This is a genomic window from Actinoplanes cyaneus (assembly GCF_016862095.1).
Taxonomy (GTDB): domain Bacteria; phylum Actinomycetota; class Actinomycetes; order Mycobacteriales; family Micromonosporaceae; genus Actinoplanes; species Actinoplanes cyaneus.
Genome location: NZ_BOMH01000002.1, coordinates 169725 through 226106 on the forward strand (window position 1 = coordinate 169725; position 56382 = coordinate 226106).

General features: G+C 72.5%; 53 protein-coding genes (2 of these 53 running past the window's edge). 26 read left to right on the forward strand and 27 right to left on the reverse strand.

The genetic code is table 11. The annotated features are described in order from the left end of the window. Together Acy02nite_RS01725 and Acy02nite_RS01730 are read left to right on the forward strand one after the other, a co-directional pair. Positions 1–204 carry the final stretch of a universal stress protein gene (locus Acy02nite_RS01725; RefSeq protein ID WP_203737932.1) on the forward strand. The gene continues 237 nt to the left of window position 1, outside the view, so only the last 204 of its 441 coding nucleotides appear in the window; its start codon lies off the left edge, out of view; the stop codon is at positions 202–204. Between the two features lie 131 nt (positions 205–335). Beyond that, positions 336–1841 carry a cellulase family glycosylhydrolase gene (locus Acy02nite_RS01730; RefSeq protein ID WP_203737934.1) on the forward strand — a complete coding sequence of 502 codons (1506 nt, stop codon included), beginning with the start codon at positions 336–338 and terminating at the stop codon, positions 1839–1841. Here Acy02nite_RS01730 and Acy02nite_RS01735 read toward each other — a convergent pair. Continuing rightward, on the reverse strand, positions 1814–3061 hold the full coding sequence (locus Acy02nite_RS01735) for a PQQ-dependent sugar dehydrogenase (RefSeq protein WP_203737936.1): 1248 nt from the start codon (positions 3059–3061) through the stop codon (positions 1814–1816). The genes Acy02nite_RS01730 and Acy02nite_RS01735 overlap by 28 nt on opposite strands. Positions 3062–3132: 71 nt before the next feature. Further along, positions 3133–3924 carry a CPBP family intramembrane glutamic endopeptidase gene (locus Acy02nite_RS01740; RefSeq protein WP_203737937.1) on the reverse strand — a complete coding sequence of 264 codons (792 nt, stop codon included), beginning with the start codon at positions 3922–3924 and terminating at the stop codon, positions 3133–3135. Positions 3925–4254: 330 nt separating this feature from the next. On the opposite strand from Acy02nite_RS01740, the gene Acy02nite_RS01745 reads away from it, so the two are divergent. The 3 genes from Acy02nite_RS01745 (at position 4255) to Acy02nite_RS01755 (ending at position 6879) form a co-directional block, all read left to right on the forward strand. Continuing rightward, positions 4255–5496, forward strand: a complete 1242-nt coding sequence (locus tag Acy02nite_RS01745) for a sensor histidine kinase (protein WP_203737939.1) — start codon at positions 4255–4257, stop codon at positions 5494–5496. Then, positions 5484–6125, forward strand: coding sequence for a response regulator (locus tag Acy02nite_RS01750; protein WP_203737941.1), 642 nt, complete (start codon positions 5484–5486; stop codon positions 6123–6125). Before Acy02nite_RS01745 ends, Acy02nite_RS01750 begins: the two co-directional genes overlap by 13 nt. A gap of 115 nt (positions 6126–6240) precedes the next feature. Next, the gene (locus Acy02nite_RS01755) at positions 6241–6879 is read left to right on the forward strand and encodes an AbfB domain-containing protein (protein WP_203737943.1); all 639 of its coding nucleotides are present in this window, start codon (positions 6241–6243) and stop codon (positions 6877–6879) included. Here Acy02nite_RS01755 and Acy02nite_RS01760 read toward each other — a convergent pair. The 3 genes from Acy02nite_RS01760 to Acy02nite_RS01770 all read right to left on the reverse strand — a co-directional run bounded on the left by Acy02nite_RS01760 (position 6876) and on the right by Acy02nite_RS01770 (position 10002). Further along, positions 6876–8297, reverse strand: a complete 1422-nt coding sequence (locus Acy02nite_RS01760; protein WP_203737945.1) for a WGR domain-containing protein — start codon at positions 8295–8297, stop codon at positions 6876–6878. The two genes, Acy02nite_RS01755 and Acy02nite_RS01760, sit on opposite strands and share 4 nt — an antisense overlap. 70 nt (positions 8298–8367) lie before the next feature. Next, positions 8368–8982: a hypothetical protein gene (locus Acy02nite_RS01765; protein ID WP_203737947.1), complete on the reverse strand. Its 615-nt coding sequence runs from the start codon at positions 8980–8982 to the stop codon at positions 8368–8370. Positions 8983–9135: 153 nt separating this feature from the next. After that, complete coding sequence (locus Acy02nite_RS01770) at positions 9136–10002, reverse strand: phosphotransferase family protein (RefSeq protein WP_203737949.1); 867 nt, start codon at positions 10000–10002, stop codon at positions 9136–9138. A gap of 75 nt (positions 10003–10077) precedes the next feature. On the opposite strand from Acy02nite_RS01770, the gene Acy02nite_RS01775 reads away from it, so the two are divergent. Continuing rightward, entirely contained in the window at positions 10078–10494 is a 417-nt protein-coding gene (locus tag Acy02nite_RS01775) for an integrase (RefSeq protein WP_203737952.1), read from the forward strand. Between the two features lie 7 nt (positions 10495–10501). Beyond that, on the forward strand, positions 10502–11515 hold the full coding sequence (locus Acy02nite_RS01780) for a phosphotransferase enzyme family protein (RefSeq protein ID WP_203737959.1): 1014 nt from the start codon (positions 10502–10504) through the stop codon (positions 11513–11515). On the opposite strand, the gene Acy02nite_RS01785 is transcribed toward Acy02nite_RS01780, so the two are convergent. Together Acy02nite_RS01785 and Acy02nite_RS01790 are read right to left on the reverse strand one after the other, a co-directional pair. Continuing rightward, positions 11422–11835 carry a hypothetical protein gene (locus Acy02nite_RS01785; protein ID WP_203737961.1) on the reverse strand — a complete coding sequence of 138 codons (414 nt, stop codon included), beginning with the start codon at positions 11833–11835 and terminating at the stop codon, positions 11422–11424. The genes Acy02nite_RS01780 and Acy02nite_RS01785 overlap by 94 nt on opposite strands. A gap of 73 nt (positions 11836–11908) precedes the next feature. Next, on the reverse strand, positions 11909–12865 hold the full coding sequence (locus Acy02nite_RS01790; protein ID WP_203737963.1) for a hypothetical protein: 957 nt from the start codon (positions 12863–12865) through the stop codon (positions 11909–11911). A gap of 54 nt (positions 12866–12919) precedes the next feature. On the opposite strand from Acy02nite_RS01790, the gene Acy02nite_RS01795 reads away from it, so the two are divergent. The 3 genes from Acy02nite_RS01795 to Acy02nite_RS01805 all read left to right on the forward strand — a co-directional run bounded on the left by Acy02nite_RS01795 (position 12920) and on the right by Acy02nite_RS01805 (position 16484). Then, positions 12920–13579 carry a TetR/AcrR family transcriptional regulator gene (locus Acy02nite_RS01795; protein ID WP_203737965.1) on the forward strand — a complete coding sequence of 220 codons (660 nt, stop codon included), beginning with the start codon at positions 12920–12922 and terminating at the stop codon, positions 13577–13579. A gap of 104 nt (positions 13580–13683) precedes the next feature. Further along, positions 13684–15453 carry a flavin-containing monooxygenase gene (locus tag Acy02nite_RS01800; protein ID WP_203737967.1) on the forward strand — a complete coding sequence of 590 codons (1770 nt, stop codon included), beginning with the start codon at positions 13684–13686 and terminating at the stop codon, positions 15451–15453. A gap of 41 nt (positions 15454–15494) precedes the next feature. Beyond that, the gene (locus Acy02nite_RS01805) at positions 15495–16484 is read left to right on the forward strand and encodes an NADPH:quinone reductase (RefSeq protein ID WP_203737969.1); all 990 of its coding nucleotides are present in this window, start codon (positions 15495–15497) and stop codon (positions 16482–16484) included. Between the two features lie 7 nt (positions 16485–16491). On the opposite strand, the gene Acy02nite_RS01810 is transcribed toward Acy02nite_RS01805, so the two are convergent. Further along, a complete protein-coding gene (locus Acy02nite_RS01810; protein WP_203737971.1) occupies positions 16492–16665 on the reverse strand; it encodes a hypothetical protein in 174 nt (57 codons plus the stop codon). 350 nt (positions 16666–17015) lie between these two features. Here Acy02nite_RS01810 and Acy02nite_RS01815 point away from each other — a divergent pair, with 350 nt between their 5' ends. Beyond that, the gene (locus Acy02nite_RS01815) at positions 17016–18641 is read left to right on the forward strand and encodes a tetratricopeptide repeat-containing diguanylate cyclase (protein ID WP_203737973.1); all 1626 of its coding nucleotides are present in this window, start codon (positions 17016–17018) and stop codon (positions 18639–18641) included. A 19-nt stretch (positions 18642–18660) separates the two neighbouring features. Here Acy02nite_RS01815 and Acy02nite_RS01820 read toward each other — a convergent pair whose 3' ends face one another. Further along, positions 18661–19875, reverse strand: a complete 1215-nt coding sequence (locus Acy02nite_RS01820) for an FAD-dependent monooxygenase (protein WP_203737974.1) — start codon at positions 19873–19875, stop codon at positions 18661–18663. Between the two features lie 53 nt (positions 19876–19928). Between Acy02nite_RS01820 and Acy02nite_RS01825 the strand changes: the two genes are divergently transcribed. Continuing rightward, a complete protein-coding gene (locus tag Acy02nite_RS01825; RefSeq protein ID WP_239174065.1) occupies positions 19929–20504 on the forward strand; it encodes a TetR/AcrR family transcriptional regulator C-terminal domain-containing protein in 576 nt (191 codons plus the stop codon). Position 20505: 1 nt separating this feature from the next. Here Acy02nite_RS01825 and Acy02nite_RS01830 read toward each other — a convergent pair whose 3' ends face one another. Both Acy02nite_RS01830 and Acy02nite_RS01835 read right to left on the reverse strand, forming a co-directional pair. Further along, entirely contained in the window at positions 20506–20961 is a 456-nt protein-coding gene (locus Acy02nite_RS01830; RefSeq protein WP_203737975.1) for a lamin tail domain-containing protein, read from the reverse strand. Positions 20962–21087: 126 nt separating this feature from the next. Continuing rightward, entirely contained in the window at positions 21088–21963 is an 876-nt protein-coding gene (locus Acy02nite_RS01835) for a nucleoside hydrolase (protein WP_203737976.1), read from the reverse strand. 208 nt (positions 21964–22171) lie between these two features. Here Acy02nite_RS01835 and Acy02nite_RS01840 point away from each other — a divergent pair, with 208 nt between their 5' ends. Beyond that, positions 22172–23134: a pectate lyase family protein gene (locus Acy02nite_RS01840; RefSeq protein WP_203737977.1), complete on the forward strand. Its 963-nt coding sequence runs from the start codon at positions 22172–22174 to the stop codon at positions 23132–23134. Positions 23135–23829: 695 nt separating this feature from the next. Here Acy02nite_RS01840 and Acy02nite_RS01845 read toward each other — a convergent pair. Both Acy02nite_RS01845 and Acy02nite_RS01850 read right to left on the reverse strand, forming a co-directional pair. Then, the gene (locus Acy02nite_RS01845; protein ID WP_203737978.1) at positions 23830–25218 is read right to left on the reverse strand and encodes a serine/threonine-protein kinase; all 1389 of its coding nucleotides are present in this window, start codon (positions 25216–25218) and stop codon (positions 23830–23832) included. A gap of 50 nt (positions 25219–25268) precedes the next feature. Then, on the reverse strand, positions 25269–26660 hold the full coding sequence (locus tag Acy02nite_RS01850; RefSeq protein WP_203737979.1) for an aminotransferase-like domain-containing protein: 1392 nt from the start codon (positions 26658–26660) through the stop codon (positions 25269–25271). Here Acy02nite_RS01850 and Acy02nite_RS01855 point away from each other — a divergent pair. Further along, positions 26659–27627 carry a DMT family transporter gene (locus tag Acy02nite_RS01855; protein WP_203737980.1) on the forward strand — a complete coding sequence of 323 codons (969 nt, stop codon included), beginning with the start codon at positions 26659–26661 and terminating at the stop codon, positions 27625–27627. The genes Acy02nite_RS01850 and Acy02nite_RS01855 overlap by 2 nt on opposite strands. Here the strand turns inward: Acy02nite_RS01855 and Acy02nite_RS01860 are convergent. Continuing rightward, a complete protein-coding gene (locus tag Acy02nite_RS01860; protein ID WP_239174067.1) occupies positions 27540–28835 on the reverse strand; it encodes a D-alanyl-D-alanine carboxypeptidase family protein in 1296 nt (431 codons plus the stop codon). The genes Acy02nite_RS01855 and Acy02nite_RS01860 overlap by 88 nt on opposite strands. A 565-nt stretch (positions 28836–29400) precedes the next feature. Between Acy02nite_RS01860 and Acy02nite_RS01865 the strand changes: the two genes are divergently transcribed. Both Acy02nite_RS01865 and Acy02nite_RS01870 read left to right on the forward strand, forming a co-directional pair. Next, on the forward strand, positions 29401–30636 hold the full coding sequence (locus Acy02nite_RS01865; RefSeq protein WP_203737981.1) for a beta-ketoacyl-[acyl-carrier-protein] synthase family protein: 1236 nt from the start codon (positions 29401–29403) through the stop codon (positions 30634–30636). Positions 30637–31011: 375 nt separating this feature from the next. Continuing rightward, a complete protein-coding gene (locus Acy02nite_RS01870; protein WP_239174069.1) occupies positions 31012–32349 on the forward strand; it encodes an FAD/NAD(P)-binding protein in 1338 nt (445 codons plus the stop codon). A gap of 78 nt (positions 32350–32427) precedes the next feature. Here Acy02nite_RS01870 and murJ read toward each other — a convergent pair whose 3' ends face one another. Continuing rightward, the gene (murJ, locus tag Acy02nite_RS01875) at positions 32428–33957 is read right to left on the reverse strand and encodes a murein biosynthesis integral membrane protein MurJ (RefSeq protein WP_203737983.1); all 1530 of its coding nucleotides are present in this window, start codon (positions 33955–33957) and stop codon (positions 32428–32430) included. A 112-nt stretch (positions 33958–34069) separates the two neighbouring features. Between murJ and Acy02nite_RS01880 the strand changes: the two genes are divergently transcribed. Continuing rightward, the gene (locus Acy02nite_RS01880) at positions 34070–34588 is read left to right on the forward strand and encodes an isochorismatase family protein (RefSeq protein ID WP_239174073.1); all 519 of its coding nucleotides are present in this window, start codon (positions 34070–34072) and stop codon (positions 34586–34588) included. Between the two features lie 125 nt (positions 34589–34713). Beyond that, positions 34714–35142, forward strand: coding sequence for a VOC family protein (locus tag Acy02nite_RS01885; RefSeq protein WP_239174075.1), 429 nt, complete (start codon positions 34714–34716; stop codon positions 35140–35142). Between the two features lie 12 nt (positions 35143–35154). Here Acy02nite_RS01885 and Acy02nite_RS01890 read toward each other — a convergent pair whose 3' ends face one another. Genes Acy02nite_RS01890 through Acy02nite_RS01900 form a run of 3 tightly spaced genes read right to left on the reverse strand, consistent with a single transcriptional unit; the run spans position 35155 to position 38818 of the window. Beyond that, the gene (locus tag Acy02nite_RS01890; RefSeq protein ID WP_239174077.1) at positions 35155–36345 is read right to left on the reverse strand and encodes a vWA domain-containing protein; all 1191 of its coding nucleotides are present in this window, start codon (positions 36343–36345) and stop codon (positions 35155–35157) included. Then, a complete protein-coding gene (locus Acy02nite_RS01895) occupies positions 36342–37505 on the reverse strand; it encodes an AAA family ATPase (protein WP_203737984.1) in 1164 nt (387 codons plus the stop codon). The genes Acy02nite_RS01890 and Acy02nite_RS01895 overlap by 4 nt, the downstream gene beginning before the upstream one ends. Continuing rightward, positions 37502–38818: a hypothetical protein gene (locus Acy02nite_RS01900; protein WP_203737985.1), complete on the reverse strand. Its 1317-nt coding sequence runs from the start codon at positions 38816–38818 to the stop codon at positions 37502–37504. Before Acy02nite_RS01900 ends, Acy02nite_RS01895 begins: the two co-directional genes overlap by 4 nt. 21 nt (positions 38819–38839) lie before the next feature. Here Acy02nite_RS01900 and Acy02nite_RS01905 point away from each other — a divergent pair, with 21 nt between their 5' ends. The 5 genes from Acy02nite_RS01905 (at position 38840) to Acy02nite_RS01925 (ending at position 43384) form a co-directional block, all read left to right on the forward strand. Then, entirely contained in the window at positions 38840–41095 is a 2256-nt protein-coding gene (locus Acy02nite_RS01905) for an FtsK/SpoIIIE domain-containing protein (protein WP_264653234.1), read from the forward strand. Between the two features lie 14 nt (positions 41096–41109). After that, entirely contained in the window at positions 41110–42198 is a 1089-nt protein-coding gene (locus Acy02nite_RS01910) for a glycosyltransferase (protein ID WP_203737987.1), read from the forward strand. 42 nt (positions 42199–42240) lie between these two features. Beyond that, on the forward strand, positions 42241–42708 hold the full coding sequence (locus Acy02nite_RS01915; protein ID WP_203737988.1) for a DUF1203 domain-containing protein: 468 nt from the start codon (positions 42241–42243) through the stop codon (positions 42706–42708). A gap of 75 nt (positions 42709–42783) precedes the next feature. Further along, positions 42784–42984 (forward strand): DNA-binding protein, encoded by a 201-nt coding sequence (locus Acy02nite_RS01920; RefSeq protein ID WP_307872268.1) that lies wholly within the window; start codon positions 42784–42786, stop codon positions 42982–42984. Positions 42985–43021: 37 nt separating this feature from the next. Beyond that, positions 43022–43384 carry a DUF2203 domain-containing protein gene (locus tag Acy02nite_RS01925; RefSeq protein WP_203737989.1) on the forward strand — a complete coding sequence of 121 codons (363 nt, stop codon included), beginning with the start codon at positions 43022–43024 and terminating at the stop codon, positions 43382–43384. A 76-nt stretch (positions 43385–43460) separates the two neighbouring features. Here the strand turns inward: Acy02nite_RS01925 and Acy02nite_RS01930 are convergent, their stop codons facing one another. The 9 genes from Acy02nite_RS01930 to Acy02nite_RS01970 form a co-directional block, all read right to left on the reverse strand. Next, a complete protein-coding gene (locus tag Acy02nite_RS01930) occupies positions 43461–46235 on the reverse strand; it encodes a DUF5682 family protein (protein WP_203737990.1) in 2775 nt (924 codons plus the stop codon). Continuing rightward, complete coding sequence (locus Acy02nite_RS01935; RefSeq protein WP_203737991.1) at positions 46232–47344, reverse strand: ATP-binding protein; 1113 nt, start codon at positions 47342–47344, stop codon at positions 46232–46234. Before Acy02nite_RS01935 ends, Acy02nite_RS01930 begins: the two co-directional genes overlap by 4 nt. A gap of 23 nt (positions 47345–47367) precedes the next feature. Next, positions 47368–48687 carry a vWA domain-containing protein gene (locus Acy02nite_RS01940; RefSeq protein WP_203737992.1) on the reverse strand — a complete coding sequence of 440 codons (1320 nt, stop codon included), beginning with the start codon at positions 48685–48687 and terminating at the stop codon, positions 47368–47370. Continuing rightward, positions 48684–50048 (reverse strand): hypothetical protein, encoded by a 1365-nt coding sequence (locus Acy02nite_RS01945; protein WP_203737993.1) that lies wholly within the window; start codon positions 50046–50048, stop codon positions 48684–48686. Before Acy02nite_RS01945 ends, Acy02nite_RS01940 begins: the two co-directional genes overlap by 4 nt. Next, positions 50048–50548, reverse strand: a complete 501-nt coding sequence (locus tag Acy02nite_RS01950; protein WP_203737994.1) for a hypothetical protein — start codon at positions 50546–50548, stop codon at positions 50048–50050. The genes Acy02nite_RS01945 and Acy02nite_RS01950 overlap by 1 nt, the downstream gene beginning before the upstream one ends. A gap of 108 nt (positions 50549–50656) precedes the next feature. Further along, positions 50657–51976 (reverse strand): bifunctional 3-(3-hydroxy-phenyl)propionate/3-hydroxycinnamic acid hydroxylase, encoded by a 1320-nt coding sequence (locus Acy02nite_RS01955; RefSeq protein WP_203737995.1) that lies wholly within the window; start codon positions 51974–51976, stop codon positions 50657–50659. Further along, on the reverse strand, positions 51976–52740 hold the full coding sequence (locus tag Acy02nite_RS01960; protein ID WP_203737996.1) for a hypothetical protein: 765 nt from the start codon (positions 52738–52740) through the stop codon (positions 51976–51978). The genes Acy02nite_RS01955 and Acy02nite_RS01960 overlap by 1 nt, the downstream gene beginning before the upstream one ends. A gap of 49 nt (positions 52741–52789) precedes the next feature. Continuing rightward, positions 52790–53278, reverse strand: coding sequence for a VOC family protein (locus Acy02nite_RS01965; RefSeq protein WP_203737997.1), 489 nt, complete (start codon positions 53276–53278; stop codon positions 52790–52792). Positions 53279–53381: 103 nt separating this feature from the next. Further along, a complete protein-coding gene (locus tag Acy02nite_RS01970) occupies positions 53382–54143 on the reverse strand; it encodes an arylamine N-acetyltransferase family protein (protein ID WP_203737998.1) in 762 nt (253 codons plus the stop codon). An 89-nt stretch (positions 54144–54232) separates the two neighbouring features. Here Acy02nite_RS01970 and Acy02nite_RS01975 point away from each other — a divergent pair, with 89 nt between their 5' ends. The 3 genes from Acy02nite_RS01975 to Acy02nite_RS01985 all read left to right on the forward strand — a co-directional run. Next, on the forward strand, positions 54233–55153 hold the full coding sequence (locus tag Acy02nite_RS01975; RefSeq protein WP_203737999.1) for a DUF6282 family protein: 921 nt from the start codon (positions 54233–54235) through the stop codon (positions 55151–55153). 52 nt (positions 55154–55205) lie between these two features. Next, positions 55206–55934, forward strand: coding sequence for a class I SAM-dependent DNA methyltransferase (locus tag Acy02nite_RS01980; RefSeq protein ID WP_203738000.1), 729 nt, complete (start codon positions 55206–55208; stop codon positions 55932–55934). A gap of 86 nt (positions 55935–56020) precedes the next feature. Then, positions 56021–56382, forward strand: the 5' portion of a protein-coding gene (locus tag Acy02nite_RS01985) for a DoxX family protein (protein ID WP_203738001.1). 85 nt of this gene lie beyond the right edge of the window; the window shows 362 of its 447 coding nt (coding positions 1–362); it begins with the start codon at positions 56021–56023; its stop codon lies off the right edge, out of view.

Consider the following 56382-nt stretch of genomic DNA (forward strand, 5'->3'; position numbering starts at 1 on the left):
CAGTACCTTCCGCAGCTCGGCGTCGCGGCGGAGCTCGTGGTGCGCACCGGCGAGCCGTTCACGGAGCTGGCCGCCGCGGCCTGCGAGGCGCGGGCCGACGCGGTGATCGTCGGGCGCTCCGCCGGGGTGCTGCACCGGATCGCCGGGTCGCTCGCCGGCAGGCTCGTCCGATGTGGGAAGTGGCCGGTCACCGTCGTACCGTGAGGGGGTCCCGGACCGGACCCACGCTCCCCATCTGCAACGTGTTTGCCCTCACTCAAGGCCTGCAACCCGGGTGATACCCGCCGATCGAAACGGGCGCCCCCGAAAAGCAACCTTGGCGAGAGGCCCACCCGATGCGCAACCGACTCCGTGCCACCTTCCTGGCGACTTCGCTGCTGGCGTCCTCGCTCCTGATGGGAACCGTGGTCACCGCGTCGCCGGCGCAGGCCGACACCGCCGACACTCCGGACCTGGCCGCCGCCGCCTCCGTCACGCCGACCCTGGCCGACCGCCTGGCCGCGGTCAAGGTCGCCAAGACCATCAACTACTACCCGTCGAACGCCGGCTGGTCGGCCATGTGGACGAACTTCGACCCGGTCGCGATCGACGCGGACCTGGCCGAGGCCGCGAGCCTGGGCGCCACCAACGTGCGGGTAATCGTCTTCCCGGACGCGTTCGGCTACCCGACCCCGAAGGTCGAGTACACCGAGAAGCTGCGCAAGTTCGTCAGCATCGCGGACTCCTACGGCATGACCGTCAAGTTCACCCTCTTCGACTGGTGGTCCGGTTACAGCGAGGTCGCGCGCAGCGTGTCCTGGGTGCAGGCCATCCTCGGCCCCTACCAGGACGACCCGCGGGTGATCGCCGTCGAGGTGAAGAACGAGTTCCAGCCGGACGACACGGCAGCCGTCACCTGGGTCAAGCAGATCATCCCCGCGGTACGGGCGATCGCCCCCGCCATGCCCCTGACGCTCTCGGTCGACGGCGGGACCGGCGCGGCCGGCATGGCGAAGATCAAGGCGGCGCTGGTGAGCACCCCGCTCGACTACTACGACTTCCACTTCTACGGCAACTCGGAGCGCTCGCTCGCCGAGATCCGCAAGGCGCAGGCGGCCGTCTCCCCCACCCCGATCGTGATCGGCGAGACCGGCGTGAGCAGCAGCGCGACCAGCGAGGGTGAGCAGGCCGTCTACCTGGCCCGGGTGTTCCGCGCGGCGGCCGAGGCCGGCGTCGGCTCGGTGGCGCCGTGGACGCTGAACGACTTCTCGGCCGGCGCGATCCCGTCGCAGTCGATCGTCTCGACGATCCCCGCGCAGTACACGTTCGGCCTGTTCCGCGCGGACGGCACCGCCAAGCTCGCCGCGTCGGTCGTGCGGACCGCCTGGACCACCGGCGCCATGCCGAACGCCTACCTGAACCTGGGCTTCGAGGCGCCGGCGAACGAGCTGACCTGGAAGGCGAACCAGCCCGCGGCGGGCGTCGGCACGGTCGTCACCGGCACGGCGCGCACCGGCACCTACTCGCTGAAGTTCGCCGGCACGACCCGGACCAGCTCCGGGCTGCCGTCGATGCGGACCGCGCCGATCACCCCGGTGCAGCCCAACTACAAGTGGCGTGCCGAGGCGTTCGCCCGCGGCTTCAACGCGACCGGCGTCACCGAGATCTCGCTGAGCTGGTTCGACGAGAACGGCAAGTGGATCAGCGAGACCACCTCGAACCGGCTGCCGGTCGGCAACACCACCTGGACGAAGCTGGTCGTCGACACGGTCGCCCCGGCCGGCGCCGCCGGCGTGCAGCTGCACCTGAAGTCCGCCGACAACTCCGGCGCCGTCTACTTCGACGACGTGGCGATGTCCTGACTCACCCGATAGATCGCCCCGGCCAGGTCATCACTCACGTAGATGGCCCGGTCGGGGCCTTGTGCTGCCATCACCGGGCGGCCCCACCGGTTGCCACCGGCATCCTGGAAGCCGCCCAGCAGCGTGCGTTGCGGGCCGAGACCGCCGTTGTCGTAGGCGAAGAACGACACCTCCGGCGCGCGGGGCGGCGTCCGGTTCCACGAGCCGTGCACGCCGACCAGCGCCCCCGGCCCGAACGGCGCCGGCAGCGTCGCGAAACTCAGGCCCAGCGGCGCCGAGTGCGCGCCCATCCCCTGCTCGATCTGCGGAAGCTTCGAGCAGTCCAGCTTGTCACCGGCACGGTTCAGCTGATGATCACGATCCCAGCCACGATCAAGATCCGGATTGCAGTACGGCCATCCGAGGTCCCGCCCTCGCGTCACCTTCGCCAGGGGCTCCAGCGGGTGATCGTTCACGTACTGCTGCTTGACCTTGCCGTCCGCGGGGTCGGCGATGTTGTCCCGGTTGTTGACCGCCGTCCAGACCGCGCCGTCCGGGGCGATCGCCAGACCCGTGCCGTTGCGCACGCCCCGCGCGAACACGGTCGGGGTGCCGCCGCCGGGCGGGGCCTCGAGGATCGTGGCGCGCTCCGGGCTCGCCTCCCGATCCTGCGCCGAGACGTTCCCGGTGGAGCCGACCGAGACGTAGATCGTGCCGTCGCGCCCGATCGCCACACTCTTCAGCGCGTGCGCGTAGGCGCCGCCTAGCTCGGGACTCTTCGCGTCGGGCAGACCGCCGATCACCACCCGCCTGCCGGTGACCGCCCCGGCGGAGTAGGAGAAGGAGTCGACCTGATCGCTCTCGGCCACATAGAGCGTGTCCCCCTGGAAGGCCAGGCCGTGCGGCTGGTTCAGCCCCTGCACCACGGTGCTCTGCCGCGGCGCCGAGTCGCCGCCGCCCGGGGTGAGCGCGACGACGTCGCCCACCTTGGGACGCGAGACCAGCAGCTTCCCATCCGGGCTCCAGGCGAGCAACCGCGCCCCGGGCAGACTCGCCCAGAGTGACACCGACCAGCCGGCCGGGGCTTGGATCCGGTGGCTGGTTCCCCGGACCGTCATCGTCGTCAGCGGCCCGGCCGCCGGGGGCGTCACCGGGGTCGCCGGGGCCGCCGAGGTGGAGGTGCAGCCGACCAGGACGAGCCCGGCGAGACCGGTCAGGAGGCCACGCACAACCGAGTTCATCCTGCGACCGTACCGCTGTGCTGCGGCCGTCCGGCTCTGACCGCCTGCCGGGCCGGGACAGCTGCCGAGCTTCAATCCTCCTTGCCGGCTCGCAGGAACGGAACGGCTGCCGCCGCGGCAAGCACCAGCACCACGAGCAACTGAATGCCGTCCTCGCCGAAACCCCCTGGGCCGAGGAGCATCGCGGTGGTCAGCGGCACGAGTACCAGGTTGTTGCCGGCGTGTGCCAGGCTGGCCGGCCAGATGCTGCGGCTACGGGCCCGCAGCCAGGCCAGAATGATCTCCTGGCACACGATCCACGCCGTCCAGCCGATCAGGCCGACAGTGAGATGTCCGAACTCGGCGTAGCCCAGCAGTGCGAGGGGGAAGTGCCACACCGCGGCGATCAGCCCGGCGACCAGCGCGGCGCGGCGCGGACGACCCGGGCAGACGCGGAGCAGCAGATAGCCGGTCCAGCCGAACTCCTCGCCCCAGAAGAGCACGGTGGCGGGCAGGGCGATCAGGCAGAGCAGCAACGGCACCGTCCAGACGGGCACGCCGGGAATCAGGTCCGCCACCGGGCGAACCGCCGGATTCCACCGCCGGGTCGCCGCGGCTAGGGCGATCACCGCGGCGACGACGGCCAGTGGGCCGAGCCAGGCCACCAGGTAGTACCGCCAGGCGGCGCGTAGCCGCAGACGTGAGCCGGCGTCCGCGAAACCCTCACGGGTGACCCAGCGCCGGACCACCAGCGCGGCGACTGCCGGCGCGAACCCGGCCGGCAGCTGCACCAGCGGGTTCACCAGCGACCAGCCGAGCACGGCGTGCGCCGTCACCTCCCAGCCCCAGGCGGCGCCGAACGCGATCAGCAGGAAGGCCGTCACACCCCGCCTTCGCGAGCGCTCCGCGGAGCTCGCCGCGCGGGCGTCCATCATGGTGGTCATCCGTCCCCCGTTTCGTCAGGTGCCGGGTCGCACGTGTGCGGCCCGTGCGCAGCTCCAGCGGCGTTGCGAGATCACGGTAGGAGCAGGACCGGTGACGGCGCGGTGTCGCTGGCAGCCGTAAGCGGGGTGGTGCCAGCTACACCTCCAGGAGACGCACCGGCACCACTGTGGCTGGACCCGTCATGCGCTGAACTCGGTGTCATGGCGAGGATCTCCACTGTCGGACCGCGGGCCGGCGTGCGACGCTGTGGTGATGCCTGGAGACCGGAGATGACGACTTCCGGTACGGGGACCATCCGGCGTGCGGGGCAGGCAACGGCGTACCTGCTGCGTGGTGGTGTCACCGGTGTCACCGCGGTCGGCGCGCTGCTGCTCCTGGTGGTGGCCGCTGCCCTGTGTCCCGTGCTGATCGGGGTGCCGCTGCTGGCGCGCGCCGTACGGGGCGGCCGGTCGCTGGCCGCCGGGGAACGGCGCCGGGCGGGGCTGCTGCTGGGAGAGGTGGTGCCGCGGCATGACCTCGAGTCGTCCGGGTCGTCGTTCGCACAGTTGCGTACGCTGACCCGTGACCCCGCGGCGTGGCGGGACCTGGCGTGGCTGGTGCTGCACGCCGTGACCGCCGCCCCGCTGGCCGTGTGCTGGCTGGCTCTGTGGGTGTGCGCGGTTCTTGCGCCCTTCGTCACGATGCTGTGGTGGGCGCCGAGCGGTGCGCCGATCGACTTCTTCGTCCCGATCGACAGCTGGAGCCGGGCGTCGGCCGTGCCCCTTCCCGTCGCCGCAGGCTCGGCGGCACTGCTGATCGTGGCCGGACCGGTGGTGGCATCGGCGCAGGCCCGGGTGTGCCGGGCGCTGCTGGCCCCGTCGGCCCGCGACCGCCTCACCGCGCGGGTCGAGCAGCTGTCGAGCACACGTGCGGCCGCCCTCGATGCCCACGCGCTGGAGCTGCGCCGCATCGAGCGGGATCTGCACGACGGCATCCAGGCTCACCTGGTCGCTGTGGCGATCAAACTGGGCCTCGCGCAGCGGCAGCGTCGCGCCGACCCGGACGCCGCCGACAACCTCGTCGAGGGGGCCCACGCGGGCGTCGAGCACGCCCTGACCACGCTCCGCGAGGTGGTCCGCACCATCTATCCACCGATCCTGGCCGACCGGGGACTTGCCGAAGCGGTGCGGACCCTCGCCGCCGAGTCACCCGTGCCGGTCCGAGCGTCGATCGGCGCGCTGGCAAGGCCACCTGCCGCGGTGGAGAGCGCCGCGTACTTCGTGGTGGCGGAGGCGCTGACCAACGTCGTCAAGCACAGCGGCGCCACCGAGATCACGCTGAGCCTCGATCAGGGCGGCGACCGCCTGGTGGTGGAGGTCAGCGACAACGGCTGCGGCGGGGCCGACCCGTCAGCCGGTACGGGCCTGGCCGGGATGACGGACCGGGCCGCCGCCCTCGACGGGAGGATGACCTTGCGGAGCCCAGCCGGAGGACCGACGACGGTACGGGTGGAGCTGCCGTGCGTGTCGTGATCGCCGAGGACAACGTGCTGTTGCAGGAGGGGCTGGGGCTCCTGCTGGCCACCGCCGGCTTCGAGGTGGTGGCCGCCGTCGATCGGGTGGACGAGTTCCTCGCCGCGGTGGACCACCACCGGCCGGACATCGCCCTGGTCGACATCCGGCTGCCTCCCACCTTCGCCGACGAGGGCCTGCGTGCCGTGCGCGCCGCTCGCCGGACCCACCCGGACCTGCCGGTGCTGGTGCTCTCCCAGTACGTGGAGCGCGCGTATGCCGCCGAGCTGCTCGGGGACGGTCGAGGCGGCATCGGCTACCTGCTCAAGGACCGGGTGTCGCGCGTCGACGACTTCCTCGACGCGATGCGGCGGGTCGCCGCGGGTGGCACCGCCGTCGACCCGCTGGTCATCTCCCGGCTGGTCGCGGACCACCGGTCGAGCCGGCTGGACGAGCTGAGCCCCCGGGAGCGCGAAGTGCTGGCTCTCATGGCCGAGGGACACACCAACAGCACGATCGCGACCCGGCTGTACGTCACCGAACGCGCCGTACACAAACATGTCAGCAACATCTTCGCCAAGCTGGACCTGCCTCCCGACGACGGCAGTCACCGGCGGGTCAGCGCGGTGCTCGCCTACCTCGGGCGATGATTCCCGGCCTCGGCTCCCTTCGGGCGCCCCACCGTCCTGCCCACACTCCGCCAGGGGTCCCGCTCGCGGCGGACCCGTACAGTGGTCGGTCGCGCAGGCAGCAGGAGGAACAGCAATGACCATTTACGGCCAAGGCGGCGTCGACGTCCGGGACCGCCGCCGTCTGCACCCGGGCGTCCTGACCCTGGTGGCCGCGGCGGTGGTGATCGTCGTGGCCGCCGGCGCGTACGTCGTCATGCGCTCCCCCGCCACGCCGTCCGCCTCGTCGCCCGTGGCGGCCACCTCCGCCGCCCCGGCCGTGTCGCCGGGGGTGTCGTCCCCTGCCGCGGCGCCCAGCCGGACCGCGCCGTCCGGGCTGGCCACCGGGTCGTGGCTGGTCTCACCGGCCGGCGACAAGGAGTCCTACCTCGCCGTCCGGGGTGAGTACGCCACCTTCTCCGTGGTGGCCGAACCGCTGACGGTGGTGAAGGGACTGGCCGACGACTCGTGCTTCACCTTCCGCGACGGCGACGGCAAGTACCTGCGGCACTTCGACTACCGCCTGCGCTTCGACGCGAAGGACGACTCCGAGCTGTTCCGCAAGGACGCCACGTTCTGCGCCGAGGACGACCAGCCGGCCGGCTCGTTCCGGGTCCGCTCGATCAACTACCCGGATTACTTCCTGCACCGGCGCGACGGCGCCCTCTACATCGACAAGCCCTCCGGCGACTCCTTCGAAGCCGAGAGCACCTTCACCCTCCGAACCCCCTCCTAAAGGAGGCGGCGGACGTCGCCGTAGGCACGGTAGAAGCCGCCTCGGGCGGCCTCGCGGACGCCGGTCACCACGAAGCGGCTGCCGGCCTCGCGGATGCCCTTCGGGAACTGGACCTGCCAGTCCTGGTGATACCCGGCGGAGAGCACCCTGATCCGCAGCCGGCCGCCCACGTCGACGCACTCCACCAGCACACCGCCGGCCGCGTCGTGGACGACCTCGACCGTCGTCGACGGCACGACCGCCTGGATGCGCGGCGGCGCCTTCACGTCGACGGCCTGCGGGACCGTGCCGCCCACCGCCGCGTGGATGGCCGCCTCGCTCGCGTCGATGCAGGCCAGCGAGCCGTCGGTGGTGACGATGTAGAGGCGCTCGTCCCGATACTGCATCGAGTAGGCCGAGCCGCACCCGGTGGACAGCTTCCACAGCCGGGTGCCGTCGGTGTCGAAGCAGTAGATCGACGACGCGCTGTCACCGGCGAACACATACCGCCCGTCCTCCGCGGTGGCGCACGAGTAGACCGCGGCGTCGCACCGGTACACCTGGCGCTCGCGCCCGTCCTTGCCCAGCTCGACGACCTGGCGGGTGGACGTGCCCGCGTAGACCGTGTCACGCTCCTGCCAGCCGAACAGCACCGGCCCGGTCTTCGTGTGCCACCTCTCCCGGCCGGTGCGCCAGTCGTAGCTCGTCACCCCGCCGGAGTGGCCGTGGTGCACGGCGGTCGCGTCGCACCGGACCATCCACGCCGAGCGGCCGCGCCCGGGCCGCTGCCACAGGAACTCGTCCTCGTGGTCGATCGCCGAGATCCCGCCGTTCGCGTCGGAGACGCCGAGCACGCCGTCGTGAATGTCCAGCCAGTAGATGTCGATCTCGGGCGCGATCCGGTACGCCAGGCGCGGCACCTTGCCGGACAGGTCGTAGACGTTGCCGTCGTCGCAGCCCGCGTAGATCCAGCCGTCGTCGGCGACGATGCACTTCACCCCGTCGGGCAGCCGGAACTGCTGCCGCACGGTCGCGTCGTGCCCGAGCGTGGTGATCAGGCCGCTCTCGTTGCCGACCATGCACACGTCGTCGTCGACGAAGATGCCGAACGCGGGGCTGCCCGACGCATAGCGCCACAGGATCGGCGCGCGCGTCGCCGTCGAGCGGGTGCTGACGATCTGACGGCGCGACACCGAACGTTTCTGCCGGCCGCCGGGCACCGCCGTCGCGTACCCCTTGCGGACCTTCTCCCCGATCTTCTTCGACGCCTCGGCCCGCGCCTTCTCCGGCGTGGTGAACGACGACCTCTTGACCTGACCCTGATCGCCGATCCGTCCATAGCGGATGGTCACGTCAGTGCCGTCGACGGTCACCTCGTAGAACTTGTGCGCGCTCCCGCTGTCTTCGGAGAGTTCGAGGTACGTCGTGTCGGCAGGCATCACAGCCACCCTTCGCCTTCGATCGGTCGCAAGAAGTGCCGGAACCGTAACGACAGGGTCTGACAAAAACTCAGGACGGTGGCCTGATCAGGGCGGACCGTTCCTCGGCCAGGGCGGCGAGCCGGACGAGATCGGCGACCCCGACAGCCGGATCGGTGCCGGCCGTCCAGATCACCGAGCGCGCGGTCAGGTAGACGATCTCGGTGCGCCCGTCCCGGCCGCGCTCCAGCGTGACCGGGTCACCGTCGAGCACGGTCAGCGTCGAGAAGCCACAATCCTGAGCGGCCTGCGCAAAGGAATCGGCGAAACTGCTCTGCGCCGCGTAGAAGACGATCTGCTCCCGTACGGCCGGGCCGACCGCGACCGAGAGCCATCCGCGCCCGCCCAGCGCGTACAGGTTCCGCTCGGTCGCCCACGGAAAGGTCCCGCAGCGGTCGGGCTGCTCGGCCACCCCGCCACCGCAGGAGTCGGCGGTGAGCAGCGTGTACCGCACGCTCGCCCGGTCACCGGCGGCCGGCACGTCAGCGGGCACCAGCGTCGCACCCTCCGGAACGGACGCCGCCACCCCGCACGACCCGGCCGGCGCGGGAGCCGTCGTCGCCACCTCGGGCGCGGGCTGCGGGCCGGTGCAGGCGGCGAGGAGCAGAACGGCGCCCGCCGCCACGGCCACCCCGTTGCCTGACATCGACATCCCTGATCGCCGGATTCGCACTGAACGCCCCGAGCGTATCGACAGACATAACCGTTGTTCGAGGCATGTCCGGAAGTCGATTCCCGCGCCCTGCTCCTCATCGCTGCCCGACTGTCGTCGCGGTCGGGAGCCGTGGCCTGCGCACGGTCACGCCAGCAGGTCGCGGATCCGGGCGATCGACCGCTGGAAGTATCGGTGGGACGGGGGCCGGGTGAGGAAGTCCGCCAGGGCGTACAGGTCGATCGCCCGGCTGATCTCCCGCCAGCCCGGAGGCAGAGAGCCTCCCCCGCGCCGGAAGCCGTCGACGAACGCCTCGGCGAAGCCGGGCGGGCGCGGGTCGCGCAGCATGTTGGCGACGTCGGTCAGCGGCGGCCCGCTGAAGGCGAACTCCCAATCCAGAACAGCAACGACCTCATCGCGTACGACCAGCAGGTTCTTCGGGTTGAAGTCGCTGTGCACGAGCTGCCGTGAGCCGTGCACCGACGCCAGCAGCGGGGTCATCCGGGTGGCGTGGTCCAGCAACGCCCGCTGTTCGGCCTCGGTGAGGTGGCCGTGCGCGTTGCCCTCGGCGAGGCAGCGGGCGACCCACTGGTCGAGGCCGGCGGCCGGCTCGGTGCCGTCGGGTTCCAGGGTCGCGCCGGTGAAGAAGCCGGGCGCCTCGAAGGTCACCGTGCCGATCCGGGCCAGCGTCTCCCCCACCGCCCGGCCGAGCGCCACGACGTCGGCCGGTCCGCTCAGGACCTCGCTCAGCATCCGGCCCGGCACGAAGCGGGTCAGCAGCACCCCCTCGCCGATCGCGACCACCTCGGGCACCGGCACGACCCCGGCGAGGCGGCGGGCCAGCGCGGCCTCGACCGGGCCGAGGTCGGCGCCACGGAAGCGCCGCAGCACGTAGGAGTGCCCGTCGTCCATGGTCAGCCGCAGGTTGTGGTTGCTGTAACCGCCGGTCAGCTCGTGCGCCTCGACGACGCGCCGACCGGGCAATGCCTGCTGCTCGACCCAGTCCCGGTTCATGGATCATCACTATCACCCGATACGGCGGTGGGGTGGACCACCGGCTGTGGCAGGATCGATGAAGGGGTGAGATCTGTGCGGACTCGGCTACGGCACCTGCGGCACGGCTCCCGGGTCTTCACCTGGCGGGCCGAGATCCATCATGTCCGCGGTGACCGGGACTGGCACCGCTGCATCCGGGTGCGGGTCTGGGGCACCGGCAAGGCCGGGCAGGCGTTGCAGGCGGATCTGCTGTCGCTGTTCGTGGGCCCGTGGGGCTGCGCGGCCGACGGTTCCTACCCGACGCCGGCCGACGTGCGGGCGCTGATCCTGTTCGCGCTGCGCAGCGGCTGGGATCCGAGCCGGCGCGGCGGCACGTTTGCGCTGTCCGAGATGCAGCACGCCGACGCGTTCGTCCTGCCGGACTTCGTGCTGACCGATCGTCTGCGGACACCGCACGGCGCGGACCCGACCGATCGAGTGCTCGCCTTCCACGCCCGCGAGCAGGGCTGAGCCGGCGGTGGCGCTGTCCCGGGTGCCGCCGCTGGCACCGCAGGTGCAGGAGGCGGTCGCGGGCGAGTTCCGGCTGGGGCGGGTGGTCTCCTGTCAGCCGGTGCAGACCGGGGTGATGAACCTGAACTGGCAGTTCACCACCGATCGCGGCATGTTCGCCGTCAAGCGGCTGACCGACCGGCCGCCGGAGGCCGTGCGCGCCGGTCAGAGTCTGCTGCCACGGCTGGCCGAGCGTGGCTTCCCGGTGGCGTCACCCCATCTGACCAGCACCGGCGACACGATTCTCACGATCGGCGATTTCTCGTACGCGGTGAACGACTGGATCCTCGGCGCCCACCCCACCGGTTCGGAGCTGGCTCCCGGCGCCTGCACCGAGCTGGGTGATCTGGTCGGCCGGTTGCATCTCGCCCTGGCCGAGCTGTGCCCGCCCGCGCCGCGGCGGCTTCCCGACACGCCCGCGACGGTTGCCCACGCCCGCGCGGAGCTGGAACGGTTCGCGCGCCTGTCCGACGGGTCCGACGGGTTCGGCCGTGACGGGATCGCCCGCCGGCTGGAGCTGCTGGACACGATCGGGGATCAGCGGCCACCGACCGCGGAGGTCAGCCCGTGCGGCTGGACCCACGGCGACCTGAACCCGCTCAACCTGCTGTTCCGCAACGGTCAGGTCGTCGGCCTGCTCGACTGGGACCGGCTGGGCGTCCGGCCGTACGGGCTGGAGGTCGTCCGCACCGCCACCATCCTGTTCGGCACGGACCTGGGCCGGGTCGCCGCGTTCGTCGAGGGTTACCGGGGCCGCGTCCCGATCGAGCTCGGCGACGCCGCCGACCGGCGCTGGTGGACCCTGGCGACCGAGACGTGGCAGCTCGAGCGTCACTTCGCCGGTGACCCGTCGTGCGACCACCTGTTCGCCACGCGCGGCGACTTCCTCTACTGGTGGACCGACCACCGGCGGGAGGTCAGCGCGGCGATGAGCCCGGGTTTCCGCTCGACCGGGTCGAAGTCCTCCGGGGTCGCGTCGTAACGGTCCTCGAACGCCGCCGGGATCATGATGCCCTCCGGGTCCATGTCCCGCAGCGCCATGTCGAGGCGCCGCTCGTCCCACTCGGAGCCGGCCGCGGCCGGGAGGTCCCGGATGAGGTTCGCCAGTCCGTTGAGCCCGAAGTACTCGCAGGCCTCGTCCGCCGCCCGCAGGTCCTCCGGCTCGAAACCGACCGCGGCCGCCGCCACGCCCCCGTTCAGCATCGTGCCGTGGACCAGCAGCAGCGCGCTCAGGTGCCGGTCGCCGGGGCCGCCGCCCTGGTGGGCGCAGGCCCGTTTCCACACCGCGTCGATCACGTTCATGCCACTGATGATGGCGGGCCGGGAATCCGGTTGACCCGGATTCGGCCGTTTCGGTAGACCCGTCCCATGGCCCTCATCGCTGGCCGGGGCTAGGCCGTTCGCGCTGGCGTACCGCTTCTGGCGGCACCAGTTGCGCTTCTACCAGGGCGTCGGTCACTAGGCCCCGGCGGGCCATCCCCGCGAGCAGGTCGGCGACCTGGACGCGCGGGTCGTCCCGCGAGTCGACGGTGACCAGGCCTGCCAGCGGGGAGGCGCCGTCCGGGCCGGCCAGCGCGCGCTGCAGCCGGGTGAGGCGGCCGGCGGTCAGGGCGCTCTGCTCGTCGTGGACCACCAGCACGCGCCGCCCGCCGCGCGACCAGAACAGGACCGTCTCGGCCAGCGCAGGGAGCAGCGGCTCCAGTGGTGGCGGGATGGCCTTGTCCTCGGCGTCCAGCCTGGTCACCACGGCTCGGACGTGGGCCGGGTCGAGCGCGTCGAGGACCGGGTCGGCGGGCGTGCCTCGTACGAGAAGATCGCGGGTCCGGAAGAAACGGTCGACGCGGGGACCGATCGGGCCGGGGCGCTTGGTGCGGGCCAGCTCCGCGAAGGCTGCCAGGAACGCGTCCCACGGCGGACCGGCCGGATGGCCCGCGAGCGCCTCCGCCCGCGGGTCACGCGCCAGGCTGGTCCCGGCGGCGTAGGACGGCTCGGCGAGCAGCAGGTCCACGATCCGGGAGACCAGGAAGGACTGTTTGTCGATCCGGTGCACGTGGGCACGGCCGGCCAGCGCGGCCAGGAAGCGGTCCAGTACGAGCCCCGGCCGGCGCAGCAGCTGCCCGGACTTGAGCTCGTGCGGCCGCCCGGCGTGCAGCCCGGCGATCACCCCGGCGGCCTCGCCCCTGGTCAGGTCCACACTGGCGTGCGTGATCACCGGGGCGTCCGAGCGCAGCAGATTCGTGCCGGAGAAGCCGGACTCGTCGCAGGCGATCTCCACCACCTCGCCGGCCACCACGTCGGGTGGCGGCAGCCCGCCCTGCAACGGTGACCGCACGCCGCCATCGTCGGCCGTTCGTCTCGTCCCGGCAACCGTTATCCTGGCCGTGACATGGGAGTCACCGCGCATCAGGGCAGCCGCCGGCACGAGCAGGTGGAGCACACTCGACTGCGGATCATCGTGGCAGCCGAGCGGCTCTTCGCCGAGCACGGCGTCTTCTCCGTCTCCAACCGGCAGGTCAGCGAGGCCGCCGGGCAGGGCAACAACGCCGCGGTGAACTATCACTTCGGGACCAAGGCCGACCTGGTCCGGGCGATCATCCAGCGGCACGCCGAGCCGATGGAGCAGCTCCGCGCCGAGCTGCTGGAACGCCATCGCGGCAGCACCCGCCTGCGGGACTGGGTGACCTGCGTCGTCCAGCCGTACACCGATCATCTGGCGTCGCTCGGCTCGCCCTGCCGGTATGCCCGGCTGGCCGCCCAGCTGATCACCGAGCCGCAGCTGCGGGAGCTGGCCGCGCTGGAGTTCGCCGGAGCGTCGCACCTGATCGCGGTGACCGAGTCGCTGCACGCCTGCCTGCCCGGTCTACCGCCGGCGGTGCGCAACGAGCGCGACGACATGGCGCACACGCTGATCACGCATCTGTGCGCGCAGCGGGAACGCGGGCTTCCGGAGGATCCCGCCGCGGCGGCCGCGGTGTGGTCGGCGACGGCGGTCGGGTTGATCGACGCGATCGAGGGGCTGTATCAAGCACCGGCGAGCCGGCCCTGAGGTTCCACAGTGATCAACATTCATTTGGCAATCACTTGACTTAAAAACGTGACGCGGCTTAGCTGATCCGGCCATCCCTCCGGTTCCACCCATAAGGACCACCCATGTCCCCGACCTACCAGCCGCGCCGCTACTCGCCCGCGCTCCTCGCCGAGCTGCGCGCGAAGTACCAGGCGGAGCGCGACCGCAGGATCCGCCCGGAGGGCACCGCTCAGTACCGGCGGGCCGCCGGCGATCTCAGCGCGTACGCCAAGGACCCCTACACCCGGTGGGCCGAGCGGGAGCCGGTCCGTGACCGGGTCGAGGCGACCGTGATCGGCGGCGGCTTCGGCGGCCTGGTCACCGGCGCCAGGCTGCGCCAGGCCGGCGTCGAGAGCCTGCGGATGGTCGACGAGGGCGGCGACTTCGGCGGCACCTGGTACTGGAACCGCTACCCCGGCGTGCACTGCGACATCGAGGCCACGGTCTACATGCCGCTGCTGGAGGAGGTCGGCTACGTCCCGAAGTGGCGGTACGCCCCGGGCGAGGAGATCCGTCAGCACGCGGTCGCCATCGCGAAACAGTTCAGCCTGTACGACGACACCCTGTTCCACACCCGCGTCACCGGCCTGACCTGGAACGAGGACACCGCCGACTGGACGGTGCAGACCGACCGCGGCGACGAGTACCGCAGCCGTTACGTGGTCATCTCCTCCGGCACGCTCAGCCAGCCGAAACTGCCCGGCATCCCGGGGATCGACGAGTTCGGCGGGCACACGTTCCACAGCAGCCGGTGGGACCACGACTACGACCTGACCGGCAAGCGGGTCGCGGTCGTCGGCACCGGCGCGAGCGCCATCCAGATCGTCCCGTCGATCGCGCCGGACGTCGAGCAGCTCTACGTCTTCCAACGCACCCCGTCCACCGTCGACGTGCGCGGCAACCGGCCGATCGACCCGGAATGGGCCGCGTCGCTGAAGCCGGGCTGGCAGCGCGAGCGGATGGAGAACTTCCTGACGCTGGTCACCGGCGGTCACGTCGACGAGGACCTGATCGACGACGGCTGGACGGCCACCGCGAAACTGCAGCGGCAGATGCTGACCGGCACCGTCGACGAGAACCTGACCGCCGAGGAGCGCGAATACCTCGACGAGCTGGCCGACGCGCGCAAGATGGACGAGATCCGGCACCGCGTCGCCGCGACCGTCGAGGACCCGGCGACCGCCGAGATCCTCAAGCCGTGGTACCGCTACATGTGCAAGCGGCCCACGTTCAGCGACCACTACCTGGAGTCGTTCAACCGGCCGAACGTGACCCTGGTCGACACCGCCGACCTCGGCGGGATCACCGCGATGACGCCGACCGGGGTCAAGGTCGGCGACCAGGAGTTCGAGGTCGACTGCGTGATCTTCGCGACCGGCTTCGAGGTCGGCATCTCCGGCGTCGTCTCCGGGACCCTGCCGGTCCACGGCCGTGGCGGCCAGCCGCTGCTCGCCCACTGGGCGAAAGGGCCGCGCACGCTGCACGGCTTCTACAGCCACGGCTTCCCGAACCTGTTCCACCTCGGCTCGCTGCAGAACGCCGCGGCCGTCAACTTCACCCACGTGCTGCAGGAGCAGGCCACGCACATCGGCGCGCTGGTCGCCGCGGCCGCCGAGCGGGGCGCCCAGCGGATCGAGCCGACCGCCGAGGCCGAGCAGGGCTGGGTCGACACCATCCGCGCGACGGCCCCGGTGACCTTCGACTTCCAGGCCGAATGCACCCCCGGTTACTACAACGGCGAGGGCAAGCCGCGGCCGGTGAACAACTCGTTCGGGCCCGGCCCGGTCGTCTTCCACGAGTTGTTGCGCACCTGGCGGGCCGAGGGCGGCATGGACGAGGTGCTGCGCTCGTAGAGTCGTCGCCGGTTGCTCCGATGGCTCGTAGAGTCATGGTCATGAAGGCGATCACCATCACCAGCACCGGCCTGGAACTCGTGGACAAGGACGTCCCCGAGCCCGGCGACGGCGAGATCCGGGTCCGGGTGCTGCGCTCGGGCGTCAACCCGACCGACTGGAAGCGCCGGTCCGCCACCGAGCCGGGCGCGGTCCCGAACATGGACGGCGCCGGGCTCGTCGACGCGGTCGGCCCGGGCGTGCTCTCCCACAACGTGGGTGACCGGGTCTGGGTCATGCTGGCCGCCCACACCGGGCCGCACGGGACGGCCGCCGAGTTCACGATCGTTCCCGCCGCGCACGCTTTCCCCCTACCCGAGCCTTTCCCGTACGACGTGGGCGCCTCCCTCGGAGTCCCGGCCGTCACCGCCCACCGCGCGCTGACCGTCGCCGAGTTCGGCCCCAAGCGGCTCAGTCCCGGCGCGCTTGACGGGCGGACCGTGCTCGTCGCCGGCGGGGCGGGAGCGGTCGGGCACGCGGCGATCCAGCTCGCCCGCTGGGCCGGCGCGACAGTGGTGACCACGGTCAGCAGCCCTGACAAAGCCGAGCTGGCCACGGCCGCGGGCGCCCATCACGTCGTCGACTACAAGCACGGGGACGCCGCTGCCGAGATCCGGGCGATCGCGCCGGACGGGGTGGACGTCATCGTCGAGGTGGCCGCGGCGCAGAACGGCGCGCTGAACCAGGCGGTCGCGGCGAACCACGCGACGATCGCGATCTACGCCAACAACGGCGGGGACACCGCGGCGTTCGACATCCGCCCCCACATGATGATCAATGCCCGGATCCAGTTCCTGATCCTCTACACGGTCGGCGAAGAGGCGTTGCAGGCCGCGGCGGAGGACATCGGCGCGGCTCTGCGAGACGGCGCCCTGCCCGTCGGCTCCGAGCACGGCCTGCCCCTGCACCACTTCCCGCTCGCCGAGACGGCCGCGGCCCACGACGCCGTCGAGCAGGGCGCCGTCGGCAAGGTCCTGATCACCCTCGGCTGACCCGCTCCTAGCCGCGCGCCCGCTGCTCGGGATTCGGCGGCCGGTTCTCGATCAGCGGGTCGGCGACCCGCGGCGGCGCTTCTCCAGCATGCCGGTACTGGCGGGTATGGTCGTGCTCGACCTGCCGCCGGGCCCTCTTGTATGCGGCCTGGGCCCGGATCGGCTCGATGTCGAACAGCACCGCGAAGAAGATGCCCGCGGCCAGCGTGAGCCCGGCTGTGGCACAGTTTCCGGGACCTGGTGGCGAGGAGGGCGAATCCGCTGCCCGTCGATGAGATTCGGACAACACGGCCGCCTTCAGTCAGATAACAGGCACGTGCGCTCCTGGCGACTGATGGGCAAAATCGGTCACACGCCGGGTGGCTGAGCGCCGGCGGCGGCACGGCCGCACGAAAAGCTTGGGAGGGCGCGGTTGATGGCGTACCCGGGAAGGGTTTGAATCTCGGGGTCGATGGCCGGTCAGCATCCGGTTGTTCTCAGGACGGTGGGGAGCGGACCGATGGTGATCTCAGCTTCCAGGAGGAGGAACGGATGACCGTCGGCCATGCGCCCGAGACCGTCGAACTGCTGGCCAGGGCCGAGGAGTTGCGCCGGGCCGGGGATTACCGGGCGGGGTGCGAGACCGCGCGGCGGGCCGCGGACCTGGCGCGCGCGGCCGGTGACGGCGCGGGGCAGGCGGAGGCGCTGCGGTCGCTCGCGAACCAACTGCTGCGGATCGGCCGGCAGGAGGAGGCGGTCAGCGCGTGCCGTCAGGCGGTCGCCGAACTGGAGGCGCTGAACGACGGCGCCGGTATCTGCCGGGTGCTGACCCTGCAGGCGATGCCGCTGCGTGACCTGGGCATGCACGAGGAGGCCCTGGAGGTGCTGGCGCGGGCGCGCGACATCGCGCAGTCGCTCGGAGACCAGGACCTGCTCTACTGGGTGCACAACCGGACCGGTGTGGTGCACGGCAGCATGGGCGAGCATGCGCTGAGCAACACCTATCTGTCGCAGGCGCTCACGATGGCGACCGGGATGGACGACGAGGCCCGGTTCTGCATCCTGAACAACATCGGCGACAACGCGACGTACGAGGTGCCGCGCCTGCGCCGCCTCGGCGCCGTCGAGCAGGCCGAGGAGATGCTGGTCAACGCTCTCACCTGGGTGGCCGAGGCGCTACGGCTGGCACGGGCGGCCGGCAACCCGTTCCGGGAGTCGCTGAGCCTGGACAACTACGGGGTGCTGCTGGCGCTCGCCGGCGACCTGGACGCCGCGGCCGCGCAGCTGGAGCAGTCCCGGGTGATCGCGGTGGACGCCGGTTACTGGTCGCTGGAGTCGTCCGCGCTGCAGCACCAGGCGCGGCTGCGGCTGCTGCGTGGTGAGCACGAGGCCGCGGTGGACGGGTTGCGGCTGGCGCTGGACCGGGCGCGGCGGGTCGGCGAGAAGCCGATGGTGATGGAGATCCTGCGGGAGCTGTCCGAGGCGTACGAGCAGGTCGGCGACTTCCGGGAGGCGCTGCGCTGCTACCGCGATTTCCACGACCTGGAGCGCGAGCTGCACAACCAGGTCGCCGCGGCGAAGGCGCGGATGGCGGCGCACCACTTCGAGCTCGACAACGCGCGCCTCGAGGCCGAGAACGCGCGCCTCGAGGCGGAGCTGCACCGCACGTCGATGGTGGAGCTCGCCGCCGCGAACGCGGTATGGCAGCGGCAGGCGACCGAGGACGCGCTGACCGGGCTGCCGAACCGGCGCTCGGTCGACGAACGGCTCCCCGCGCTGGCCGCCGGGTCCGCGCCGCTCGCCGTCGCACTGGCCGACGTGGACCTGTTCAAACAGGTCAACGACCGGTTCGGGCACCCGGTCGGCGACGAGGTGCTGCGGCGGATCGCGGCGATCTTCCTCGACGGTGTGCGGGACACCGACCTGGTCGCGCGGCTCGGCGGTGAGGAGTTCCTGGTCGCGCTGAGCGGGTTACGGGCGCAGGAGGCCCGGGCCGCCTGCGATCTGCTGCGGGCCCGGGTCGCCGGGTACCCGTGGGAGCAGATCGCCGAAGGGCTGAGCGTGACCATCAGTTTCGGGGTCGCCGACTCGACCGGCGCGGATCTCGGGCTGGGGCTGGCCGACCAGCGGCTCTACGAGGCGAAACGGGCCGGCCGCAACCGCGTCCACGCTCACTGAGCCCGCGGCCGCGACGCTGTCACGCCGAGTGGCCGTCCGGGCGGACCAGGCCGGCGTCGGTCGAGACGTGCCGGCCTGTCCGCAACCGTTCGAAGAGGCGGCTGCCGTCGTCGAACCGCAGGTCGCGGACGCGGCGCCCGGTCGCGTAGGCGACGTCGAGCCCGGACAACCGCTCGGCCAGCAGCCGTGACATGTCGGGCGCCGTGGCGATCAACTCGCTGAGCAGCGCCCGCAGTGCCTGCCCCTCCGGGGTGTAGGCGGTCATCAGCGCGGTCTGCGCCCGGGTGTGCCGCAGCAGTGCCGCGCCGACCGGGTGCCGCTCCTCGTGGTAGGTGTCGAGCAGCTCCTCGCCGGCCCGCCCGGTGATCACGGCGGCCAGTTTCCAGCCGAGGTTGTGGGCGTCCTGGATGCCGACGTTCATGCCCACGCCGCCGGCCGGGAAGTGCTGGTGGGCGGCGTCCCCGGCCAGGAACACCCGGCCCGCCCGGTAGGTGGTGGCCTGCCGGGTGGCGTTGCCGAACCGGGACAGCCAGACCGGGTCGCGCATGCCGAAGTCGGTGCCGGCGACCCGTCGTACCGTCGCGCGGAACTCCGGGAAGGTGAGCTCCCCCGGCCATTCCGGGCGGTTGGTCGCGGGATCGGCGCCGACCAGCCGGGAGACGCCGCCGCCGAGGGGCACGATCATCAGGCCACCGTGCGGCCCGGCGAGGTTGGCGACGCCGTGCGGGGGTGGCGCGTCGAGAACGACGTCCCCGAGCCATCCCCAGGTGGTCGCGCCGGTGCCGGCGAAGTCGATGCCGGCGGCCGCGCGGATCGTGCTGCGGACGCCGTCGCAGCCGACGACGTACGACGCGTCGGGAATCCCGGTCACCCGGTGACCGCGCTCGACGACCGCCCCGAGCGAGCGAGCGCGGTCCTCGAGGATCTCCTCGGTGCGGGCCTGCGGCAGGGCGAGCGTGAACGGGTAGGGCGTGTCCAGCCCGGCGAAGTCCATCCGGTCGGGCAGCCCGCCGAAATGGCCGTTCGGAATGCGCGTCCCCTCGGCGAGGAACGTCTCCGCCATTCCCCGGGAATCGAAGATCTCGAGGGTACGCGGATGGATCGTCAACGCCTTCGAATGTGCATCCCGTTCCTCGCGCGCCTCCAGCACGGTGACGCGCGCCCCGCCCAGCCGCAGCTCACCGGCGAGCCACAACCCGGTCGGGCCGGCGCCCACGATCACGACCTCACTCATCGTCGCCTCCTCTTGGTCACTGACCAACGATGTGCGTCGAGTAGAATTGGTCAGTGACCAATAGTCAAGTGGATGTGGTCCGCGCCGCTCTGGCCGTGCTGAACGATCAGGGCGCGGCGGCCGTCTCGATGCGGTCCGTCGCCGAGCGGCTCGGCGTGCGGATGAACACGGTGGTGTGGCACGCCAAGACCCGGGCGCGGCTGGCGGAGCTGATGGCCGACGCGATCGTCGCCGGGGTGTCGCTCGAGGACCTGCCGGAGCGGTGGCGGGAGCGGGCCGCCGAGATCGTCCGGCGGTACCGGCGGGCGCTGCTGGCACATCGGGACGGCGCGGCCGTCGTCGCCGGCACGTTCGCGGCCGAGCCGGCCACCCTGGATGTCGCGGAGGCGCTGATCGCGGCCCTGCTCGACGGCGGCATGCCGGAGCGGGAGGCGGCGTGGACGTGCTGGAGCCTGGTCTATCTCACGCTCGGCGTGACCCAGGAGGAGCAGGCCGCGGCCGGCCGGTTCACCCGCGATCTGGAGGTGGGTGACCGGCCGGCCCTGCGACGTGCGCTCACGTTCCTGGCCGGGGAGTCCTTCGACGACCGTTTCGAGCACGGTGTCGCACGGCTGCTGGCCGGCCCGTGAGTCAGCAGGAGATCTTGGTGCGTCCCGCCTTCTGACCCCACTTGCAGGTGTCGTGGACCTTGCCGGCGCCGGTCTTCAGCGTCGCGGTGTCCCCGGTGTTGTTCCAGACGTAGTTGCCGGAGCCCCAGTAGAGGTTGGCCTTGCTGTTCTTGCCCTTGCCGGTGTGCAGGGTGACCTTGCCGCCCTTGCCGGCGATCGTCACGCTGCCGAACGTGTAGGTGCGGGACTTGTCGACGATCTTCCAGCCCTTCAGGTTGACCGCCTTGCCGCCGGTGTTGACCAGCTGGATCCACTCGGCGTTCAGCGACGTGTTCGAGCGGGTGTCCTTGCCGGGCGAGTCGTACTGGACGGCGGAGAACCGCAGCGCCGGCGTGGCGGCCTGGGCCGGGCCGGCGACGATCAGGACACCGCCGGCCGCGACGGCGAGTGCGCTTGCGATGGCCAGGGACGTGCGCATCAGGCAATCTCCTCGATGATCTCGGTGGAAGTCTCCGATTCTGGTGGCCCGCCGCGCCGGCCCGGCGCTGTTCGGTTCGCGTGTCCGGGTGGTTCGCGCAGCCGTTCGGATACTGTCCGCGACCGATCAGGCAAGGAGCCGGCGCAACAGGACCGGTCCGGCAGGTTCGGTCAGCGAGAGGACCACCCGGACCGAACCCACACCCCTTTCCGCCGTACGACCATTGGCCTGCACCTCGATCGCGAGCAGCGGAGCATCGTCGGGCGTGACGTCGCCGAGCAGGATCGCGGCGGCGAGCGGGTCGTGCAGCGGGATCTCGCGCACGCCGAGCAGCCGCTCGTAGCTGTCGAAGTAGACCGGCACCATGTCCGAAAGTGCCCGGTGCAGCGGCGTTCCCCCGGCACGTAGCGCGTCGACGTCGGCAACGGTCCAGCGGTGGCGCATCGTGACGTCGAGCGGGACCAGCGTGACCGGCCACGGCGCCGCGAGGACGGCGGCGGCGGCGCCCGGGTCGTGGGCCAGGTTCGCCTCGGCGTGCGGCTGGCGGTTGCCGGGGACGCGCACCGCCCCGCCCATCACGGTGACCGACGCGACCAGCTCGGGCAGCCGCGGCTCGGCCCGGAGCGCGGCGGCCAGGTTCCCGCACGGGCCGGTGGCGAGGACGTGCAGCTCACCGGGGTGGCGCCGGGCAAGGTCGACGAGCAGTTCCACGGCCGTACGCCCGATCGGGTCCTCTCCCGGCGGAAGACCGACCCCGCCGGCGCCGTTGCCGCCGTGGACCGCGACCACCGAGCCGGGATGCTCGCCGGACCCGATCGCGACCGGGATGCCCGTGACGCCGGCCAGCGCGAGGACGCCGAGCGTGTTCGCCGCGGCCTGCGGGGCGGTGGTGTTGCCGTTGACCGTGCCGATGCCGGCGAGCGTGGCGTCCGGGTGGGCCAGCAGGTAGGCGATGGCGATCGCGTCGTCGATGCCCGTGTCGCAGTCGAGGTAGATCAGCATGTTCCTCGTTCTACAGATGCTGCACCACCGGCGCGACCCCGGTCGTGCCACGAACGCGCAGGTCAGCGTGAACCGGTTAAGGCCACGCCGGAAACACTCCGGAAATCAGTCATTGACAGACCTGGATGCCACGCCTAGCTTCAGCCCGAGGAAAGCGCTTACCTGCACGTGGACTCACCTGCCCCGTCCCCCAACGGAGGAAACCCCCATGTCCCCGTCACGTCGCACCGTCCTCGCCGCGGCCACCGCCGGCGTCCTCGCCTCGGCCGGCGGCCTCGCCGTCGGCCAGGCCACGCCGGCGTTCGCCGCCGAATCCAGCCCGGTCGGCTTCGCCTCCCTCAACGGCGGCACCACCGGCGGCTCGTCCGGCACCGTCGTCACCGTCACCACCGCCTCCGCACTCAAGTCGGCGCTCAGCTCCGGCACGTCGCAGACCGTCCGGGTCTCCGGCCTGATCACGATCTCCGGCATGTACGGCGTCGCCTCGAACAAGACGGTCATCGGCGTCGGCTCCGGCTCCGGGATCACCGGCGGCGGCCTCAACCTCTCCGGCGTCCGGAACGTGATCCTCCGCAACCTCGTGTTCAAGAACGCCGCCGACGACTCGATCAACGTACAGAGCGGCAGCACCAACATCTGGATCGACCACAACGACCTGTCGAACGGCTACGACGGGCTGATCGACATCAAGCGCGGCTCGGACTTCGTCACGGTCTCCTGGAACCACCTGCACAACCACGACAAGTCCATGCTGCTCGGGCACAGTGACGACAACAGCGCCCAGGACCTCGGGCACCTGCGCGTCACCTACGTCCACAACTGGTTCGACGGGACCAACCAGCGGCACCCGCGGGTCCGGTTCGCCAACCCGGTCCACGTGCTCAACAACTACTACAGCAACGTCGGCTCGTACGGCGTGGCGTCCACCGAGAACGCGGGCGTCTTCGTCGAACGCAACTACTTCGAGAACGTCGCGCATCCGACGGTCACCCAGACCGGGGACTCCGACGCCGGGAACCTCAAGGTGCTGAACAACTACAAGGTCAACTCGGGGGCGGAGGAGGTACGCAACGGGGCTTCCGTGGCGGCGATCCCGTACTCGTACACGCCGGAGGCGAACACTTCCGTCAAGGCCACGGTCACGGCGGGAGCCGGCACCGGCAAGATCTGACGTTCCGCACTCCGACGGCGCCCGCCCCTCATCCCCAGGCGGGCGCCGTCCCCCGTCCCGCCCCAGCCCCGCCGCGCACGACCCAGCCGCGCCTCCCGCCCCACCGCCGCCCGCACAACTCAGCCGCGCTCGCGCGCCCGCGCCAACCTCACGACCCAGCCGCGCTCGCGCCCCAGCCCCGCCGCGCAACGCCACGACCCAGCCGCGCCTCCGGCCCCAGCCCCGCCGCGAGACGCCGCCACCACTCACGACTCAGCGGAGCCTCCGGCCCCGCTGCGCGACGCCGCCACCACTCACGGCCCAGCCGCGGGTTGCGCCCTCGGCTGGTTCTCATGGGCGTTATGAGGCACGAATAACGCCCATGAGAACCAGCCGGAACCTGGAGTCGCGGCTGGGCGCCGGTACGGCACGCGATGCGGCTTCTTCCGCTGGTTCTCACGGTCGTCATGAGGCACGAATGACGACCGTGAGAACCAGCTTGGAGCGGGACGCGCGGCCGGGGCATTGCCAGGCCACGGGCTCGCGTGGGCTCTGACCGCGCCCCGCCACGGAGGCCGCCCTTGCGGCCTGAGCGTTCAGGGCGCGCCGGCGCCCTGCTCAGGCCGGAAGGGTCCCCGCGGGAGCAGCGGAGAAGGACCACAGCGGAGGCAGGAAATGATGAATGTGATCTTGAGAGGTTCGGATGATGCGGTGCGTCACTGCTGGAAGGCCGCGCCCACCGACGAGCCCTTGGCCGGCTGGGCCATGCAATGCAGCAGCCAGCCGTTGTTGCCCTGCACCGGCCACGCCTCCCGCCGCCAGCCCTTGGTCTTGGCCGGGTCGACGCTCTGCGCGGCCATGACCTCCGCCGAGCAGGCCTTAGCCACGTCGGGTTGTTTCAGCAGCGGCGACGCGGAGTCCAGCACCGGCGGGCCGGCCGGCAGCGTGATCGCCGCGAACGTCTCCCACGCGTGGGTTCCGGGGCAGAAGCGGGACACCGGCGCGACCGCCTGGGTGCCGATCTGCGTGAGCCCGGCCCAGCACAGCGGCGCCTCCGGGCAGAAGCCGTCGCCGCAGGCCACGTAGCCGGCGGGGGCGCCACCGGCGGCCGCAGTCGCGCTGGGTCTGCCGGCCGCTTCGGCGCCCTTCGGGTCGTTGCCGCCGCCCCGCAGGGTGATCCCGGCGACGATCAGGGCGATGACCACGACCGCCGCGACGGCGCCGATCAGCGTCCGGGAGGATTTCCTTCCCCCGGTACGGCCGGTGGCGCCGGGCGGCGTGAGATCGGCCTGCCGCGCCATCTCGGCCATGGCGAGCGCGGTCGGGAAGCGTTTCTCCGGGTCGGTCTGCAGCGCCCGCTCGACGAGGGCGAGCACGGCCGGCGGCACGTCCGCGCCGAGCGTCTTCGGCTCCTGCTGGATGCGTTGCAGGGCGACCGCGTACGGGTTGTCGCCGACGAACGGCTTCTCCCCGGCGAGGCATTCGTAGGCGACCAGGCCCAGCGAGTACACGTCGCTGCGCCGGTCGGCGGGCTCACCGAGGACCTGCTCGGGCGCGAGGTAGCTGGGCGTGCCCAGGACCGCGCCGGTCGCGGTCACGCCGGGTGAGCTCAGGTGCCGGGCGATGCCGAAGTCGGTGATCAGCACTCCGCCGTCGGCGCGCAGCATGATGTTCGCCGGTTTGACGTCGCGGTGCAGGATTCCCTGGTCGTGGACGGCCTGCAGGCCCTCGGCGGCGGCCACGACGATGCGTTTCGTCTCGGCGGGGCTGAGCCGGCCGTCCCGCGCCAGGCGCTGTGCCAGTGACTCACCGTCGATGAACTCCATCACCAGGTACGTGTGTCCACCGTCCTGGCCGACGTCGTGGATCGCCGCCACGTTCGGGTGGTTTACCTGGGCCATGGCGTGCGCCTCAGCGGTGAAACGCTGGACGAAGCCGGGGTCCTGGGCTGCCGCCGGCAGCATGGTCTTGACCGCGACGACCCGGTTGAGGGCCTCGTCGAAGGCACGCCAGACCTCGCCCATCCCACCGGCGCCGAGCCGGTCCTCCAGGCGGTATCGGCCGCCCAGGCGCATGCCGGCCCCGAGGCCGAAATTCGGTTGCACGCGCGCATCGTAGGGGCTAAGCGTTGTGGATTTGTAAATACTTCGGCGTGTCATCGGGGAAACGCGCGCGCCAACCGGCGAACCGCCTCGTCCATCAGGTCGGCGGGCGCCGCCGCGTAGGTGAGCCGCAGGTGAGCGGCGGGTGGTTCGGCGGCGAACCAGGGCCGCCCCGGGAACACCACGACGCCCTCGGCCGCGGCCCGTCCGGCCAGCGCGACGTCGTCGATCCCGTCCGAGAGGCGGGCCCACAGGTGCAGGCCACCGCGTGGGACCGCCGCCGGAATCAGGGCCGGCACGTGGCGCTCCAGGGCCGCGAGGAGCGTTTCCCGCCGATGTCGCAATTCCCGATGGAGGGTACGCAGATGGCGCCCCCACCCCGGCCCGGTGACGAACTCGAGAGCGGCCTGCTGCAACGGCCCCGCCACGAAGAAGTCGTCGAGCAGCCGGGCGGATCGCAGGCGCGCCCCGGCCGGCCCGCGCGCCCCGATCGCGGCGATCCGCAACCCCGGCGCCGCGGATTTGGTGAGTGATCGCAGGTAGACCACGTGCCCGCCGGGGTCGCCGACCGCCAGCGGTGGCGGGGCCTCACCGTCGATCACCAGGTCACGGGCGTAGTCGTCCTCGATCAGGAAAGCCCCGTTGTCCCGCACGGCGGCCATCACCGCGTCCCGCCGGTGCGCGGCCAGGGTCGCGCCGCTCGGGTTGGCGCAGAGCGGCTGGCAGTAGAAGAGCCGCGCCCCGGTCCGCGCGAACGCGGCCGCGAGCTGGTCCGGCAGCACCCCGTCCTGGTCGGCGGGCACCGGGACCACGCGCAGCCCGCTCGCGTGCGCAGCGGCGAGCGCGCCCAGATAGGTCGGCGACTCGACGAGCAGGGTGTCGCCGGGCGCGGCGAGCGCCCGGAACGCGGACGACAGCGCGGCCTGCCCGCCGGGGCAGATCACCAGGTCACGAGCGCGCAGCCCGGTCGCCGACGAGCGGGCGAACCAGTCCCGCAGGTCTTCCCGGCCCTCGGCCGGCCCGCGCTCCCAGGCGGCCGGCTGGCGGGCGGCCCGCGCCAGGGCCGTGCCGAGCGCGGCGACCGGCTGCAGATCGGCGTGCAGGTAACCCCCGGAGAGCGGGATGGCGCCCTCCGGCGGTAACGCCAGTAACGCCTGCATCTCGGTCTCGCCGAACCGGCCCGGCCCGAGCGCGACCGTCTGCCACGACAGGTCGGGGGTGGAGACCGGCTCGGGGCGTGCCGCGACGAACGTGCCCTTGCCCGGCCGGGCCTCGATCAGGCCCTGGGCGACCAGGACCCGGATCGCCTCGGCGACGGTGACCGGCGACGCGCCGTGCCGGGCGGTGAGCTCACGCACCGAGGGCAGCCGGGTCCCCGGGGCCGCGCCGGTGACGCGCCCCCGAAGATCTTGGATAACGCGGGCCGCTGCGTTACCGTCATTCATGAGAAGCAAGAGTAGCGCTACTGCCCCCAGCACGGTAACAACGGGCCTGGCTCTCGGCGCGGTCGGCGTGCTCGCGTTCAGCATGTCGCTGCCGGCCACCCGGGTCGCCGTGCAGGAGCTCGACCCGTGGTTCGTGGCGTTCGGCCGGGCGGTCGGCGCGGCCGTGCTCGCCGTCCTCTACCTGCGGGTGGTGAAGGCGCCCCGGCCCACCCGGGAGCAGTGGCGGCGGCTGCCGATCGTCGCGCTCGGCGTGGTCGTCGGGTTCCCGCTGTTCACGTCCCTCGCGCTGACCACGTCGACGTCGTCGCACGGCGCCGTGGTCGTCACCGTGCTGCCGGCCATGACCGCCGTCTTCGCCGCGATCCGCGCGCACGAGCGGCCGCCGCTGGTGTTCTGGCTCGCCAGCGCCGGTGGCCTGGTCGCCGTGCTGACGTTCCTGATCACGTCCGGGGCGGTGCACGGCGCGCTGACGGTGTCGGACCTGTACCTGCTGGCCGCCGTGGTGCTGTGCGGGCTCGGGTACGCCGAGGGCGGGGTGCTCGCCCGCGAGCTCGGCGGGGCCCGCACGATCTGCTGGGCGCTGCTCGTCGCGCTGCCCGTCACCCTGCCGATCACCCTGGTCACGCTGCCGGGACAGGCCGGCCCGCACAGTTGGGCGGCGTTCGGCTACCTGACCGTGATCTCGATGTTCCTCGGGTTCTTCGCCTGGTACGCGGGGCTCGCCAGGGGCGGCATCGCCACGGTCGGGCAGATCCAGCTCGCCCAGCCCGTGCTGACCCTCGTCTGGTCGGCGCTGCTGCTGGGCGAGCCGGTCACTCCCGCGTCACTGGTCGCGGCGGTCGTCGTGCTGGGCTGCGTGGTGCTGACCCAGCGGGCGCGTCACGGTTTGCGGGTCAGCTTCCACCACAGGGACGGCTCGCTCGTGGCGGCGCCGGCGGCCAGATCCACCCGTACGCCGGAAGCCTGAATCTGACCCACCGGCTGACCGGCGGTGACCTGTGGACCCGGCTTCGTCGTCGTGGTGGTGACCGTGACGGGCAGGCCGGGCCAGCCGACCACGTTCAGCGCGGAGACCGGCGACACCGGCGACGTCGCGCCCCACGCGGTCTCGATGGTGCCGACCGGTTTCGCGGCGAGCAGCTCGTACTCCTTCACCGTCTTGCGGACCACGGCGAGCAACGAGCGCACCACCTTGTTGACGGCGGCGAGCTGCTCCGGGGTGTGCGCGCCCGGCTGGTTGAAGACCGCCCCGACCAGCACCAGCGTCGTCGAGCCGACCTTGAGCCGGGAGGCGAACAGCAGGTTGCCGCCGGCCTCGGTGGTCGACCCGGTCTTGATGCCGAAGACGCCGTCGACCCCGAGCAGGTCGTTGTAGTTCTTGATCGTGCCGGCCACCGGGATCGCCGCGCTCTCCAGCTCGACGATCTCGGCGAACACGTCGAACTTCAGCACCGCCCGGCCCAGCTTCACCTGGTCCGCGGCGGTGCTGGTGGTGGTCGGCAGGAAGCCCGACGGGTCGGTGTACTCCGTGTCGGTCATGCCGAGCTCGTCGGCGGCCGCGTTCATCTTCTCCAGGAAGCCGTCGACGCTGGTCGCGTCCCAGACCGCGAGCTGGTGCGCGATGTTGTTCGCGGACGGCAGCATCAGCGCCTCGAGGGCGTCCCGTTCGGTCAGCTTCTCCCCCGCGACGACCTTCACCAGGGACTGGCCGCTGGGGATGCGGGAGTTGTAGTCGGCGACGTCCGCGCTGGTCACGGTCAGATCCGGGCCCTCGTCGGCACCTTCGAGCGGATGGTTCTTGAGGATGACGTAAGCGGTCATCACCTTCGCGACGCTGCCGATCGGCTGGGCCGCCTTGCTGCCCGAGCCACCGATCCGGCCGAGACCCTCGACCATCAGCTCCGCGGAGCCCTGCGACGGCCACGGGAACTTGGGGAGCACGCCGGGGATCTTCAGCGTGGTGGCGACGTTCGTGGTCAGCGTGGCGTCCGGCAGGCTGCGGCTGAGCTGCGCCGCCGCCCCGCCGCCCAGGAGGGCGACCACCAGGAAGAGGGCGACCAGGACCGCCGTCAGGCGCCGGCTCTTCCGCTTCTTCGCCGGTACGGCGTTCTGCCCGCCCTGATACGTCGCCGGCCCTTGCGGCGGCTGTGGAGTGGAAGGCGGTTGATTCGTCACGGGCGCATGGAACGACGGTTGACCGGTCGCCGCATCGTAAGCCGGAGCGGCCTGCCCGGGAACCGGAACAGCCGCCCGCCCGGACTGCTGAGGCAGTTGCGCCTGCTGAGGCTGGCCGTGGTGAGGTGCGGGCGCATACTGCGGCGCCGGCACGGAAGCCCGGCCGGGAGCGCCCGCCTGACCCGGAACCGGGACGGAAGCCCGGCCGGCCTGCGGCGGACTGTGCTGGACCGCGTGGTCGGCGGGTCGCGGCCCCGGCACCCGCGCCGATCCCGCAGCCGGCCGGCCGCCGCCCTCCGCCGGCACCGGCGTCTCCCGCCCGATCCCGTCGTTCGGCTCCCCCGCCTGCGTCATCCGTTCGCCCCTTCCTCGCCTCCGGCCCGCCCGGACGCCGGACCCAGTATTCCTGAGCAGCCCAAATCCTTGTCACCCCGACACCGAGCAGGCCGAATGCGTTCCGTTTCTCCCACTGCCAGGCTTGTGGAGGGCAGGTCGGCATGGACACGACGGATTTGCATGCGTTCCACTACGGGTGGCAAATCGCGCCGCTGTGAGGGGGAGCCGGATGAGTGCCACCGATGTCGTGATCACCGGTTGGGGTGTCACCACCCCGCTGGGCGGGGACGTGGAGACCCTCTGGGCCAACATGCTCGCCGGCCGGTCCGGGGTGCGCCGGATCGACGAGCGGGTCAAGGACTACCCGCACTGGGAGCAGCTGCCGACCCTGATCGGCGCCCCGATGGCCGTGGATCCGGCCGGTGTCCTGCCCCGCGTGCAGGCGCGCCGCCTGGACCGCTGCGAGCAGGCCGCCCTGGTCGCGGCCCGGCAGGCGTGGGAGCACGCGGGCAGCCCGCAGGTCGAGGGCGAGCGCCTGGCCGCGGTGATCGGCTCCGGCATCGGCGGCGTCTCCACCATTCTCTCCCAGGACGACCTGATCGAGGAGAAAGGTCCGTCCAAGGTGTCCCCGCTGGTCGTGCCGATGATGATGCCGAACGGGCCGGCCGGCTGGGTGAGCATCGAGTTCGGGGCGAAGGCCGGGGCGTACGCGACGGTCTCCGCCTGCGCGTCCGGCGCCGAGGCGCTCGCGCTGGCCGCCCGCCTGATCCGCGCGGGCGAGGTGGACGTGGTGATCGCCGGTGGGGCCGAGGCGTGCATCGCGCCGCTCACCATCGCCGGGTTCGCCCAGGCCCGTACGCTCTCGCGACGCAATGACGACCCGGAACGCGCCTCCCGGCCGTTCGACACCGATCGTGACGGTTTCGTCCTCGGTGAGGGCGCCGGGGTCCTGATCCTGGAACGCGCCGACTTCGCCGCCGCCCGGGGCGCCCGGGTGCTGGGCAGACTCGCCGGGTACGGGGTGACCGCGGACGCCCACCACATCACCGGCCCCGACCCGACCGGCGCCGGGCAGATCCGGGCGATCCGGGCCGCGCTGCGCATCGGCGAGGTGTCCCCGTCGGACGTCGACCACGTGAACTGCCACGCCACCTCCACGGTGGTCGGCGACATCGGCGAGGCCACCGCGATCCGGGCCGCGCTCGGCGACGACGTGGTGCTCACCGCGCCGAAGTCCAGCTTCGGGCACCTGGTGGGCGCGGCCGGCGCGGTGGAGGGCATCGTCACGGCGCTGTCGATCCGGGACGGGGTCATCCCGCACACCCTCAACCTGGAGACCAAGGCGCCCGAGGTCGAGCTGGACGTGGTGGCCGGCGAGCCGCGGCGCGGGGCGATCCGGGCGGCGATCTGCAACTCGTTCGGCTTCGGCGGCCAGAACGTCTCCCTCCTCTTCACCCCCGCCTGACCACCCGCCCCACCCCACCGCACCTCACCCCACCGCACCTCACCCCGCCCCGCCTCGCCCCGCGCCGCCGTGGCACGCGTGGCACCCGTGGCGTCCAGCTCGCGCAGTCCGGCTGGCCACCACGGGTGCTTCCCGGCCCTGACACACCCCGCACGGCCAGCCGGGACCCGGCGGCTGGCCACCACGGGTGTTTCCGGGCGCTGACACCCGGCCGGCTGGTGGTGCGGGGACTTCGGCGGCGAGCGTTAGCGGACCTTGACGACAGGCCGTAAAGTCTGCGGCGCGCACCGCTTTAACCTACAAATTCTGTAGGTATTGTGGTTTGCTAGGCACAGCGTCGACCTGCGGGAGAGTAAGATGTCGAGCCTCGTCGAAGTGGCAGAACCCACCAGCCAGGACGCCGGGAGCGCCCACTCGGTGGCGATCATCGGCGGAGGTGCCACGGGCGCGCTGCTCGCCCGGGCGCTGATCTTGCGTACCGACCGGGAAGTGGTCTTGATCTCCCCCGACGCCTCCCCGGGGCGTGGCGTGGCCTATGGCGCGGCCCAGCCGTGGCACATCCTGAACGCCCGGGCCGGCTCGATGAGCATCTGCCCCGACGACCCGATGCACCTGGTCCGCTGGGCCCGCGCGCACGGCCACGCGATCGAGGGCACCGACTTCCTGCCGCGCGCGCTCTACGGGGACTACCTGGCCGGCCAGTTCGCCGAGATCCTCGCCACGTCCCGCGGCCGGCTGCGGCACCACGTGGCGACGGCGACCGCGCTGCACCGCGACGAGGCGGGGTACGTGGTGCTCACCGACAACGGCCCGGTCCGCGCCGGCCAGGTGATCCTCGCCGTCGGCAACCCGGAGCAGCAGCGGCTGCCCGGGGTCAGCGACGCCGCCTTCGCGAGCCCGCACCTGGTCACCGACCCCTGGTCGCCCTATCCGCAACCGGCAGCCGACGAGCCGGTCCTGCTGCTCGGCACCGGCCTGACCGCTGTCGACGTCGCGCTGAACCTGATCGAGGCCGGTCACCGCGGCCCGATCGAGGCACTCTCCCGGCGCGGCCTGCTCCCCCTCGCTCACCCGGAGCTGCCGCCGTCGTCGGCGCACCCCGACCTGATCCTGGACGGCGGGCTCGGCCTGCGGGAGTTGCTGCGCCGGGTCCGCGTCGCGATCGCGGCCGGCGCCGACTGGGTCGCCGTGATCGACACGCTGCGTCACCAGGCGGACCGGTTGTGGGACGACTTCGGCGACGACGACCGGCAGCGGTTCCTGCGGCACGTGGTCCGCTTCTGGGACGTGCACCGGCACCGGATGGCCCCGCCGATCGCCGCGCGGATCGCCGAGCTGCGGGAACAGGGCACGCTGCGGTTCGCCGCCGGGCGGCTGCGGTCGATCGAGCCGGACCCGCGCGGCGGCCTGCGCGTGACGATCGAGGGTCAGGAGGCGCGGCGGTTCGGCGCGGTGATCGGCTGTACCGGGCCGGGCAGGCTGCCCGGCTCCGCGGACCCGTTCCTGGCGTCGCTGTTCCGGGACGGGGTGGTGCGGCCCGGTCCGTACGGGCTGGGCGTCGACACCGACCAGGACGGCCGGATCGGGCACGGACTGTGGCTGGCCGGGCCGTTGCGTCGCGGCCACTCGTGGGAGACGACCGCCGTCCCGGAGATCCGCGCCCAGGTGGACCGCCTGGTCAGCACCCTGAGCCGGCAGACCGCTCCGCGCTGACCGGTCACCTCGGCTCGCTCGCCACCGCCCGGCCCGCTCACCGGGGGCCGGCTCAGCCCTCTCACCGGCCGGGCCGGGTCAGCCCGCTCGCAGGCCGCCGATCGTGGTGGCCAGGACCAGGCGCAGCTCGCCGATGTGGAGCAGCTTCGCGCTGGTCAGGTACACCAGGGCGCCCACCCCGGCCGCGGCGGCGATGGTGAGCGCGGGCATCGACGTACCGACGAGGAGGATCATGCCGAAGGCCCCACCCGCGCCGGCGGCGGCCGCGAGCGAGACCCGGACGTGCGTCCGCATCAAGCGCCTTCCGTCGATCCAGCCGAGCCGCCGCCGGAGCACCACGACCGTCGCCGCCAGCCCGGCCGTGTACGCGATCGCATAGACGACCGGCACCCCGGCCACGATCGACGCCGTGGGCAGCACGAGCCCGGACACGACGCAGCCCGCGATCCCGGTCACCGCGACCCCGGCGGTGATCAGCGCCGGCGTCCGGGTGTCCTGCATGGCGTAGAAGCCGCGCTGCAGGATCGAGTACGCGCTGAACGGCACCAGTGCCAGCCCGAACGCGGCCAGCACCGTGCCGAGCGTCCGCACCGTCGACGGGGCGCTGCTCCCGTGATCGAAGAGCACCGTGGCGATCGGCCGCCCGAGCAGCACCATCGCCACCGCGATCGGCGCCGTCACCGCCACCGCGACGCGCACCGCGAGCGACAGGTCACGGACGATCCGGTCATGATCACGCCGCGCGGCGCTGCGACTGAGCCGGGGCAGCATCGTGGTCATCACGAACAGCGCGATCACCGCGAACGGCACCTGGAAGACCGCCAGCGCATTCTGGTACGCCGTGACGCCGCCCGGCCCGCTCAGCGACGCCACGCGCGTCGCCGCGACCAGGAACGCCTGCGCGCCGAGCACCGACAGCAGCACCCAGCCGGCCAGCGCCCCGATCCGCCGGATCGCGATGCCCCGCGGATCGAGGTGCAACCGGACCGGGAAACCGGAGCGGGACAGCGCCCACACCACCAGCGCCATCTGCGCGAACACGCCCGCGCTGGTGCCGATCGCCAGCAGCGTGAAGCTCCGCGACCCGACGTAGAGCAGCCCGACCGCGATCACCACCAGGCTGTTGCAGAGCGGCGCCCACGCCGCCACGGCGAACCGCCCGCGGATGTTCAGCACGGCGCCCGCGGTGGCGCTCACCCCGTAGAACAGGATCTGCGGCAGGAAGTACCGGCTGAGGACCACCGCCATCTCGTGCTGCTCCGCGGTGAAGCCGGGCGCCACGAGATCGACCAGCCACGGCGCCACCGCCAGGGCGAGGATCGTGATCGCGCTCAGGCCGTACACCATCAGCGACAACAGCCGCTGGGTGTAGAGCACCCCCTGATCCGGATCGGTCAGCGACGCCCGGGTCAGCAGCGGCACGATCACGCTCGCCATCGCCCCGCCGATCAGCAGCTCGTAGACGGCGTTGGGCAGCGTGTTCGCCACGTTGTAGGCGTCGAGCAGCCGGGTGCCGAGCCCCAGCGCCGCGGTCAGCACCAGCACCCGGACGAATCCCGCCGCCCGCGACGCCAGCGTCGCGAGCGCCATCCGTGAAGTCCTCGCCATCAGGCACCCCCGTCCACTACGCCCATCGTGCCTCACCGTTGCGAGACGCCGGACCACCGCCGCCGGCCCGGTCGCCCCCACGTCTCCACCGCCGGCTTGTACGCTCGCGGCCGTGACCATCGAGGCCGCGCGCAGCGCGCTGATCGTGATCGACCTGATGCCCCGGATCGTGTCGCAGAACATGGGCCCGCACCCCGGCGCGGAGGTCGTCGCGCGATCGTCGGCGCTGGCCACGGCGTTCCGCGCGGCCGGTGGCGTCGTCGTGCCGGTCCGCGTCGAGCGGCCCGGCGTCGCCGAGCAGCCCCCGGGCAGCGGCTTCGTCCCGGAGCTCACGCCGTTGCCGGGTGACGTCGAGATCGTCAAACGGGCAATCGGAGCCTTCTACGGTACGAACCTGGAGGCTGAACTGCGCAGCCGCGGCATCACCACGGTGGTGATGACCGGTCTCGCCACCACGATGGGCGTCGAGTCCACCGCGCGGGCGGCCGCCGACCTGGGCTTCGACGTGGTCTTCGCCGCCGACGCGATGAGCGGCATGACCGCCGCCGAGCACACCCACGCCCTCACGGTGATCCTCCCCCGCTTCGGCGAAATCCTGTCCACCGAGGAGATCCTGGCCCGCCTTCGCTGACCGGCCCCACGGTGAGCGCCAGCCGGGAGCTCGCGCCGCGCCGCTACCCGGACCTCGGGCACCTGCCGAGCCTCCTACTTTCTGGTTCGGAGGCTTGTCCGGTGGAGGATGGTGGGGTCGGCGAGGTGCGGAGGTCTGTGGTGGCGTTGCGGGTGGATCTGACGTTCGACAGCGTGCGGGCGGTCGAGTTGGCGGAGTTCTGGAAAGTGGCGCTGGGCTATGAGGACGAGCCGCCGCCCGAACCGTTCGCGACCCGCGCCGAGTGGGTGGCGTCGTTCGGGGAGCCGGCGCAGGACGGGGCCGGCGGCGCCTGGCTCCGCGATCCGGACGGGGTCGGGCCGAGGCTGGTGTTCCTCGACGTGCCGGAGCCGAAGGTGGCGAAGAACCGGTTGCACCTCGACGTGCGGGTGGGCCGGCACGGGGAGCCGTGGCCGCGCGTCCTGGCGAAGGTCGAGGAGTTGCGGGCGATCGGCGGGCGGGTCCTGCACACGTTCGACAGGCATCACGTGGTGATGACGGATCCGGAGGGGAACGAGTTCTGCGTGGCGGCCTGACCCGGTTCGCGTTCACCCGATCCGGACCGTGCGGGCCCAGGACGGCGGGAAGGCGTAGTCCTCGTCGTCCTCGATCTCCCGGCGGAACAGGCCCACCACGGTCCGGCACGGCGGCTGCTCCGACGGCCACGGCGTCCAGCCGTCGGTCAGCGCCACGATCACGTCCGGGCGTACCCTCTGCGCCTGCCGGAACCCGGCCCGCAGGTCGGTGCCACCGCCGCCGATCAGCGGGATCCCCTCGGCGCGGCACAGCGGGTGCGCCACCCGGGCCGCCGCGTCGCAGGAGACCACGCTGACCCGGGACCGGCCGCCGGCCGCGCGCCCGATCGCGGTCACCTCCAGCAACGCGGTGCCGAGCTCCTCGTCGCTGACCGAGCCCGACGTGTCGATCACGACGCAGACCCGGGGCGGGTTACGTCGCAGCGCCGGCAGGATCACGCCGGGCAACGCTGTCGCCCGCCGGGCCGGTCGGCCGTACGTGTAGTCGCCGCCCGCCCCGGACGAACCCGCCGCCGCCCGCACCGCCGCGCCGAGCAGCTCCCGCCACGGCTGCGGCGGATGGAACGCCTCCTGCGCCCAGCGCTGCCAGCCCTTCGGCGCGCGCCCGGGACGCCCGTTGATCGCCTCCGCGACCCGGAACCGCACCGCGTCGCGTTCGTGGTCGGTCAGCCCGTGCCCGTCGCCCGGGCCGAGGTCCCAGCCGCGTTCGCCGCCGTCCGCGCCGCTGCCGCAGTCGAGCCACGCGTACCCGTCGGTGAACGGGCCCAGCCCGAACATCCCCAGGTAGTCCTCCATCAGCAGGCCGGGGTCCATCCTCAGCGCGTCCGGGTGAACCGCGCCGCGCGGGATCGGCAGGCCGTGGCCGTACACGTCGTCGTTGATCTCGCAATCGGCGGCGATGTTCATCCGCAGCCGCTCGCCGGGCCCGCTCAGATCGTGCTTGCGCGCGTAGCGGTCGCCGCGCCCGTGATGGTCGCGCAGCAGGTGGGAGACCTCGTGCACCCAGACGGCGGCCAGCTCCTCCAGCGGCATCCGGGCCACGAAGTCCGGCGACACGTAACAGCGCCAGTACCGGTCGACCGCCATCGTCGGCGTTCGCGGCGACTCGACGACGTGCAGGGCGAACAGCGCCGACGCCAGGTAGGGGCGGGCGCGGACGGCGAACAGGCGAGCCCCGTACAGCTTGTCGAAGTCCAGGCTCACGCGGCGAGCCTCGCCACGCTCACCGCGCCGGCCAGCCGCTCGATCCCGGCCGGCATCGGCCAGTCGTCGCGACGCAGCTCCGCCAGCTCCTGCGCGGGGACCACCAGCAGATCCGGCGCGCCGCCGTCCAGGGCCGCGACCAGCAGGGTCCAGGCCGCGTCCCAGCGGTCACGGTTCGCGTCCCTGCGGACCGCTTCGACAATGCCTTCCAGTACGGCCTGCCGGAGGTCCCCGCGCTCCGGGAACCGCGCCCCGGACGGGTCGGCGAGCAACTCCTCCGGATCGGGCAGGTCCATCCGGTCGAGCGCGGCCAGCAGCTCCAGCCCCGGCCCGTCCCCGACCACCCCGCGTACCAGCAGGGACAGCACCTCACGGGACGAGCCGGACGCGGTGGCGAACGCGATCAGCCGGACCGCCATCTCCCACGTCCGCGGGGACGGCCACGCACCGCCGCGTTTCGCCTCGGACTGCGGCAGCTGGTGCACGAGCTTCGGCCGGCCGCCGAGCAGCCCGGTCACGCCACGACGCGCGTACGCCACCGCCTCGGTCAGCCGTCCCGGGTCCAGGGACGGCAACGCGGCCCGCGGCCACGTCCCGCCGAGCCCGCGCACCACCACCGCATGGTCGTAGGTCCACTGCAGGTGCACGAACCGGTTCGCCAGCGGCGCGCTCAACTCCCAGCCGTCCGCGGCCGAACCGCGCGGGTTCGCCGCCGCGACGATCCGTACCCCCGGCGGCAGGGTGAGCGCACCGACGCGCCGCTCCAGCACCAGCCGCAGCAGCGCGGCCTGCACGGCGGGCGGCGCCGTCGACAGCTCGTCGAGGAAGAGCAGGCCACGGCCGGTCCTCGCGAGCCGCACCGCCCAGTCCGGCGGGGCCATCGGCACGCCGTGCACGGCCGGGTCCGCGCCGATCACCGGCAGCCCGGAGAAGTCGGTCGGCTCGTGCACGCTCGCGATCACCGTGGTCAGTGGCAGGTCCAGGCTCGCGGCGAGCTGGGTGAGGGCGGCGGTCTTGCCGATCCCCGGCTCACCCCAGAGCAGCACCGGCAGGTCGGCGGCGACCGCCAGGGTGAGCGCCTCCAACTGCAGGTCGGTACGGGGCTCGGTGGTGGTGTCGGCGAGCAGACCGATCAGGTCCGCGGCGATCTCAAGCGTCATCTGGTCACCTTTCTGCGTCGGGGTTTCTTCGTCGGGCCCGGGCCGGCCAGCCCGGAGCGATACAACTCGTACGTCTGATGCCGTTGCTCGACGCGGGCCAGCTCGTCGCGCAACGGCCCGTCCCGCAGCGCGGCGTGCGGGCCGAGCAGCGCCTCCACGGCCCGCAGCGCGCCGGGCAGGTCGCCGTGGTCGAGCCGGGCGCGGATGTCGGTCAGCGACTCCGGACGGTGGGTGGCGTCCTCGATCGCCCGCAGGCAGGGCAGCGGGGTGCCGCCGAACGCCACCAGGATCTCCTCCCGGCGCAGCTCCGCCGGGTCGTGATCCAGGGCCGAGAGGACGCCGCCGGCCAGGCCGATCCGGTGCCGCTGCCCACGGCAGTCGACGTACCGCGGCCCGGCCGTCTCCCCCGGCGTCGCGGCCCGGGCGTGCCCCGGCGCGAGGGCGTCGGCGACCAGCGGGTGCAGTTGACCGGGATCGATCAGGCCGGCCCGGAGCAGCTCCAGATCCGGCGGCACCCAGGTGGCCGCGTCGGGCAGCAGCAGCGCCTCCCGTGGCAGCAGGCCGCGGCCGTCCCTCCCGCGGCTCGACGGGGGGCCCTCGACGGGCAGCACCTCGGGACACTCGTGCCGGTTCAGCCGCACCAGAACGGGGTCGCCCGGCCGGCCCTCGGCCCGCCGCAGGATCTCCGCCTCGGCCCGCCATCGGTGGGTGGCCCCGGTCCCGTCTCCCGGCCAGGCGTCGGCGCCCGAACGGTCCCTCAGCTCAGCCGCGAACCGTACGTCCCAGAGGTGACGATGCAGGTCGAAACGGAACCGCCGATGGGGCCGCGGATGCGGATGCACGCCGGCCACCTCGCCGTCCCACAGCGCGAGCGTGATCCGCTGGTCCGCGTCCGCCCAGCCGGGAGCGGTCCGCGCCACCAGGTGCAGCCGCGGCCCGTAGACGGCGAGGGACACCGTCAGGCCCGGACGCAACCGCCCGGTCTCGACCCGAGGCAGATGCCATCGCAGCAGGTCAGGGGCAAGGTGGAGGAGGTCGGCGTGGATCATGGCAGCAAGCTCGCCGCCATGGCGACGGGCGACAGCCCGCAACTCCGGATCCCCGGCAGCACCGGTCGAAGCGCAGACACGATCTGCCCCGGCCGGTGAGCACGCGCCGAAGTCGGGGTCGACCCGAGCGGCCGAGCACGCGCCGGCCCAATCGCCGGCGAGTCGCCGGGCGGTAGCAGTTTCGATCATCGAGGGCGGCACGGCGAACTCGCGCACGCGCCGCCAGGCGAGGAGACGGGGGTCGCCGTCCACAACGGAGCGCATCAGCACTCACTTCTTGTGGACATGGCCCCCTCTCCGGCATTCGAGGTCAGCATCGCGGGGGAGCTTAGCGGATCGGGGCGGGACCGGCATCCCCGTTTTCTGGGCTACGGTGCGGTGGTGCATCAAGAAGGGCCCACCCCCACCCCCCTTTCCGCACGACCGCCTGTTCGCCGACGGCCCGACCCCGCGCCCGTCCCCAGCCACGGCGATCACGCCGCCTCTGGCTCCGGCACCCAGGGCGACACTCCGGCGACACACCATCCGCAACGGTTCACCGGCGGGGACGGGCGCCGGATCCCAGCAGGCGACCGGCTTCGGACGGCGATCGGTCTGGCCCCCGACCTTACGCCGGTCGTTCTGGACCTGAAGGAGGCTGTGGACAAAGGCATCGGCCCTCATGGATTGATCACCGGCCCGGCCACTCCCGTTTTACTCCGACATGTCCTCCTCGGCCTGGCCACCTCACACACCCCTGACGAAGCCTCGTTCGTCCTGCTCGACGGCGCTTCCCCGGCCGCCTCGGACCCGGCACCGCCCTTCGCCGTTCTGGGCCAACTTCCGCACACGGAAGTCGTCCTCGGCCCGGACCGTCCCGACCTCGTACCCCGTCTGATCGAGGTCCTCGAGGGTGAGCTGTCCCGCCGCAAACGCTTCCTGGTCGCCGCGCAGTGCTCCAGTCACAGCGAGTATCTCCGCGCCGCCGCATCCCGTCCCCCGCTGCCGGCCCTGATCCTGGTCTGCCACGAGGTTCTCACCCTCGTCGACCGCCACCCGCGGCTGCTGGAGCTGCTGCGCCGCGTCGGCTGGCTGGGCCGGGCCCGCGGCATCCACCTGATCCTCACGGTGGCCGACCTCGCCGATCCGGACGTCCGGGGCCTGGCCGGCTATCTCGCCTACCGTGTCACCGCTCCTGCGGCCGGGTCGCCGGGGCTGCTCAGCGCCGGCCCGCACCAGCCGCCGCGCCCGTTCACGCTGCCTGACGAGCCGGAGTTCCCGTCCGGCGCCGTGCCGCCGCCCGCCCATCGGATCTGGGTGCCGCCGCTCGACGTGGCACCGGCCCTCGACGATCTCGCCGGTCCGGTGGTGACCGGTTCCGATCACCTGCCACGCTTCGCCGACGAGTCCCTGCACGGCGCGTTGCAGATCCCGATCGCCGCGCTGGACAAACCGCGCGAGCACCGCCGTGACACGATCTGGCTTCCGGTCGCCGGTCATGTCGCGGTTGCCGGCGGTGCGGGCAGCGGCACATCGACCTTCCTGCGTACGGCGATCGCCGCGCTCGCCCTGTCGCACTCCCCCGCCGCGGTCCGGATCATCGCGCCCGACTCCGTGCCGCCGGACTACCTGCGGATTCCCCTGGTCCACGGCGTCCTGGGCCGGTCCCGTCCGTGCGTCGACGAGCTGCGCGACCTGCACGCCCGCCTGGATGCCCCGGACGGCGACACGGTCGTGCTGGTCGACGACTGGGCCGAGTTCTGGGCGACCCGGCCGGAGTGGCACGACCTGCTCGTGGAGATCGCCCGCCGCGGCTCGTCGCGCGGGGTGCACCTGATCGCCGCCGCGACCCGCTGGTCCGATTTCGATCCGCGCCTGGCCGACCGTTTCGGGTCCCGTCTGGAGTTGCGGGTCGCCGAGTCCGCGATCGATCCGGCAGCGGCCGCCGAGGTTCCCCCGGATCAGCCCGGGCGGGGCATCGTCGACTCCCCGTCCGGGCCGTTGCACTTCCTGACCGCACGCCCGGAGCTGGCCGCCACCCCGCACGACGCGCTGATCCGCTCACTGAGCACCGACCACTGCGCGGAGTGCGGTTTCACGTACGCCTCGGTGTCCGCGGCCGCCCTGCCCGCCCGGCTCCGGACTGCCGGTTCGCTGTACGCCGCCGCGCTGCTCGCCGCTTCCGCCCCGCGCCGGCGGCCGTCGCCGGACGTCTGGTCGCCGCTGGAGTACACCTGCCACGTCCGGGACGTGCTGCGGGTGCAGCGCGAGCGCCTCGATCTGGCGGTGCGCGCCGACAACCCGGTGTTCGCCCCGATGGGCCGCGACGAGCGGGCGCTGCGCGACGACTACAACGGTCAGGATCCGTACGTCGTGCTGACCGATGTTGATCTGGCGGCGGAATCCCTGGCGGTGGCTTTCGAGGCGTTGGCTCCGGCGCAGTTGTCGCGGACGGGCCTCTACAGCTGGCCGGCGCCGGCGACCCGCGACCTGCTGTGGGTGGGCCGCCACACCGTGCACGAGGTCGTTCACCACCTGCGGGACATCGCCCGTCAGCGTTGACGCCGAGGAGAGCCGTGCGAATCCTGTTCGTCGCCGCCCCGTTGCAGGGGCACCTGTTGCCGCTGGTCCCGCTGGCCGCGGCCTGCCGGGATGCCGGGCACGACGTCGTGCTGGCCAGTGACGGCTTCCCGCCGGACGTGCTGGGGTTGCGCACCGCGGCGATCGGCGCCCGGTTCAGCCTGCCGCGCAGCGCGATCCGGGTGGCGTTGCGCCGCCCGCGGCTGGCTCGCGCGGAGCTGCGCGGCACGGCCGGGGTCGGCATGGTCGGCGAGTTGTTCGGCCGGGCGAATCGCGCGCTGGTCGATCCGCTGCTCGCCCTGGCCGGGCGGGAACGACCGGATCTGATCGTCTACGAGTCGCTGTCCGAGGCGGGCGCGATCGTCGCGGGCCGGCTGTCGGTCCCGTCGGTGCTGCAGGAGAACACGCTGTGGCCGGCCACCGAGCTGTTCCGGGCGGTCACGGCCAGCGCGGCGTTCCGCGGGCAGCACGTGCCGGAGCCGGATCTGACGATCGCCGTGACCCCGCCGAGCCTGCGCGACGCGCCGGCCGCGGGCGGGATCATGATGCGGCCGGTTCCGTTCTCCGGGGGCGGCGCCGTGCCGCAGTGGCTGCTCGGTCCGGGTGAGCGGCCGCGGGTCGTGGTCAGCCGCAGCACGCTCGACGGCCCGAACAGCGGCGACCCGGGCAGGGCGGTGCTCGCCGCGGCCGCGGAGGTGGACGCCGAGTTCGTCCTGGTGCGTCCCGCCGCGAGCACGAAGCTTCCGGCCGGCGTACGGGCGGTGGGGCGCGTGCCGCTCGACCGGGTGCTGCCGCACGCGGCGGCGTTCGTCCACCATGCCGGCGCCGGCAGTGTCCTGGGCGGCCTGGCCGCGGGCGTCCCGCAACTGGCGACGCCCGGAGCTGGTGACCGCCGGCACAACGCCGGGCTGCTGGCGCGGCGTGGCGCCGGGCTGGCCGTCCCGGCGGAGGCGATCAGCGCGGCGGACCTGAGCCGACTGCTGACCGACGGGGCGTTGCGGGCCGCGGCGCGGCAGGTCGCGGCGGAGATCGCGGGGATGCCCGCCCCGGCCACGGTGGTTCCGTCGCTGGAACGCCTCGTCTGATTCCCGCGAGACCCCGGGCCGCATGCGGCCGACGATGGACGCATGGATTTCGAGGTGCATGCCATTCCCGAAGAGGTGCTGGAACGGGCCCGCAAGGAAAGCGCCGGCCCGCGGCGGCCGGAGTTCGCCCGGATGGTCGCCGAGGGCGGTGAGGCGGTGCGCTGCTGCCTGCGGGACGCGCGGCCGGGCGAGGAACTGGTGCTGTTCACCTACGAGCCACCGATACCGCCCAGCCCGTACCGGGAGATGGGTGCCGTCTTCGCTCATCGGGAGCCCTGTGGTGGTGTGGCTGGCGACGGTTGCCCGGCGGAGTGGCGCGGGCGCCCGCAGGTGTTGCGGGCCTATGACCGCCGCGGCTGGATCCACCCGGCGACGCGGGTCCACGACGGCACCGACCCGGAGGGGGCGCTGGCCGCGGTGTTCGCCGACCAGGACGTGGTGCAGGTGCACAGCCGCAACGTCGCCTACGGCTGTTTCATGTTCGCCGCCACCCGCGTCCCCGCGCCGTGACGCCGCATGACGATCCGGTATCGAACGCGCGACTAGTCACCCTACGACTAGCTGACGCATGACTATAGTTGACGCGTGTCACGACATCTCATGGGATCGGGCGAGATCGCCAAACGGCTCGGGCTCAGCCGGCAACGGGTCCAGCAACTCGCCGAGCGCGACGACTGGCCGGAGCCGTTCGACGAGCTCGCCATGGGCCGGGTCTGGCTGATCGAGGACATCGAGTTGTGGATCCATCAGCAGCGGACGCCCCGGCCCGAGGAGCCGCCGCCCTGATCGGCGGCCGCCGGGCGGCGGTTGGTTAACTGTCGCCATGGGGCTGTTCACGCGGGAAGAGGCGCAGGCCGAGCTGGAGCGGCTCCGGCCGGTGCTGGAGGAGATCGTCGCCCTGCGGGCCGACATGGTGGAGCTTTCCGCCGCGCTGGTCCCCGGTGGTGAGCCGACCGGGCTGGGCGGTCTGCCGGAGCGCAAGGCGGCCGAGGCGCGGCTCAACGAGCTGATGACGGTCGTGCAGGAGTCCGGCGCCGAGTTGAAAGGCGTCGCCCCGCTGCTGATCGACTTCTCGTCCGACCTCGACGGTGTGCCGGTACTGCTGTGCTGGCTGGAGGGCGAGGCGGAGCTGGGGTGGTATCACCGGCCGGACCTGGGCATCGCCGGGCGGCGACGGCTGCCGTGACCTGATCACGGTCCGCCGCCGCCCGAGTCGAGGCCGGGACGCCCCGGCCCGCAGAACAGCGGCCCCGGGCCGGAGTTCAGGAGCCGAGCAGCGCCTCGACAGCTCCGGCGGTGCCCGGGAACGCCGTCAGCAGCGGCAGAGGACCGGCGAACCCACCTTCCGGTACGTCGTGCGCCGTCCCCCACTCCCCCGCGCACCCCAGCAGCCCGGCCGCCGCGTCGGTGCTCGCCGGGTGCGCGGCCAGCAACGCCGTGACCGGCCCGGCAGGTGGCCGCCGGGCGGCGGTGACCCCGGCCGGGGTGCGGCGGGCGTGCCACGGCGGCGTCCATCCGTCGATGGCGGCGAGCGTCGCGGGGAACGTGCGGCCCGCTTCCCTGGTCAGCACGGGCACGAGCTCGGCCGCGTGCTGCCGCAGCGTGGTGATCAGCGTCGGCAGCCACGGGAGCAGCACCGGGTCGGGGAGCTGCCCGAACGCCTTGGAGAGCGTCTCGACCACGAACGGCGCCATCCGCGGGACCGGTTCGAGCGCCTGGACGAAGCCGCTCACATACTGCGGGACGGCCGGGACCACGAGCGGGTTGCCGAGCAGGTCGTCGACGAGCGCGCGCAGCTCGGCAAGGGACAGGTCGCCGAGCTGGTGGCGGGCGGCCCACAGCAGGGCGAGCTTGGCGGGGCTCTCCGGGTGTGACTGCCGGACCGCGATCTCCAGCTGGGCGCGGTCGCAGCCCAGGGACAGCGCGAGGCTCTCCAGGTCGAACAGGAAGCCGAGCATGGCGCCGACCTGCCGTACGCCGGTGTCGTCCTCGACGAACGCGGTCGGCAGCAGCGTGCAGTAGTGCGCGTAACCGGCGGTCACGAACCGCTCGCACCAGGCCGGCAGCACCGGGGTGGTGGCCCGGTAGTGCCCGAGCAGTCGCCGGATGCGCCGCAGCACGTCGGGTGCGTCGTCGACGGTGCGCTCGGCGGCGAGCAGCTCGACCGCCCGGGCGCCGAGCTCGTCGGTGAGCCGTGGGCTCCGCAGGAACAGCAGGGAGTGCTCGACGGCCTTGAGCGCGGTGGCCGCTGTCGCGTCCGGGTGCCACGCGTCGCGGCGCAGTCGTTGTTCGAGGACCTGTTCGACGGTGACGCCCTCGTAGCCGAGCTCGATGATCGCCCGCTGGTGGCGGCCCAGGTCGAGGTCCCAGCTCTCCTGGATGGGCTTCTCGCCGAGTTTGCGGCTGCCCATGATCGGCCGGACCGCCTGGTCGGGCAGCAGGTAGCGCAGCATCCAGAGCAGCTGGGAGCAGGGTGCCAGCTCGGGGCGGGCGGCCAGGTCGAGCAGCGCGCGCTGGATGCTGCGCTGGTCGAGGTTGAGCTCGAGCGGGGCGAGCCGGTCGTAGACGTCGCGGGCCAGGGGCGGCAGCGCGTCGTAGCCGACCTGGCCGATCCGGTCGCCGCCGAGCAGGATCTCGCAGAGTCGCCGCACGTCGCGCCGGCCGGGCACGGTGTCCTTCTCGATGCAGGTGATCGCCGCGTCCTGGAAGTCGTACGGCGTCGGCCGTGCCCGCCCGCGCATGCCGGCGAGCAGCACGGACGTCTCGAAGACCGCGATCGCGTCGGCGGTGCTGGCGAGGTATCCGTTGCGGCGGGCGAGCCGGACGATGTCGACGCACCAGCCGCGCAGCTCCTCCTCGTCGAGCCCGTCGAGCGCGGGCGGCCCGGCCAGGTAGCCGGTGAGGTGGTCGGTGACCGGCGGGTCCGTGGCGACGGGCGCCGGCAGCGCCTTTCTCGCCTTCTTCCCGCCTTTCTGCCCGTCCAGCCGGAACGGGGTGAGCCGGAGCCTCGTCAGCTGTTTCTGCCAGGTGGTGGCCGCGATCGACACCGAGCCGGGCGCCAGGCCGAACTGAGCCTCGATCGCCGAGTGGCTGGACGGGATCAGCCCGTAGAGCCAGGTGGTGCCGGTTCGCGGGGTGATCGCGAAGTCCGGGGTGCCGGGCGCCGAGCCGACCTCGGGCAGGCGGCTGGCGGCGTGGAACGCGCCGCAGAGGTAGAGGCAGTCGGCCGGGTCGGTCCCGGTGGCCGCGAGGTGCTCGCGGATCCGGGTCCACATGTAGCGCTCCCGGTCCTCGTCGCTGCCGAACCGCTGGGTGTCGTGCGGGGCGAGCCGCCGGAACAGGCTGCCGATCATGGTCATGACCTGCCGGTACGTGTCGTGGTCGGCCCCGGCGAGGGGCTGCTCGACATACTGGTCCCACCACTCGGACCAGTGCCGCACCCGCCCGTGGTGCAGCAGGTGCTCCTCCAGCTCGGCGAAGCGCGGCCGCAGGTCGCCGATCTCTACGCCGACCGCGTCGCCGTGCAGGTCCTCTTCCGGCTCGCCGCTGCCGGTGTGCGCCCCGGCGCCGGGCTGCCATTGGAAGACGTGGTCGGTCGAGCGGTCGACCAGGACCAGCTCGACGCCGGGGGTGTCCAGCGCGTACGCGATCGCCTGGTACTCCGCGGACGACTCGGTGACCGGCGCGATCACCGAGAGCGGCGCCGACTCCTTGGGAAAGCCGTCGAGCTCGGAGGCGAAGGCCTGCAGCGCCACCGGCAGCCGGCAGTTGCGCAGCTCGGTGAGCAGCGGCTGCAGGTCCTCGCAGAGCTCCAGGTAGACGACCTTGGGCTGTTTCTCGCGCAGCCGCCGCAGCATGGCCAGGGCGGAGGCCGGTGAGTGGTGGCAGACCGGGAAGATCTCCAGCGGCTCCCGCAGCGCGTGGTCGACGTCGTCGACGATCCCGGCGAGGATCTCGGGCAGCGCCGCCGGCCCGTCCGCGAGGGCCTGGGCCGCGCCCAGCAGCTGGTCGCGCAGCGGATCGAAGGCGTTGCTCATGACAGTGTGGCGATCGCCTGGCGGCCGCCCTCCAGGAAGCCGGTCCATTCGCCGCTCTGCTCCTTGCTGCGCGGCTCGACGATCCCGTGCCAGTACTTGTTGAGAATGGCGAGGTCCTCGGGGCTGCGCCGGGCGAGCGAGCCGACCAGTGAGGAGGCCAGGGTCTCGGCGGTGAGCGCGCGGGCGCCGAAGAAGTTGCTGTGCAGGATCGCGTCCTCCAGGACACCGATCTGCTCGGCGGTGGAGAGCGCCGACTCGAGGCGCTCGTCGTCGCTGGTGGCCGACGCGGACGCGGCGCGCAGGTCGGCGAAGCTCTGCAGCAGCACGTCGAGCAGGGTCGGCGGGACCTCCAGCTCGATGTTGTGCCGGCGCAGCAGTTCCTCGGTGCGGAACCGGACGATCTCGGCCTCGCTCTTCTTGTTCGTCACGACCGGGATGCGGACGAAGTTGAAGCGCCGCTTGAGCGCCGAGGAGAGGTCGTTGACGCCCCGGTCGCGGCTGTTGGCGGTGGCGATGATGCTGAAGCCGGGCTTGGCGAAGACGATGTTGTCGTCGTCGAGCTCGGGGATCGACACATACTTCTCGGACAGGATCGAGATCAGCGCGTCCTGCACGTCGCTGGTGGACCGGGTCAGCTCCTCGAAGCGGCCGATGACGCCGCCCTCCATCGCCGTCATGATCGGTGACGGGATCATCGAGGCGCGGGACTGGCCCTTGGCGATGACCATCGAGACGTTCCACGAGTACTTGATGTGGTCCTCGGTGGTGCCGGCGGTGCCCTGCACGACCAGTGTGGAGTTGCGGCTGATCGCGGCGGAGAGCAGCTCGGCGAGCCAGCTCTTGCCGGTGCCGGGGTCGCCGATCAGCAGCAGGCCGCGGTCGGAGGCGAGGGTGACGATGGAACGCTCGACGAAACTGCGGTCGCCGTACCATTTCTGCTCGACGTCCCGGTCGAGGCCGTCGGCGCGTTCGGAGCCGAGGATGAACAGGCGCACCATCTTCGGGCTCAGGCGCCAGGAGAACGGCTTGGGGCCGTCGTCGATCGACTCGAGCCAGTCCAGCTCGTCGGCGTACTTGACCTCGGCGGGCGCGCGCAGCATGTCGGTCATGGGGGGTCTCCTGTGGATCGGTGTCAGACGAGGAAGTTCTTCAGCTCGGTGACGAGCTTCTTGATGTGGCCGGAGAGGACCGGGGTGCCCTGGTCCTTGAATCGCTGCCGGAACCACGGGTTGACGCTCTGCTGGCCGCCGCTGCTGACCGACCCGACCGGGATGAACTTGACCCCGGCGCGGTGGATGGCCTGCATGCCGTCCCAGACCGCCTGGGACTGCCACTCGTAGAAGTCGGAGATCCAGACGACGACGGTGTTCCGCGGGTCGGTGATCTTGGGGCGGGCCAGGTCGAGGGCGACGGTGCCGTCGGTGCCGCCGCCGAGGTGGGTGTGCAGCAGCACCTCGAACGGGTCGTGCACCCACGGGGTCAGGTCCAGCGCCCGGGTGTCGTAGGCGACCAGGTGCACGTCGACCTTGGGCAGGCCGGCGAAGATCGAGGCGAGGATCGTGCAGTTGACCATCGCGTCGACCATCGAGCCGGACTGGTCGACGACCACGATCAGGCGGGCCGGCTCGATCCGTTTCGCGGTCTGCTTGTAGTAGAGCCGGTCGACGTAGAGGCGCTCGTCCTCCGGGCTCCAGTTCGGCAGGTTCTTCCAGATGGTCCGGTCCAGATCGAGATTCCGGAAGATCCGCTTCGGGGGTACGGACCGGTCGACCGTCCCGCTGGACGCCTGCGCCACCTGGGTGCGCAGCACCTCGGCCACCTCGTCGACGAAGCGCCTGATCAGCGCCTTGGCGTTGGCCAGCGCCACGCCGTCCAGGTTGTCCTTGTCGCGCAGGAGCTGCTCGATCAGCGACATGCTCGGGGTGAGCTGCCGGGCGAGCCGGTTGTCGGCCAGCACCTCGCGCAGCCGCATCCGGCTGACCAGGTCGCCCTCGATCCCGGCGAGGGTCGCGCCGAGACCCGCGCCGGCTCCCGCACCGGTGCCCGCCCCCGCGCCGGCGGACCGGCCGCGCAGCCCGCCCGGCTCGCAGCCCATCGCCCGTTCGAACCAGCCGGCGTCGGCCTGCCAGCGCTGCAACTGCTCGGCGGTGACGCTGCCGGAGCCGGTCCCGAACACGTTGAGAAGCAGTTTCGAGACCAGCGCGGCGCGCCGGACCTCGCCGTCACGGTCGTCGCCGGGCTCGCTCATGAGGGCGTCGAACTCGGCCTCCAGGTGCGGGAACCGCTGCACGACGGTATCCACGGAGACGGCCGGGTCGAGCAGCGCGGCGGGCAGCCCGAGGTCGCCGACGATCGCCATGCTCCCGGACTCCAGTGCCGCCTGCTCCTCGGGGTCGAAGAGCCGGGCGAGCAGCCGCCAGTAGAGGATCTGCCGCTGGGTCTCGGCGCTCATTTGCGCAGCAACCTTCCCGCGCGCTCGCGCAGCACGTCGACCGCCGTGCCCGCGGCCGCCTCCGCCTTCGCGGCCTTGGCCTCGGCCGGGCCGAGCGCCCAGTCACCGCCGTGCACCGTGACCGGTTTCTTCTTCACCACGGCCTGTACGGCGAGCGGCTGCAGCAGCCACCTCCCGTCCCACCGCAGCAGGCCCAGGCAGGCCGTCGACGCGGCGGCCAGCGCCGGGGTCAGCGGCCCGGCGGCGGGCAGCCGGTCCAGGTCGAGCGCGACGGTCACGCCGCCGCCCAGGTCGAACCCGCCGTCGCTGTGCCCGTAGCCCTCCAGCAGGACCGGCTCGGCGAGCGCGGCCGGATGCCGGTCGAGCGGCGCGACCGGCATCGCCGCGGCGGCGCCGAGCCGCACCCGGGCCGCCGCGAACGGGTCGGCCGGCTCGCCGGCGGCGGCCTTCGACTCGTCCCAGATCAGGTCGCCGCCGATGGTGAGGCCCATGCCGGTGATCTCGGCCGTGCGGCGCTCGGCCAGGATGCCGCGGAAGATCGGGAAGGCGCTGAGCATCCGCCACGCGGAGGGCCCGCTGATCGTGTCGACCTTGGCGGCGGCGACGCTCGTGCGCACCAGCCGGACCGTGCCGTCGGCGCTCTCCAGCAGGGCGTGCGCCTGCGCCCGGAACACGGTGGGGTGCTCGTGCAGGTCGACGCCGAGGATGATCAGCCGCCCGTCGGCCGGGGTGACCCCGGTGCCCGGGTAGCCCTCCTGGGACAGCAGCAGCGCCCGCATCCACAGGTCGGCCCAGCGGCGCACCGGGACGCGGGGCAGGGTGGCGACCGGGGCGGCCGAGCGCAGCTCCGCGGCGAGCCCGTCCAGCAGGACGGCGAGGCGCCGCGTGCCGGGGCCGGCCAGCAGCGACTGCACGGGCTGGGCGGCGCCGGCGGCGAGCTCGTGGCCGACCCCGCGCCAGCCGGCGATGGCCAGTTCCCGCAGCCACGACCGGCTGCCGGCCAGCAACTGACCGGAATCGGTCACGGTGGCGGCGGGTGCGGCGACGCGGGACCGGCCGAGCGCCGTGTCGAGGGCGGACTGCAGGGCGTCGTGGGCGGCGCCGAGCAGCGCGGCCCGCGCCCCGGCCAGGGCGGCCAGGTGCTCGTCGGTGACCGTCCCCGCGATGATCTTGCCGACGGCGTCGGCGATGCGGTCGCCGAGCGGCGTGCCGGCGAACGCGGCGGCGAGGGACTCGCACGCGGCGGCGCGCTCCTCATCGATCCGGGCGAGGCCGTGGACCAGGGCGTCGTCCACGCCGTCGACCAGCGCGAGCGCCTCGGCGACACCGTCCGGGGTGGACCTCAGGGCGTCGGCGAGCATCAGCGCACCGCCGGCGCGGCCGGGAACCACTGCAGCTCGGGCAGCGGATCGGTGGTGGGCGCGACCTCGAGGTAGGCCAGGTGGCGCAGGAAACCGGCGAAGACCTCGGCGGCCCGGTTCGGCGCGGTGGCCGGGTGCAGGCCGGCCCAGAGGTCGTCGCCGCCGTCGGGAAGGTCGGCCTTCAGGTAGCGGGCGACGCGGTCCACCCCGTACTGCGCGACCGCGGCGTCGGCCAGCGCGCGCAGATGGTTGCAGGCACGGGAGCCGCCGGCCAGGCCGCCGCACGGACGGTTGTTGTTGGTGTTGCAGCTCAGCCCGTGGTCACCGGCCGTGATCGAGGACACGTAGACGCGCTCGACGTCGGAGCCGCTGGACACCACCCCCTGCAGGCGCCCGTCGGCCAGCTCCACGAACGGCACCTTGGCCAGTTTCCGTGGCTGCACGGGCGCGATCACCGGTGCCGCGCTGCGTCGCTCGTAGGCGGCGCCATCGGTTGTCACAACAGTCCCTCCCTCGTCCTTTTCAGTGGAGGTAGTTGTATCGGAGACCTACGACAAAAACGTCGGCGGGACCGGCAACGATCGTGGCGGTACGGGTGTACGCGCAGTTCAGAGGCCGGAGATTCGGATTCCCGCGGCGGTGAGCATACGCGGGTGGGCCCGTCGCCCGGACGCTGCCACGACCCGGTCCGGGCGGATCAGCAGGGCCCGCGCCGTACCCGGGGAATGCAGTGCGAAGCCGGCGCCCAGCGACGGCTCCAGCGCGGCGGGGCACAGTCGTCCCCCACCGCGGCCGACGAGCGGGCCGCGGCGCAGCGCCGGCCAGACGATCGTGGTCGCGCGCCGCTGGACGCCCGGCAGCCCACTCACGCTGCGTAGCAGACGGCGGGGGACCGGCCCGCCGGTCATCAGCCGGCCGACCAGCACCGCCATGCGGATCATGCTTCGCGCGTACGGCCGGCGCTCGCTCTCGTACGTCGTCAGCAGCCGCTCCTCGGCGTGCCCGTCGAGGACCATCGCCAGCTTCCACGTCAGGTTCGCGGCGTCGCGGATCCCGGCGCACATGCCCTGCCCGATGAACGGCGGGGTCAGGTGCGCGGCGTCCCCGAGCAGGAAGACGCGCCGGTCACGCCACCGGTCGGCGACCGCGCCGCGGAACGTGTAGGCCGCCTCCCGCAGGATGTCCGGTTCGGCGCCGCGCAGCCACGGCCGCATCCGCTCGCGCGCGTCCACCGGCTGCCTGAGCAGGAACTCCCAGCGATAACGCCCGGGCGTGACCATCATGAACGTGGCCGCGGCGACCGGGTCGCACACCTGCTGCACCCCGTCGTAGACGTCCAGCGGCGCCGGCGACACCGCGTCCACCACCAGCCACTCCTGCGAGAAGCCGAGATCCTCCCAGCCGGCGCCGATCGCGGACCGGACCAGACTGTTCGCCCCGTCGCAGCCGAGGACCGCGCCGGCGGTCAGCTCGTCCTCGCCCGCGGCTGATCGGTAACGGACACGCACGGGGCCGGATGGAGGCTGATCGACGCCGTGCACCTCGATGCCGCCGCGGAGCCGGGCGTGCGGCAGCCCGCGCAACGCGGCGCGCAGCACCCGTTCCAGATCGGGCTGGTCGAACATGTTGGCCTGCGGGAAGCCGTGCGGGCCGACCGGATCACGGGTGAACGTGGCGAGCGGCCGCATCGCCGGGTCGACCAGCTGCATGCCGGGCGCCGGGCGGGAGATCGCCCGCAGCTCGTCCGCGAGCCCGAGACCGGCGAAGATCCGGAACACCTCGTCGTCGAAGTGGACCGCGCGGGGCAGTGGATACGGCTCGGGGAAGCGCTCCAGCACCAGGCACTCGATGCCCCTGCGTGCCAGCATGATCGCGGCGGTCAACCCGGTCGGGCCGGCCCCGACGATCACCACCGGCACATGTTCCACTAGGACAGGGTGCGCAGAACCACGGCGGATCCGCCAGCCAGGAGCAACCCGACCGCCCCGAACCCGAGGACCGTGATGCGGCCCAGGCCCAGGTCGGCGATCCGGGCGGCGAGCACCTCGGCCCGGGTGCGGGTGGTGAAGAAACCCGGGACGAGGCCCTTCGCGGTGACCCGGCCCAGCGCGAACACCGGGACGCCGCGGGGCATCCGCACCTCGGTCAGCTCCAGGCGCTCGTGCTTCTTCAGGCCGTCGACGATGTCGGGCGGGACGATGGCGGGCAGCGGCACCGGCGCCGCGCGACGGTAGGCGACCCGGACCGTCTCGACCACGGCCGGGTCGGTGCGCAGCGGCTCGTCCAGCCCGCGCGGGTCGACCGCGGTCCGGCCGGTGGCGTCGGCGATCGCCGGCCAGGCCGGGGCGGTGACGTCGAGCAGCAGGTCGTAACTGTCGTCGGAGCTGCGTCGGCTGGGCTCACGGGTCAGCCGGACCTGGTACCAGACGCAGTCCTCGCCGCTGACCGGCCCGGCCTGCGGACCGGCTGTCCCGTACTCGGTGCGGGCCTCGGCGGCGACCCGGCCGCCACGCCACGAGCCGATCGGCGACGGCACGACCCGCCGCAGGACGCGCGCCTCGCGGAGAGTGCCGAGGTGCAGGAGGAGGAAGATGGCGGCGGCGCCCATCAGGAGCGCGCCGAGACAGAAGCCGATCGTTGCGACCGTGACCACGTGGTCAACGTAGAGCGCCCGGGCAACCGGGAAATCCATCGATCGCACTCGACTTGCCACCGGCCGGCCGGATCCGGCTCAGCCGTCGTCACCTCCGACGGCGGCGCATCTCCTCGTCGAAGGAGCGCTGGGCCTCGCGCATCACGGCCAGCTCGGCCGGGTCGCCGAACCGTTCGAGCGCGGTGGCCTCGTCGACGTCCTCCAGGTGCGCCTGCACCCACCAGATGTTGCCGGTCGGGTCCTTGACGCGGCCGCCGCGGTCGCCGACGATCCCGGAGGTGAAGACCGGCGTGACCAGGGTGGCGCCCGCCTCGATCGCGCGCGCCACCACCGCGTCCGCGTCGTCCACGTAGACGCTGAGCAGGCTCGGCGTCTCCGGCCACTCGGGTCGCGCGTCGAACGCCATGATCACCGACTCGCCGATCCGGATCTCGGCGTGCCCGATCGTGCCGTCGGGATTGCGCACCCGCCCGGCCTTGCCGGTCGCGAACACCGCCTCGACGAAGTCGAGAAAACGATCAGCGCCCTTCACCGCCACGTAGGGCGTCACTGTCGACTTGCCACCAGGAATCCTCATGGGCCGAGCCTCCGGCATCAAGCGGCCACTTTCCGGCCGCAATGAGAACCATTCAAGACCTGCCTATTCGGTACGCCGTGAGCGCCGCCCGCCGGCGGGCTCTTCACCGTCCCGGTGGCACGGGGACCCGGTCGAGCTCGATCCCGAAGTGCGTCCGGTAGGCGGCGAGCACGTCCTCGTCCGACTCCAGCGTGATCGTGACGCCGTCCCGGATCAGGGAACGGCCGCTCAGCGTGATCCGGCTGTCGCCGTCCAGGCGCGAGCAGACCGGAGTCCTGCGGAAGGTCGATTCCGGCCAGGTCTGCTGCCACCAGCAGGTCGGCGCGAAGTCGGCCAGGGTCCGGGTGCGGCGCTCGATCCGGTACTGCGGCTCGCCGTTGCGGTGGACGTCGAGGTCACCGTCGCCGGCGGGGATCACCTCGAACCGGCCGCCCGGGTCGAGCTGCTCCCCCGGCTGGTTCAGCAGCGGGTACGACGAGTGCCGCCCGAATCCCACGTCCACGAGCCACCGCCCGTCCACGATCAGCGACAGGTGGTCGAAGAGCGGCCCGAACCCCGCCTCCCCGCGGTGCACCCGTGAGGCTACCCGCTCGACCGGGTAACCCAGCTCTTCGAGAAGCAGCGCGAACAGCCCGTTCAGCTCGTAACAGAACCCGCCGCGGCGGCGCCGCACGATCTTGTCGAACAGGTCGTCCGGGTCGAGGGAGATCGGCTCGCCGAGGTGGATGCTGAGGTTCTCGAACGGTACGGCGCTCTGGTGTGCCCGGCTCAGCTCGCGCAGCGCGTCGTCGCCGGCGGCGACCGGGCGCGCCACCCCGATCCGGTCCAGATATGCGTTCACGTCCACCCGCACAGCTTCGGACATGAAGGCGACTCGAGGTCAATGACGGCGTTGACAATGATGTCGGTCACTGTCAGGGTCGGGCGAGCACCCCGCCGCACCGGAGATGGCGCATGACGGCTGATCATCCCCTCCCCTCCGACCGGGCCCGTGACCTCGTCGCCGGCGCCTACGACACGCACGTGCACGTCGCGCCGGACGTGATGGAGCGGCGGATCGACGACGTCACGCTGGCCCGGCGGTTCGCCGGGGTGGGGCTGGCCGGCTTCGTCCTCAAGTCGCACTATGTCCCGACCGCCGAGCGCGCCGAGGTGGTGCGCGGGGTCGTGCCCGGCGTCGAGGCGCTCGGCGCGCTGACCCTGAACGGCTCGGTCGGCGGCCTGAACCCGGTCGCCGTGGAGATCGCCGGGCGGCAGGGCGCGCGGGTCGTCTGGCTGCCGACCGTGGACTGCGCGAACGAGCGGGCCGGCGTCTCCTCGCTGCCGCCCGGCGCCACGCTGCCGATGTGGGCGGCGCTGCAGTCCGAGCTCGCCGCGCAGGGCATCGCCGCGCCCGCGATCGAGGTGGTCGACGACGCCGGGCGGATCGTCCCGGCGCTGCACGAGGTGCTCGCGGTGATCGCCAGGCACGACATGGTCCTGGCGACCGGGCACCTGAGCGGGACGGATATCGTCGCCGCGGTGGACGCGGCCGCGGCTGCCGGGGTGCGGCGGATCATCGTGACGCACCCCGAGTTCACCTCGCAGCAGCTCGACGTGGACACCCAGCGGCGCCTGGCCGGGCGGGGCGCACTGCTGGAACGGTGCTTCACCACGGCGTACACCAGGAAGGTGCCCTGGGAGGTCCTCTTCGAGCACATTCGCGAGGTGGGTCCGGAGCACTCGATTCTCAGCAGCGATCTCGGGCAGCCGTTCAATCCCCCGGTCGAGGACGGGCTGGCGTTGCTGGCCGACCGGCTGCTCGGCGCCGGGTTCACCGGCGACGAGGTACGGACGATGGCGGTCACCAACAGCCGCCGTGTCCTCGGACGCTGAGCCGGTCGTCACCGGGCGGCGCGACGGGCGACGAATCCGGATAATCCTCCGCATGACGAGCAGTGATCTGTGGACCGAGGACGCCGCCCGGCGCTACGACGTGGACTCGGCGGAGATGTTCGCGCCGGAGGTGCTCGATCCGGCCGTGGACCTGCTGGCCCGGCTCGCCGGGGACGGGCCGGCGCTGGAGTTCGCGGTCGGCACCGGGCGCGTCGCCGTCCCGCTGGCCGGGCGAGGTGTCCCGGTGAGCGGGATCGACCTGTCCGAGCCGATGGCCGCTCAACTGCGCGCCAAGGCCCCGGATCTCCCGGTCGTCGTCGGGGACATGGCGACGACCCGCGTCCCCGGCGAGTTCTCCCTGGTCTACGTCGTGTTCAACAGCCTGGGCAACCTGCGGACGCAGGACGAGCAGGTCGAGTGCTTCCGTAACGCGGCCCGCCACCTGGCGCCCGGCGGCCGGTTCGTCATCGAGCTCTGGGTGCCGGACATCCGCCGCTTCCCGCCCGGTCAGACCGCCGTGCCGTTCGTGGTGAGCGAGGAGCACACCGGCTTCGACACGTTCGACATGGTCACCCAGCAGGGCGCCTCGCACCACTACCGGCGCCGGCCGGACGGCACCATCGATTACGGCGTCAGCAACTTCCGCTACCTCTGGCCCGCCGAGTGCGACCTGATGGCCCGGCTCGCCGGCCTGGAGCTGGAACAACGCACCGCCGACTGGAAGGGCGCGCCGTTCACCGCGGACAGCGGGAGCCACGTGTCGGTCTGGCGCAAGCCGTAACCGAGCGGTGGCTCTGAGAATTCTCTCAGAACCGATCCATAGCGTCTGATGCCTGATTAATCCCCGATCAGGCAGAGGAGCGTCAATTGTCTTCGCCCCGCGTCACCAGGATCGTCTGGCCGCTGTTCCGCGTCGTCATCGGCCTGCTGTTCACCTGCCACGGGCTGTCCAGCCTGTTCGGCATGTTCGGCGGCAGGGGCGGCACCGGAGCGACCATCCCCGTCGGTACGTGGCCCGGCTGGTATGCGGCCGTGATCCAGCTCGTCTGCGGCGTGCTGGTCCTGCTGGGCCTCTTCACCCGGCCCGCCGCCATCCTCGCGTCGGGCTCCATGGCCTACGCCTACTTCACCGTCCACCAGCCGGACGGGCTGATGCCCATCGAGAACGGCGGCGTCACGCCGGCCCTCTACTCCTGGACGTTCCTGATCATCGCGGTGTTCGGCGCCGG

Coding starts and splice junctions, on each gene's coding strand:
- Acy02nite_RS01730 (WP_203737934.1), top strand. CDS start 336: ATGCGCAACCGACTCCGTGCCACCTTCCTGGCGACTTCGCTGCTGGCG.
- Acy02nite_RS01735 (WP_203737936.1), bottom strand. CDS start 3,061: ATGAACTCGGTTGTGCGTGGCCTCCTGACCGGTCTCGCCGGGCTCGTC.
- Acy02nite_RS01745 (WP_203737939.1), top strand. CDS start 4,255: ATGACGACTTCCGGTACGGGGACCATCCGGCGTGCGGGGCAGGCAACG.
- Acy02nite_RS01755 (WP_203737943.1), top strand. CDS start 6,241: ATGACCATTTACGGCCAAGGCGGCGTCGACGTCCGGGACCGCCGCCGT.
- Acy02nite_RS01760 (WP_203737945.1), bottom strand. CDS start 8,297: ATGCCTGCCGACACGACGTACCTCGAACTCTCCGAAGACAGCGGGAGC.
- Acy02nite_RS01765 (WP_203737947.1), bottom strand. CDS start 8,982: ATGTCAGGCAACGGGGTGGCCGTGGCGGCGGGCGCCGTTCTGCTCCTC.
- Acy02nite_RS01770 (WP_203737949.1), bottom strand. CDS start 10,002: ATGAACCGGGACTGGGTCGAGCAGCAGGCATTGCCCGGTCGGCGCGTC.
- Acy02nite_RS01785 (WP_203737961.1), bottom strand. CDS start 11,835: ATGAACGTGATCGACGCGGTGTGGAAACGGGCCTGCGCCCACCAGGGC.
- Acy02nite_RS01795 (WP_203737965.1), top strand. CDS start 12,920: ATGGGAGTCACCGCGCATCAGGGCAGCCGCCGGCACGAGCAGGTGGAG.
- Acy02nite_RS01800 (WP_203737967.1), top strand. CDS start 13,684: ATGTCCCCGACCTACCAGCCGCGCCGCTACTCGCCCGCGCTCCTCGCC.
- Acy02nite_RS01805 (WP_203737969.1), top strand. CDS start 15,495: ATGAAGGCGATCACCATCACCAGCACCGGCCTGGAACTCGTGGACAAG.
- Acy02nite_RS01815 (WP_203737973.1), top strand. CDS start 17,016: ATGACCGTCGGCCATGCGCCCGAGACCGTCGAACTGCTGGCCAGGGCC.
- Acy02nite_RS01820 (WP_203737974.1), bottom strand. CDS start 19,875: ATGAGTGAGGTCGTGATCGTGGGCGCCGGCCCGACCGGGTTGTGGCTC.
- Acy02nite_RS01830 (WP_203737975.1), bottom strand. CDS start 20,961: ATGCGCACGTCCCTGGCCATCGCAAGCGCACTCGCCGTCGCGGCCGGC.
- Acy02nite_RS01835 (WP_203737976.1), bottom strand. CDS start 21,963: ATGCTGATCTACCTCGACTGCGACACGGGCATCGACGACGCGATCGCC.
- Acy02nite_RS01840 (WP_203737977.1), top strand. CDS start 22,172: ATGTCCCCGTCACGTCGCACCGTCCTCGCCGCGGCCACCGCCGGCGTC.
- Acy02nite_RS01855 (WP_203737980.1), top strand. CDS start 26,659: ATGAGAAGCAAGAGTAGCGCTACTGCCCCCAGCACGGTAACAACGGGC.
- Acy02nite_RS01850 (WP_203737979.1), bottom strand. CDS start 26,660: ATGAATGACGGTAACGCAGCGGCCCGCGTTATCCAAGATCTTCGGGGG.
- Acy02nite_RS01865 (WP_203737981.1), top strand. CDS start 29,401: ATGAGTGCCACCGATGTCGTGATCACCGGTTGGGGTGTCACCACCCCG.
- murJ (WP_203737983.1), bottom strand. CDS start 33,957: ATGGCGAGGACTTCACGGATGGCGCTCGCGACGCTGGCGTCGCGGGCG.
- Acy02nite_RS01895 (WP_203737984.1), bottom strand. CDS start 37,505: ATGACGCTTGAGATCGCCGCGGACCTGATCGGTCTGCTCGCCGACACC.
- Acy02nite_RS01900 (WP_203737985.1), bottom strand. CDS start 38,818: ATGCGCTCCGTTGTGGACGGCGACCCCCGTCTCCTCGCCTGGCGGCGC.
- Acy02nite_RS01905 (WP_264653234.1), top strand. CDS start 38,840: ATGGCCCCCTCTCCGGCATTCGAGGTCAGCATCGCGGGGGAGCTTAGC.
- Acy02nite_RS01915 (WP_203737988.1), top strand. CDS start 42,241: ATGGATTTCGAGGTGCATGCCATTCCCGAAGAGGTGCTGGAACGGGCC.
- Acy02nite_RS01925 (WP_203737989.1), top strand. CDS start 43,022: ATGGGGCTGTTCACGCGGGAAGAGGCGCAGGCCGAGCTGGAGCGGCTC.
- Acy02nite_RS01930 (WP_203737990.1), bottom strand. CDS start 46,235: ATGAGCAACGCCTTCGATCCGCTGCGCGACCAGCTGCTGGGCGCGGCC.
- Acy02nite_RS01935 (WP_203737991.1), bottom strand. CDS start 47,344: ATGACCGACATGCTGCGCGCGCCCGCCGAGGTCAAGTACGCCGACGAG.
- Acy02nite_RS01940 (WP_203737992.1), bottom strand. CDS start 48,687: ATGAGCGCCGAGACCCAGCGGCAGATCCTCTACTGGCGGCTGCTCGCC.
- Acy02nite_RS01945 (WP_203737993.1), bottom strand. CDS start 50,048: ATGCTCGCCGACGCCCTGAGGTCCACCCCGGACGGTGTCGCCGAGGCG.
- Acy02nite_RS01960 (WP_203737996.1), bottom strand. CDS start 52,740: ATGGATTTCCCGGTTGCCCGGGCGCTCTACGTTGACCACGTGGTCACG.
- Acy02nite_RS01965 (WP_203737997.1), bottom strand. CDS start 53,278: ATGAGGATTCCTGGTGGCAAGTCGACAGTGACGCCCTACGTGGCGGTG.
- Acy02nite_RS01970 (WP_203737998.1), bottom strand. CDS start 54,143: ATGTCCGAAGCTGTGCGGGTGGACGTGAACGCATATCTGGACCGGATC.
- Acy02nite_RS01975 (WP_203737999.1), top strand. CDS start 54,233: ATGACGGCTGATCATCCCCTCCCCTCCGACCGGGCCCGTGACCTCGTC.
- Acy02nite_RS01980 (WP_203738000.1), top strand. CDS start 55,206: ATGACGAGCAGTGATCTGTGGACCGAGGACGCCGCCCGGCGCTACGAC.